This is a genomic window from Pseudomonas sp. Root562 (genome assembly GCF_001427125.1).
GTDB lineage: Bacteria > Pseudomonadota > Gammaproteobacteria > Pseudomonadales > Pseudomonadaceae > Aquipseudomonas.
This window is the reverse complement of record NZ_LMGK01000021.1, coordinates 345,698-403,368: the sequence shown is the minus strand read 5'-3', so window position 1 is coordinate 403,368 and position 57,671 is coordinate 345,698. Positions and strand designations below refer to the sequence as shown.

46 protein-coding genes (2 of these 46 running past the window's edge) are annotated in these 57,671 nt (G+C 60.2%); 23 read left to right on the top strand and 23 right to left on the bottom strand.

The features are described from left to right. A protein-coding gene (locus ASD60_RS17590; protein WP_056855213.1) for a mevalonate kinase family protein crosses the window boundary here: on the top strand, positions 1-343 show its final stretch. The gene continues 752 nt to the left of window position 1, outside the view; the window shows 343 of its 1,095 coding nt (coding positions 753-1,095); the start codon falls outside the window, past its left edge; it ends in the stop codon at positions 341-343. 41 nt (positions 344-384) lie between these two features. Here ASD60_RS17590 and ASD60_RS17585 read toward each other — a convergent pair whose 3' ends face one another. Next, on the bottom strand, positions 385-1,275 hold the full coding sequence (locus ASD60_RS17585) for an RHS repeat-associated core domain-containing protein (RefSeq protein ID WP_056855212.1): 891 nt from the start codon (positions 1,273-1,275) through the stop codon (positions 385-387). Between the two features lie 267 nt (positions 1,276-1,542). On the opposite strand from ASD60_RS17585, the gene lon reads away from it, so the two are divergent. The 6 genes from lon to cmoB all read left to right on the top strand — a co-directional run bounded on the left by lon (position 1,543) and on the right by cmoB (position 7,688). After that, positions 1,543-3,960, top strand: a complete 2,418-nt coding sequence (gene lon / locus ASD60_RS17580; RefSeq protein WP_056855211.1) for an endopeptidase La — start codon at positions 1,543-1,545, stop codon at positions 3,958-3,960. Positions 3,961-4,173: 213 nt separating this feature from the next. Next, positions 4,174-4,578, top strand: coding sequence for a hypothetical protein (locus tag ASD60_RS17575; RefSeq protein WP_056855210.1), 405 nt, complete (start codon positions 4,174-4,176; stop codon positions 4,576-4,578). A gap of 126 nt (positions 4,579-4,704) precedes the next feature. Beyond that, the gene (locus ASD60_RS17570; protein ID WP_056855209.1) at positions 4,705-5,097 is read left to right on the top strand and encodes a protease inhibitor I42 family protein; all 393 of its coding nucleotides are present in this window, start codon (positions 4,705-4,707) and stop codon (positions 5,095-5,097) included. 2 nt (positions 5,098-5,099) lie between these two features. Next, complete coding sequence (locus ASD60_RS17565) at positions 5,100-5,735, top strand: lysoplasmalogenase (RefSeq protein WP_056855208.1); 636 nt, start codon at positions 5,100-5,102, stop codon at positions 5,733-5,735. 220 nt (positions 5,736-5,955) lie between these two features. Next, complete coding sequence (cmoA, locus tag ASD60_RS17560) at positions 5,956-6,735, top strand: carboxy-S-adenosyl-L-methionine synthase CmoA (protein WP_177336589.1); 780 nt, start codon at positions 5,956-5,958, stop codon at positions 6,733-6,735. After that, a complete protein-coding gene (gene cmoB / locus ASD60_RS17555; protein WP_056855206.1) occupies positions 6,732-7,688 on the top strand; it encodes a tRNA 5-methoxyuridine(34)/uridine 5-oxyacetic acid(34) synthase CmoB in 957 nt (318 codons plus the stop codon). The genes cmoA and cmoB overlap by 4 nt, the downstream gene beginning before the upstream one ends. 133 nt (positions 7,689-7,821) lie before the next feature. Here the strand turns inward: cmoB and tadA are convergent, their stop codons facing one another. Together tadA and ASD60_RS17545 are read right to left on the bottom strand one after the other, a co-directional pair. After that, positions 7,822-8,319 (bottom strand): tRNA adenosine(34) deaminase TadA, encoded by a 498-nt coding sequence (gene tadA / locus ASD60_RS17550; protein WP_056855205.1) that lies wholly within the window; start codon positions 8,317-8,319, stop codon positions 7,822-7,824. Continuing rightward, positions 8,319-9,695 (bottom strand): multicopper oxidase family protein, encoded by a 1,377-nt coding sequence (locus ASD60_RS17545; protein WP_056855262.1) that lies wholly within the window; start codon positions 9,693-9,695, stop codon positions 8,319-8,321. The genes tadA and ASD60_RS17545 overlap by 1 nt, the downstream gene beginning before the upstream one ends. Before the next feature lie 255 nt (positions 9,696-9,950). On the opposite strand from ASD60_RS17545, the gene ASD60_RS17540 reads away from it, so the two are divergent. Together ASD60_RS17540 and ASD60_RS17535 are read left to right on the top strand one after the other, a co-directional pair. After that, entirely contained in the window at positions 9,951-13,415 is a 3,465-nt protein-coding gene (locus ASD60_RS17540) for a membrane-targeted effector domain-containing toxin (protein WP_056855204.1), read from the top strand. A gap of 75 nt (positions 13,416-13,490) precedes the next feature. Then, the gene (locus ASD60_RS17535) at positions 13,491-16,544 is read left to right on the top strand and encodes a membrane-targeted effector domain-containing toxin (RefSeq protein ID WP_056855203.1); all 3,054 of its coding nucleotides are present in this window, start codon (positions 13,491-13,493) and stop codon (positions 16,542-16,544) included. A 74-nt stretch (positions 16,545-16,618) separates the two neighbouring features. Here ASD60_RS17535 and guaA read toward each other — a convergent pair whose 3' ends face one another. From guaA to ASD60_RS17495, 8 genes are all read right to left on the bottom strand, one after another. After that, positions 16,619-18,196, bottom strand: a complete 1,578-nt coding sequence (guaA, locus tag ASD60_RS17530; protein WP_056855202.1) for a glutamine-hydrolyzing GMP synthase — start codon at positions 18,194-18,196, stop codon at positions 16,619-16,621. 99 nt (positions 18,197-18,295) lie between these two features. After that, positions 18,296-19,765 (bottom strand): IMP dehydrogenase, encoded by a 1,470-nt coding sequence (gene guaB, locus ASD60_RS17525; RefSeq protein WP_056855201.1) that lies wholly within the window; start codon positions 19,763-19,765, stop codon positions 18,296-18,298. A 262-nt stretch (positions 19,766-20,027) separates the two neighbouring features. After that, positions 20,028-20,576, bottom strand: a complete 549-nt coding sequence (locus ASD60_RS17520) for a hypothetical protein (protein ID WP_056855200.1) — start codon at positions 20,574-20,576, stop codon at positions 20,028-20,030. Between the two features lie 186 nt (positions 20,577-20,762). Beyond that, a complete protein-coding gene (purT, locus tag ASD60_RS17515) occupies positions 20,763-21,944 on the bottom strand; it encodes a formate-dependent phosphoribosylglycinamide formyltransferase (RefSeq protein WP_056855199.1) in 1,182 nt (393 codons plus the stop codon). 87 nt (positions 21,945-22,031) lie between these two features. After that, positions 22,032-22,499: a VUT family protein gene (locus ASD60_RS17510; protein ID WP_056855198.1), complete on the bottom strand. Its 468-nt coding sequence runs from the start codon at positions 22,497-22,499 to the stop codon at positions 22,032-22,034. 190 nt (positions 22,500-22,689) lie between these two features. Beyond that, entirely contained in the window at positions 22,690-22,905 is a 216-nt protein-coding gene (locus ASD60_RS17505) for a DUF1289 domain-containing protein (RefSeq protein ID WP_056855197.1), read from the bottom strand. Then, positions 22,902-23,426, bottom strand: a complete 525-nt coding sequence (locus ASD60_RS17500; protein ID WP_047538150.1) for a gamma carbonic anhydrase family protein — start codon at positions 23,424-23,426, stop codon at positions 22,902-22,904. Before ASD60_RS17500 ends, ASD60_RS17505 begins: the two co-directional genes overlap by 4 nt. 55 nt (positions 23,427-23,481) lie before the next feature. Continuing rightward, entirely contained in the window at positions 23,482-24,081 is a 600-nt protein-coding gene (locus ASD60_RS17495; RefSeq protein ID WP_056855196.1) for a CoA pyrophosphatase, read from the bottom strand. 147 nt (positions 24,082-24,228) lie between these two features. Here ASD60_RS17495 and ASD60_RS17490 point away from each other — a divergent pair, with 147 nt between their 5' ends. The 7 genes from ASD60_RS17490 (at position 24,229) to nagE (ending at position 32,975) form a co-directional block, all read left to right on the top strand. Further along, a complete protein-coding gene (locus ASD60_RS17490; RefSeq protein WP_056855195.1) occupies positions 24,229-24,780 on the top strand; it encodes an NUDIX hydrolase in 552 nt (183 codons plus the stop codon). A gap of 108 nt (positions 24,781-24,888) precedes the next feature. Then, positions 24,889-25,392 (top strand): L,D-transpeptidase family protein, encoded by a 504-nt coding sequence (locus tag ASD60_RS17485; RefSeq protein ID WP_056855194.1) that lies wholly within the window; start codon positions 24,889-24,891, stop codon positions 25,390-25,392. Between the two features lie 292 nt (positions 25,393-25,684). Then, complete coding sequence (locus ASD60_RS17475; RefSeq protein WP_056855192.1) at positions 25,685-26,416, top strand: GntR family transcriptional regulator; 732 nt, start codon at positions 25,685-25,687, stop codon at positions 26,414-26,416. Between the two features lie 33 nt (positions 26,417-26,449). Beyond that, positions 26,450-27,556: an N-acetylglucosamine-6-phosphate deacetylase gene (nagA, locus tag ASD60_RS17470; protein WP_056855191.1), complete on the top strand. Its 1,107-nt coding sequence runs from the start codon at positions 26,450-26,452 to the stop codon at positions 27,554-27,556. Then, on the top strand, positions 27,537-28,559 hold the full coding sequence (locus ASD60_RS17465) for an SIS domain-containing protein (RefSeq protein ID WP_156386279.1): 1,023 nt from the start codon (positions 27,537-27,539) through the stop codon (positions 28,557-28,559). Before nagA ends, ASD60_RS17465 begins: the two co-directional genes overlap by 20 nt. Before the next feature lie 143 nt (positions 28,560-28,702). After that, positions 28,703-31,219, top strand: coding sequence for a phosphoenolpyruvate--protein phosphotransferase (gene ptsP / locus ASD60_RS17460; protein ID WP_056855189.1), 2,517 nt, complete (start codon positions 28,703-28,705; stop codon positions 31,217-31,219). A 40-nt stretch (positions 31,220-31,259) separates the two neighbouring features. Next, positions 31,260-32,975, top strand: a complete 1,716-nt coding sequence (gene nagE, locus ASD60_RS17455) for an N-acetylglucosamine-specific PTS transporter subunit IIBC (protein WP_056855188.1) — start codon at positions 31,260-31,262, stop codon at positions 32,973-32,975. A gap of 483 nt (positions 32,976-33,458) precedes the next feature. On the opposite strand, the gene ASD60_RS17450 is transcribed toward nagE, so the two are convergent. Continuing rightward, on the bottom strand, positions 33,459-33,770 hold the full coding sequence (locus ASD60_RS17450; RefSeq protein ID WP_056855187.1) for a Nif3-like dinuclear metal center hexameric protein: 312 nt from the start codon (positions 33,768-33,770) through the stop codon (positions 33,459-33,461). A 5-nt stretch (positions 33,771-33,775) separates the two neighbouring features. Next, entirely contained in the window at positions 33,776-37,672 is a 3,897-nt protein-coding gene (gene purL, locus ASD60_RS17445) for a phosphoribosylformylglycinamidine synthase (RefSeq protein ID WP_056855186.1), read from the bottom strand. Positions 37,673-37,957: 285 nt separating this feature from the next. Between purL and mltF the strand changes: the two genes are divergently transcribed. Then, positions 37,958-39,418, top strand: a complete 1,461-nt coding sequence (gene mltF, locus ASD60_RS17440) for a membrane-bound lytic murein transglycosylase MltF (protein WP_056855185.1) — start codon at positions 37,958-37,960, stop codon at positions 39,416-39,418. A 126-nt stretch (positions 39,419-39,544) separates the two neighbouring features. Here the strand turns inward: mltF and pdxJ are convergent, their stop codons facing one another. From pdxJ to lptF, 8 genes are all read right to left on the bottom strand, one after another. Then, positions 39,545-40,291 (bottom strand): pyridoxine 5'-phosphate synthase, encoded by a 747-nt coding sequence (gene pdxJ, locus ASD60_RS17435; protein ID WP_056855184.1) that lies wholly within the window; start codon positions 40,289-40,291, stop codon positions 39,545-39,547. 52 nt (positions 40,292-40,343) lie between these two features. After that, entirely contained in the window at positions 40,344-41,033 is a 690-nt protein-coding gene (gene recO / locus ASD60_RS17430) for a DNA repair protein RecO (protein WP_056855183.1), read from the bottom strand. Between the two features lie 192 nt (positions 41,034-41,225). Next, a complete protein-coding gene (gene era, locus ASD60_RS17425; RefSeq protein WP_008056597.1) occupies positions 41,226-42,128 on the bottom strand; it encodes a GTPase Era in 903 nt (300 codons plus the stop codon). Further along, entirely contained in the window at positions 42,121-42,810 is a 690-nt protein-coding gene (rnc, locus tag ASD60_RS17420) for a ribonuclease III (protein ID WP_018927089.1), read from the bottom strand. Before rnc ends, era begins: the two co-directional genes overlap by 8 nt. 184 nt (positions 42,811-42,994) lie before the next feature. Next, complete coding sequence (gene lepB / locus ASD60_RS17415; RefSeq protein ID WP_056855182.1) at positions 42,995-43,849, bottom strand: signal peptidase I; 855 nt, start codon at positions 43,847-43,849, stop codon at positions 42,995-42,997. Between the two features lie 5 nt (positions 43,850-43,854). Beyond that, positions 43,855-45,654, bottom strand: coding sequence for a translation elongation factor 4 (gene lepA / locus ASD60_RS17410; protein ID WP_056855181.1), 1,800 nt, complete (start codon positions 45,652-45,654; stop codon positions 43,855-43,857). Positions 45,655-45,825: 171 nt separating this feature from the next. After that, positions 45,826-46,887, bottom strand: a complete 1,062-nt coding sequence (gene lptG, locus ASD60_RS17405) for an LPS export ABC transporter permease LptG (protein WP_056855180.1) — start codon at positions 46,885-46,887, stop codon at positions 45,826-45,828. Then, complete coding sequence (lptF, locus tag ASD60_RS17400) at positions 46,880-47,998, bottom strand: LPS export ABC transporter permease LptF (RefSeq protein ID WP_056855179.1); 1,119 nt, start codon at positions 47,996-47,998, stop codon at positions 46,880-46,882. The genes lptG and lptF overlap by 8 nt, the downstream gene beginning before the upstream one ends. A gap of 309 nt (positions 47,999-48,307) precedes the next feature. Between lptF and ASD60_RS17395 the strand changes: the two genes are divergently transcribed. Genes ASD60_RS17395 through ASD60_RS17385 form a run of 3 tightly spaced genes read left to right on the top strand, consistent with a single transcriptional unit; the run spans position 48,308 to position 50,686 of the window. Continuing rightward, entirely contained in the window at positions 48,308-49,798 is a 1,491-nt protein-coding gene (locus ASD60_RS17395; protein ID WP_056855178.1) for a leucyl aminopeptidase, read from the top strand. 58 nt (positions 49,799-49,856) lie between these two features. Next, on the top strand, positions 49,857-50,285 hold the full coding sequence (locus tag ASD60_RS17390) for a DNA polymerase III subunit chi (protein ID WP_056855177.1): 429 nt from the start codon (positions 49,857-49,859) through the stop codon (positions 50,283-50,285). Positions 50,286-50,293: 8 nt separating this feature from the next. After that, positions 50,294-50,686, top strand: coding sequence for a hypothetical protein (locus ASD60_RS17385; protein WP_056855176.1), 393 nt, complete (start codon positions 50,294-50,296; stop codon positions 50,684-50,686). 548 nt (positions 50,687-51,234) lie between these two features. On the opposite strand, the gene ASD60_RS17380 is transcribed toward ASD60_RS17385, so the two are convergent. Next, complete coding sequence (locus ASD60_RS17380; RefSeq protein ID WP_056855175.1) at positions 51,235-52,002, bottom strand: sulfite exporter TauE/SafE family protein; 768 nt, start codon at positions 52,000-52,002, stop codon at positions 51,235-51,237. 135 nt (positions 52,003-52,137) lie between these two features. Here ASD60_RS17380 and xseA point away from each other — a divergent pair, with 135 nt between their 5' ends. The 3 genes from xseA (at position 52,138) to leuA (ending at position 56,490) form a co-directional block, all read left to right on the top strand. Then, a complete protein-coding gene (gene xseA / locus ASD60_RS17375; RefSeq protein ID WP_056855174.1) occupies positions 52,138-53,517 on the top strand; it encodes an exodeoxyribonuclease VII large subunit in 1,380 nt (459 codons plus the stop codon). A 3-nt stretch (positions 53,518-53,520) separates the two neighbouring features. Further along, on the top strand, positions 53,521-54,342 hold the full coding sequence (locus ASD60_RS17370) for a peptidoglycan DD-metalloendopeptidase family protein (protein WP_056855173.1): 822 nt from the start codon (positions 53,521-53,523) through the stop codon (positions 54,340-54,342). A 468-nt stretch (positions 54,343-54,810) separates the two neighbouring features. Further along, positions 54,811-56,490, top strand: coding sequence for a 2-isopropylmalate synthase (gene leuA / locus ASD60_RS17365; RefSeq protein ID WP_056855172.1), 1,680 nt, complete (start codon positions 54,811-54,813; stop codon positions 56,488-56,490). A 450-nt stretch (positions 56,491-56,940) separates the two neighbouring features. On the opposite strand, the gene ASD60_RS17360 is transcribed toward leuA, so the two are convergent. Further along, positions 56,941-57,671, bottom strand: the 3' portion of a protein-coding gene (locus ASD60_RS17360; protein WP_056855261.1) for an amidohydrolase. 61 nt of this gene lie beyond the right edge of the window; the window shows 731 of its 792 coding nt (coding positions 62-792); the start codon falls outside the window, past its right edge; it ends in the stop codon at positions 56,941-56,943.

The following is a 57,671-nucleotide window of genomic DNA, read 5'->3' as shown; positions in this document are numbered from 1 at the left end:
CCGGGCGCTGCTGCAGCGGCCGGTCCTGATGCCCTCGACACTCAAGCACCTGCTCAAAGAATACGAAGCCGCGCTGGAAAGCCTCGGCGTGGTGCCGAGGAATATCGCCAAACTCATTCGCGTCATCGAAAAGGCCGGTGGCGCGGCGAAAATCTGCGGCGCCGGCGCGCTCTCGGGGGACCAGGCCGGCGCACTTCTGGTGATCGGCGCACCCGCGCTACCGGAGTTGTCGCGATACCGCAGAATCGAAGCGCCACTGGCCGTCGATGGCTTGCAGATTCGCGAGGATGCACACGATCAGCGCCTCTCCCCCGAGAAACTTTGCGCTTATCCGGTCGACTGACGAGTCATTTGATTTGAAACATGCGCCATCGGCTTTCTCGATCAACGTGAACGTATATTTGCCTTTTCCGGATCAATCACCTCCGGTCCAGTCAGTTGGCGAAACTGGCGAACTCTGTATCTGAAGAAATTCATCGCTTTCCCACTCTTGATCGCGGAGACCACTTTATCGACTAACTTCAGCGTTTTGCCCGCGCCACTCAAAACAACCCCAGCGTTTGTAACTGTTACCCCTGCAGCATACCCTCCATGTTGTAGCCCCATACCCGCTACGGACGTTATGTAGCCGACGCGAGATACCACAGTTCCGATCCCTCGCAATCCTTCCCCCGCTGGCGGAACGAACATCGAATAAAGTTTCCATCCGCTTTTCAGCCCACTTTGAACTGCTCGCAATGCACCTGCAATCGATTGAAAAAACTCACCAGAAGGGTCGCTGAAATTGATCGGATCCCCTTTGCAATAGGCGAAAGCGTTAACGCCACCACGTTCAAACGGGCTGAGTTTGTCTGGGCTGTTGAAGCGCATAAGAACCGGGTTGAAGGCACGACGTCCATTACCCAACAAGTAATGCCCCGTGGCCGCGTTGGGCCGCTCACCGTTAAAGGCCAGGAGGTGGTTCATACCCGCTACAGACTGTCGAAAGCCGTAAGGCATGTAAGCAAAGCGCGTATGCCGTGCATCCTGAGTTTCAAGTAATACTGAGCGGCTCATATCTGTGACGAGTAAGTGAGTCAACCTGTGACTCGCCTCTGTCTGCTGCTGTGCATGCAAGCCATGGGCGCTGCGAAAAATACTGAAACCGACAGGACCTTGTATGACGGTACTCAGATGCTCTGCGTTGTAAAAATCCTGCCAAGGGGCTTTGCCAAACGGCGTAGTCCCGGCAAGGCGATCGAGCGCGTCATAGCACAATGAGGTCTTGATCGACATGACATCACCTTCTCGAAATCAGATTGTTATCCTCAACCCAAGTGCGGGCGCAAACAACTAGCAGAACTGATAGGTGTGGGGTCAGCGTACGTCAATGCTGTGGGTACCGTTATTGCGTCTCCTGGATCAATACGTCCGCGCCAAAGTCCAGCTAACCTGAATCCCTGCTGAACACACCTTCGAATGATTCATTAACGCCAAGGCATGCATTGAAACCACCGCCAACCTGCCCCATCTAAGACCCATACCCATTGCGCAGGTGCCCCCATGAGCGACCAGCAAGAATTCCCTGAAGACCCGAGCGAATACGCAGACCCGGAAAACGCCACTCACCACACTCCCGGCAAAGGCCTTGCCCTGCCCGGCCAGAACCTGCCGGACAAGGTCTACATCATCCCGATCCACAACCGACCGTTCTTCCCGGCCCAGGTGCTGCCGGTCATCGTCAATGAAGAGCCGTGGGCCGAGACCCTCGATCTGGTCGCCAAGTCCGATCACCATTCCCTGGCCCTGTTCTACATGGACACGCCCCAGGAAGACCCGCGCCATTTCGACACCTCGGCCTTGCCGCTGTACGGCACGCTGGTCAAGGTGCATCACGCCAGTCGCGAGAACGGCAAGCTGCAATTCGTCGCCCAGGGCCTGACCCGGGTTCGCCTGAAAACCTGGCTCAAGCACCATCGCCCGCCGTATCTGGTGGAAGTCGAATACCCGCACCAGCCCACCGAGCCGACCGACGAGGTCAAGGCCTACGGCATGGCGCTGATCAATGCGATCAAGGAACTGCTGCCGCTCAATCCGCTGTACAGCGAAGAGCTGAAGAACTATCTCAACCGTTTCAGCCCCAACGACCCGTCACCGCTGACCGACTTCGCCGCTGCGCTCACCTCGGCCACCGGCAGCGAGCTGCAGGAAGTGCTCGACTGCGTGCCCATGCTCAAGCGCATGGAAAAAGTCCTGCCGATGTTGCGCAAGGAAGTCGAAGTCGCGCGTTTGCAAAAAGAAATCTCCGCTGAAGTAAACCGCAAGATCGGCGAGCACCAGCGCGAGTTTTTCCTCAAGGAACAACTGAAGGTCATCCAGCAGGAGCTGGGTCTTACCAAGGACGACCGCAGCGCCGACCTCGAGCAGTTCGAACAGCGGTTGGTCGGCAAAGTGCTGCCCGCGCAGGTGCAGAAACGCCTTGAAGAGGAAATGAACAAACTGTCGATCCTCGAGACCGGTTCGCCGGAGTACGCAGTGACCCGCAACTACATCGACTGGGCGACGTCGGTGCCATGGGGCGTGTACGGCGAGGACAAACTCGACCTCAAGCATGCGCGCAAGGTGCTGGACAACCATCATGCCGGCCTCGACGACATCAAGGACCGCATCCTCGAGTTCCTCGCAGTCGGCGCTTATAAAGGCGAGATCAGCGGCTCCATCGTGTTGCTGGTGGGGCCACCGGGCGTGGGTAAAACCAGTGTCGGCAGATCCATCGCCGAATCCCTCGGGCGCCCGTTCTACCGCTTCAGCCTCGGCGGCATGCGTGACGAAGCCGAGATCAAGGGCCACCGCCGCACCTACATCGGCGCACAGCCGGGCAAACTGGTGCAGGCGCTCAAAGACGTCGAAGTGATGAACCCGGTGATCATGCTCGACGAGATCGACAAGATGGGCCAAAGCTACCAGGGCGACCCGGCCTCGGCGCTGCTGGAAACCCTCGACCCTGAGCAGAACGTCGAATTCCTCGATCACTACCTCGATCTGCGCATGGACCTGTCGAAAGTGCTGTTCATCTGCACTGCCAACACCCTGGATTCGATCCCCGGCCCGTTGCTCGACCGGATGGAAGTGATTCGCCTGTCGGGCTACATCACCGAAGAAAAAGTCGCCATCGCCAAGCGTCACCTGTGGCCGAAACAGCTGGAGAAGGCTGGCGTATCCAAAGGCAGCCTGAGCATCAGCGACAATGCGCTCAAAGCCTTGATCGACGGTTATGCCCGTGAAGCCGGGGTGCGTCAGCTGGAGAAAAACCTCGGCAAGCTGGTTCGCAAAGCGGTGATGAGGCTGCTCGACGATCCCAAAGCGGTGATCAAGCTCGGCCCGAAAGACCTCGAACCGTCCCTTGGCAAACCGGTGTTCCGCAATGAACAAGTGTTGTCGGGAACGGGCGTGATCACCGGACTGGCCTGGACCAGCATGGGCGGCGCGACCTTGCCGATCGAAGCCACCCGCATCCATACCCTTAACCGCGGCTTCAAGCTCACCGGACAATTGGGCGATGTGATGAAGGAGTCCGCGGAGATCGCCTACAGCTACGTCAGCTCCAATCTGAAGTCGTTTGGCGGCGACCCGAAATTCTTCGATGAAGCCTTTGTGCACCTGCACGTGCCGGAAGGTGCAACACCGAAAGACGGCCCGAGCGCCGGTGTGACCATGGCCAGTGCGCTGTTGTCGCTGGCACGCAACCAGCCACCGAAAAAAGGCGTGGCCATGACCGGCGAGCTCACCTTGACCGGGCATGTGCTGCCGATTGGCGGGGTGCGCGAAAAGGTCATTGCGGCGCGGCGGCAGAAGATTTTCGAACTGATTTTGCCAGAGGCCAATCGCGGTAATTTCGAAGAGCTGCCGGAATATCTCAAAGAAGGCATTACCGTGCACTTTGCCAAGCGGTTTGCGGAGGTGGCGAAGGTATTGTTCTAAGCCGGCAACCCAATACCAAAAAGGCCAGGCTATTGCCTGGTCTTTTTTTGTGCATTTGATCAACACCTTGCGAATTGAACTATTAAGTATAAAAAGATCAACTAGCACCGCAATTTAAATCTAAAAAACTAGCACATTTGACAGTATCCTCTCAAAAGGTGTGATGCTAACTTTTCAATTCAAATCATTCCTAGTTACTGACAGGCACACTCCATGACCAACCTGAAACAGGCTACTCGATCAGAAGCTACCGGTTACCTCAAGGCTAAGAGAAACAATGAGGAATTCTTCAGTTCCGAGGTCGTTTTCGCAAGCCGCTATGACAAATGGATTGAAATTGAGGCGCACATCAACTTCGCCCTTCCAGATCCAAGGTTTTTCCTGTTGGATATCGATGAAGCCACGCCAAGCGGACAACAGAACTTTGTGCGGGGAGGGTATTTGCGCTCCGTTGAGTATCACAGCGGAAGCTCTATGCAATCTGCATACGAAGGAACTTTCACGGCCAACTTAAATAATTCGACTAAAAGGTATCAACTAACATTTAACCTGAAATTCTATGGTCACGATAAGCTCGAAATCGAAGGTGAGCTCGACATTACGGGCTTACATCCTTAATCAGCCTCACCATTCCCTCCAAACCAGAGCCTGATTTGCCAACATTCTTCTCCAAGGCTCTGGTCACACTTTGTCTCATCTCGGTTATGCTCGCCGTTCGTCGTGAACGCCGGAGCTACTGACCCTATGTCCCCCATTCGTCTGTTTGTCCCTCTCGTACTCGCCTTGCTGGCCGCTTGCGCCACGCAACCGAAACATAACGTGACGGTGGAGAAACAAAGCGAATGCCCGGTGAAACTCACTGCTGGGCAAAACCTGATCCTGACCTTGCCGAGCAATCCCACCACCGGCTACCGCTGGGCGATCCAGGATTCGGCCGGTGGCGTGTTGCGCCCGCTGGGGCCAGAGGTTTATCGAAACCCCGAAGATGCGGGTGTGGTGGGCGCTGCAGGCGTATCGACCTGGCGTTTTCAAGCCTTTGCCGCTGGCACCGGGCGTTTGCGCCTGACCTCACAACAACCATGGGCGCCGGAAGTGCTGCCGGTTGATTCCTTCGACTGCACTGTCTCGGTCAACTGATCGTGGGCTGGCTGATTCTGGCACTGATGGGCGCGGTGACGTTCCTGTATGGCTTGAGCGTGCATGCTGCGATGCTCTGCCTGCTGGTCAAGCCGTTGCCCGTATTGGCTCTGCTCGGTTGGCTGCACGATGCACCGCCCGGTGAGTACCGCCGCTGGATCAGCCTCGGTCTGATTTTTTCCCTGCTGGGCGATGTGTTGTTGGCATGGCCGGGGGATTTGTTCGTGTTTGGACTGGGTGCGTTTCTGGTTGCGCACCTGGCCTATCTCAAGGCGTATCTGAGCGATTGCCGACGCCTGGCCGTGCTGCCGCTGGTGCTGGCCCTCGGTGTCGGCGTCGTCCTGCTGGGGATTCTGATTTCCAACGGCCTCGGCCCATTGCTGGTGCCCGTGATTGTCTATGGCACAGCCATCAGCGCCATGCTCTGGCGCGCCCTGGCCCGACTCGGGACCGACGTGCCCAAACGCTCTGCGCTGCTGGCGGCAGCGGGCGCGGTGGCGTTCGTGTTTTCCGACAGCGTGATTGGCATCAGCCGGTTTGTGATGCCATTTGATGCTGCCCCTTATGTGATTATCCTCAGCTACTGGCTGGGGCAATGGGGGATCACTGCCTCGGCGTTCCCCCAAAGATCACGCTAACCATTGTGGCGAGGGAGCTTGCTCCCGCTGGACTGCGAAGCGGCCCCGAAACCATTCAACCGCGCGTCAACAGATTCACTCCACCTAGCCGGGTTTGCGACTGCTGCGCAGCCGAGCGGGAGCAAGCTCTCTCGCCACAATGGTGTTTCTTTACGTTGACCGGAGTGAACTCCAGCGGTTTATCAGACAACCCGCGCATCCCCGCGCCAACTTGGCTAAAATGCCGGCCTTTTCCACCTACGCCGCTGGAACCGCCGTGAGCAAAGAACCCGATCGCCTATTCGCCCAGCCTTTGGCCCAGGTGCCTGACTTCGCCTTCAACGAAGACGTGGTACGGGTGTTCCCGGACATGATCAAGCGCTCGGTGCCGGGTTATCCGACCATCGTCGAAAACCTCGGCGTACTCGCCGCGCAGTTCGCTCAGCCCAATAGCGTGCTGTATGACCTCGGCTCGTCGCTCGGCGCAGTGACCCAGGCGCTGCGCCGGCATGTGCGCACCGAGGGTTGCCGGGTGATCGCTGTGGATAACTCCGCGGCGATGGTCGAACGCTGCCGCGAGTACCTCAACGGCCAGGATTCGATGTTCCAGGAGTTGCTGCCGGTCGAGGTGATCGAAGGCGACATCCTCGCCCTCGACTTCCAGCCTGCCTCGGTGGTTGCACTGAACTTCACCCTGCAATTCATCGCCCCGGACCAGCGTAGCGCATTGCTCAGTCGCATCCGCCACTCGCTGCTGCCCGGTGGGGCATTGATCCTCTCGGAAAAACTGCGCTTCGAGGATGAGCAGGAGCACGCGCTGCTCACCGACCTGCACATCGCCTTCAAACGCGCCAACGGCTACAGCGAACTGGAAATCGCCCAGAAGCGCAGCGCCATCGAAAACGTCATGAAGCCCGACAGCCTCGAAGAACACCGCGAACGCCTGCTGGCGGCCGGGTTCTCGAAAGTCGTGCCGTGGTTCCAGTGTCTTAACTTTGCCTCGTTGATTGCCTTGCCATGATTGATCTGTCCCCCCTCGCCCGCCGTCTGGCCGGCACGCCGCTGGCCGATTGGGCCAACACCTTGCAGGCGCAACTCGACAAGAAAATGGAAAAAGGACATGGCGATCTGGAGCGCTGGCAAAGCGCGCTGGACGCCTTGCCGAAGATCCAGCCCAAGGTCGTCGATTTGCTCAACGGTTTGAAACTGGACACCGATTGCGACGACGCAACCCGCGCACAGATGCGCACTGCGCTGATGGGTTTGTCGCCGTGGCGCAAGGGGCCATTCGACTTGTTCGGCGTGCACGTCGATACCGAATGGCGTTCGGACTGGAAATGGTCGCGGGTGGCCCCGCACCTGGACCTCAAGGGCAAACGCATTCTCGATGTCGGTTGCGGCAACGGCTATTACATGTGGCGCATGCTCGGCGCCGGTGCGGACAGCGTGATCGGTGTCGACCCGAACTGGCTGTTCTTCTGCCAGTTCCAGGCAGTGCAACGCTACTTGTCCGAACCGAATGCCTGGCACCTGCCCTTCCCGTTCGAAGACCTGCCGCCGAACCTCGAAGGCTTCGACACGGTGTTCTCCATGGGTGTGTTCTACCACCGCCGCTCGCCGATCGAGCATTTGCTGGCACTGAAGGACTGCCTGGTCAAGGGCGGTGAACTGGTGCTGGAGACGCTGGTAGTCGAAGGTGACAAGCACCAGGTGCTGGTGCCGGAAGACCGTTACGCCCAAATGCGCAACGTGTGGTTCCTGCCTTCGGTGCCGGCGCTGGAGTTGTGGCTGCGCCGTGCCGGGTTCAGCGATGTGAAATGCGTGGACGTGAGCACCACCACCGTTGAAGAGCAGCGCGGGACGGAGTGGATGAAATATCAATCGTTGAGCGATTTCCTTGATCCGGAGGATCACAGCAAGACGATTGAAGGGCTGCCGGCGCCGATGCGGGCAGTGATCGTCGCGAAGAAGTAACCTTTCCTTCCAGCCCCTGCAAAAACCTGTGGGAGCTGGCTTGCCAGCGATAGCGGTGTTTCAGTCGACATCAATGTTTGATGTGACGACGTCATCGCTGGCAAGCCAGCTCCCACAGGAATTGATGCGGTTTTCAGATTGTTGGTTTTGCCCGGCGGGCCTTGAAGAATTCGCTGAGCACCGCCCCGCATTCTTCCGCCAACACCCCACCTTCGTACAACACCCGGTGATTCAAAAAGCCCTGGGTAAAAAATTGCCCCTGACTCTGCACAATCCCCGCTTTGGGCTCCAGCGCGCCGTACACCACCCGCGCAATGCGCGAATGCACGATCAGGCCCGCGCACATGCTGCACGGCTCCAGCGTGACGTAGAGCGTGCTGCCCGGCAGGCGATAGTTGCTGACGGCCTGGGCGGCAGCGCGGATCGCGACCATCTCGGCGTGGGCGCTCGGGTCGTTGCCGCTGATCGGGCAATTGAAGCCGCGACCGATGATCTCACCATCCTGCACCAACACGGCGCCCACCGGTACTTCACCGAGGGCCGCGCCTTGGGCGGCCAGCGCCAGCGCTTCACGCATGAAGTCGCGATCACGGCTGCGGTCGATGATCGCCGCGGGTCGAATCTGCCGCATCATGCCACCTCGATAGCGGCCATCAGGCCGGTTTCCATGTGGTCGATCACATGGCAATGGAACATCCACACCCCGGGGTTATCCGCCACCAGCGCCACTTGCGCGCGCTCGTTCTTGCCCAGCAGGTAAGTATCGGTGAAGTACGGAATCACCTTGTGCCGGTTCGAGGCGATGACCTTGAAACTCATGCCGTGCAGGTGAATCGGATGCTGATACTGGGTCATGTTCTTCAATTCGAAAATGTAGCTTTTGCCCTTCTGGAGTTTGGCAATCGGCCGGTCGGCGCAGGTCTTGTCGGTGATGTCCCAGGCCTTGCCGTTAATTTGCCACAGGCTGGGCGGCTTGCCGTTGTCGACGTTCACCGACACCGAACCGACCCATTCGAAATTGAAGTTGAGTTTCTCGGCATTGGCCAGGTCCGGCTCGGCCACCGGGTTGGCGGGCAGCGCCGCTGGCCACTCGGTCGGCGCATCGCTGTTGGCGACCGAACGGAGTGTCCCGAGGCGCACCGGGCCGTTGCGCAGCGACAATTCTTCACCGGCCGGCGGTGCCTTGATCGCCAGGCAAATGCGCATGCCGGGGCCGAGCCAGTATTCCTTGCCCAGCGGCCGTGGCTCGATCGGGTTGCCGTCCAGCGCGTAGATCTGCGCTTCGACGCCGGGAATGTTCAGGCGATAGGTCAGGGTGTTGTCGAGGTTCAGCAAACGCACGCGGGTGATCTGCCCGGCGGGCAATTCGATCACGGCTTGCGAAACCCCATTGATGGTCGACAAGCGTCCTGCCGTGCCACCCCGGGCCGCTTCCCGGGGGATGCTGAACTCGACGAAATTGCCAACCTCGTCGACATGCCAGCTCTTGAGGCTCAAGGTCTTCTCGTATTTGAAACCGGTCGGTTCGCGCTCTTCGACGATCAGCGGGCCGACCAGCCCGCGCCCCAGTTCTTCGCTGCTGTTCACGTGCGGGTGATACCAGTAGCTGCCGGCATCCGGGACACGAAATTTGTAGTCGAAATATTCGCCCGGCAACACTGGAAGCTGGGAAACGTAGGGCACGCCATCCATCTCCAGCGGCAGGCGGATACCGTGCCAGTGAATGGTGGTCGCCACCGGCAGGTGATTGATGAAACGCACCCGCAGCCATTCGCCCTGACGTACGCGCAACTCGGTGCCCGGCGCCGACGGGCCGAACGCCCAGGCCTGGGTCTGGTGGCCGGGCACCAGTTCGACGTCCAGCGGTGCAGCGATCAACTCATAGTCGTGGCCCGCGTCCGCATCGGCCATCTTGCCCAACCAATAGCGCGACGCGCCACCGGCCCCCACGCCAACGACAACAAGACCGGCCAGGCCACCGAGGATTTGGCGACGGGTAAAGGACATGAACTCAACTACCTCACTTGAACGCGGCAGGCCCAAGCCCGCAAAAGGCGAATACGATACACCTGCGGATGAGAAACAGTAAGGGCGGCGCGGCGGATAGACGCAGCGCGGCATCGGACATTCAGGCTGAAACGGAACGAGGTAAAGACTGGCGCCTACCGGAAATCGAATCGCAAACAGGCGTAACTATGTAGTGCACATTGCTCGAGCGTAAGGGGCATCTTCGGCTCACTTTTTCTCAAGGAACGAGAGCTGATGAACTCAACCGAATCCCGTCCGTTGTCCAACGCAGTAGACAAAGCAACGCTCAAGGCCATTGCCAACAAGGTGATCCTGTCCTGCCCGGGCCTGCAAGACATGGCAAGCGAAGTCGCCAGCGAGCTGCTCAAGCAACAAGGCATTGCCGGCCTCGACCCGGACCTCATTTATTTCCACCGATTCAAAGCGGCGCAAAGCAGTTCCAGATCGTTTACCGGCTGGCAACACATTCGGGAAAAACCCCACGAATCCACCACGCTGACGCAACTCGTGATCCACCGGTTCCGCGCCACCGATCAGGACAACGCTGACTTGCTGGACCTCTATGGCGGCTTTTACACCGCTGGCCCGGAAGCCGAAGACTTCGATGAAACCAACGAAGTTCGCCTGCATGGCAATGACGTCTTGAAGTATTTCTGGAACCTCGATTTCAGCTCGCTTTACACCGCCAGACTCAAGGCGTTCTGGAACACTTCGTCGGTCGATTTCCAGGCCCTCGCCAAATGCACCTTTCTGGTCAAAGCGCTGGAGGCCAATGAAGGCGGACAGCTGAGCGATGAAAACCTGCGGCAGGTTATCCAGGCCACCTGCGGCCCGGTCACCTCCCCCGCCAGCCTGCAAATGCTGAAAAGCGATTACTCGATCACCGGCGGCTCAACCATTCGCACGCTGGACATGGCGGGCTACGTCGCCAACAACATTCTGCGCATCGTTGGTCCCGAAGGCAGACAGATTCTTTACCTCCCCGGTGACACAAAGTCATTCCAGGTGCTGGAAACACCCATGGACATGCATTTCTGGGTGCTGCTGCAAATGAACAGAAGCCCGACCCGACAGACGTTCCTGAGCCACTTCAGCCTGGCGGATCGGCAACTGATTTCCGACAACATCCCGGACATCATGAACCGCCTGGTCAGCACCTGGGGCAAGCAGGATCATCATCTGATCAATGCAAAAAATCAGATCATCCGTGGTGATGCCTTCCGCTGGTTGACTGACTCAACCCAGGCAGCCATGTTCGCCGAGGCCAGCCTGTCGCTTACCTCCAACAGCGATCTGCGCAAGAAATTGTGGATCGGCTACCTGAGTGCCGGCGTGAGGGTTTTCGGGCCGATGGCCGTCGTCGGTTGGCCCGTGGCCCTGCCAGTCATTGGTGCCAGTCTGGCCAACATGGGACTGAACATCGATCAGGCGGTGAACGGCAAGACCCGCCAGGACCGTAAAGCCGGCATCATCGGCGCGGTCCTCAGTGGCATCGACACCCTGTTCAACCTTCCGTTTCTCAAAGGTACAGGACCGTTGCTGGAAGCCAGCGCCGAAGTGGACGCCGAGGTGGGCGAAGCGGTGCAAGTGCCCGACACGCCGCAAGCGCATCCAGGCGCTGATACCGAACTGTTCGATGCTCAGGCAGAAGAGTTGATTGATCCTCGCCGGACAGCACAGAACAACGATCTGACAGGGACAGCCGCTGTAGAGTCGCCACCGCAAAACTACAAAATCCCGATACTGCTCGATGAGCAAAACCTGGTGCGGACCCCCGGCAAGTTCCTGGGAACCTATCGCCTGTCCTCGAATCCGTCGACTGCAATCCGCCTCAATAACAGTGAGTACTTCGTACGTTACGAAGCTGATGTCAACGGTGGGGGTACGTGGGCGATCATTGATCCGGCGAACCCCGACGGGTTCACCTCTTCGATACCCGTGCGACTGAACGCCGAAGGTCAATGGGAACTCGCGCCTCGAACAGGTCTTAGAGGCGGAATGGAGACACCGCCCGACGGGACTGAAGGTGTCAGCAGCCAACCCGATGCCCAGGCATGGGCACAAACGCCAGGAACCTATGTAAAAAAACTGGAGACACCCGGCATGCGGGAATGGGCGCTCGGCGGTCCCGATGAATATGTGACCGTGCGCAATGCCGCTGGCGAGCAGGTCCGTGTCAGTCGATTCGCACAGCGCCAGGCCACCTCACGAGCGCGCTTGATTGCAGATGCCGAACGCTACTACCAGGCTAACCCGGCCTCCTACCGCGCAAGGGCGTCCTCCCCCACGGTGATCGGTAGCCAAACGGAACTGTTTGAAACGGCGTTCGCACAAAAACCGGGCCTGGTATTGGGCGAGACACGAGGCAGTATCGGCAGCAAACAAATTCTTATCGAAAACATGCCGGAGCTCGCCAGGCGTGGATTGAAGACCATTTACCTGCAAGAGCTTCTGACCAACGCCAATCAAATCGATCTGGACACCTTCGCGCGAACAGGCCAGATGCCGCAAGATCTCGAAACCTACTTGACGACACTTGATCTGAAGGCAGGCAACGACCCCGAGGGCAAATTCAATGTCCTGTCCCTGGTCAAAGCCGCCAATGCGCAAAAGGTCAGGGTTCAAGCCATCGACTGTGCGATTACTTACAACATCAACGGACATGTGAACCTGGAGCCACAACAACAAATGGCGAGGAGTTTTTTCGCCAGCGAAGTGATTCAACTGAATGAGTCGACGCGTGGCCCCGGTCGTTGGATCGCATTGGTCGATCGGGAAAACCTGACGTCATTCAGAAACTATGCAGGTATCAGTGAGCAGACGGACGCCGTGAGTCTGCGCGTAGATGATTTAGTCCCGGGATCGGCGCAGGCCATAACATCCGATCCCGGCCTGGCACTGGAGTACAGCGACTATCCGGATTCCCCGGTCTACAACGTCGAAGAGGGGCTGAACGACCCCGGAGCCGAGCAAGATCTGGTGGTTGCGCAATGGCGTGTGCCCGTCGAAACCCCTTGGGCCTATCGCCCCCCAAGAGCACTGAAAACACTGCTGGCAAAATCGGGCATGTACACGTTCCAGCGCTCAAATAGCACCATCAAACTTATCTATCGCGATGCCAATGCACAAATTGCCGAAACCACCCTCCAGAGAATGGCTGATGGACAATTCACCTTGGCGTCCCCTGTCTGGCCGGACTTCGATTTCCAGCCTTTCGATAGCCTCGACACACTCAATCAACGGCTGGCGTCCAAAGGCATGAAGCTCATGGGTTGGCCTGACCCCGAGAGCCCCGGGGAACTGTCTCAAGCGGGCGCCACTGAGACGGTGCTCAAAGGCGAGGCACAGAGCGCGGCAACGCTGAGTGAAGCCTTCACGAATGTGGCTGGAGCGCCGAAACGAACGGTCATTCCGGACAACTGGCAGGCCAATGAGCTGCTCGAGAGCATGACGCCCGAAAGCACACCCGGAAAGTACCAGGGTATTTACCAGCTCGACTCCGTCCCTTCGACAGCGATCATGCTGGACGACAAACCTTACTACGTACGCTACGAAACGGACCTCAGCGGCGCAGGAAACTGGGCCATCATCGACCCGGAACACCCGACGACGCTCTCGGACTCGATCCCGGTTCGCCTGGATTCAGAAGGAAACTGGGAAACGCTCGCCCACAGCCCTCATGAGCAGGCCGAGCGCTAACCAGCAGCCTGCACAATGAAAAACGCCGCTCCTTGAGACAGTGAGCGGCCTTACCACCTCTTCGATGAAAATATCATGGACGATACTCAAGAAATCACGCTGCTCAACTCTGCCGACGGGTTGGCGCTTCAAGCCCTGATCCCCGAACTGGTCGACGACTGCCCCGACCTGTACGCCATGGCGTATCAGATCGCCCAGGACATCCTCATTCACTATCACATCACCGACCTCACACCGGACACGGTCTGGTGGCACCGGTTCCATGGTGCCCAAAGCAGCTCCAGGGCCTTTACCGGCTGGCAGCACATTCTGGAAAAACCCAAGGAATCCATGACCTTCCCGCAATTGGTCATGCAACGCTTCAGCGTCCATGACCAGGACAATGCCGACCTGCTGGATCTCTACGGCGGCTTTTACCGGGTGGGTGACGATGCCGAGAGTTACGATGAAAACAACGAAGTGCGCCTGCATGTCAGCGACGTGCTGAAAGCCTTCTGGGACATCAATTTCGCTGATCGCTACAAAACCGCCGTCGCGGCGTTCTGGGAAAAACACAGCGCCAACTTCCGCGCGCTGGCCAAATGCACGTTCATCGCCAAGGCCATTGAAGACTATGAACACGGACATCTGTCTGGTGAGCACTTCACCCTGGTGCTCAGCGCCTGCGCCGGCAATCTGGGCAGACCGCTGACCCGGCAGATGCTGCTGGACGAATCACCCGCCGGCAATGGTCTGACGATTCGCAAGTTCTGCATTGACGAGTTCGTGTCGACGGACATGTTCAGCATCACTGACGGCAGTGACCTGAACATTCTCTACGTTCCAGGCGAAGCCCAGGGTTTTCACGCCTTCCATAACGTCGAGGCGTTGCACGAATGGCTGGTCAATGAGGTCAAGGACGCCGAAGGCCGTGAACGCATGCTCATGCATTTCAAACAGCAAGAGCGCGACATCGAGCAGGAAAAGCCCACGTCGCTGGGGCACAAGCTCGCCAATTTCACCGGCGTTGGCCTGATCATCCACTTCCTGGAGAACACCGAATATGAAAACGTCGGCCTCACCCATGAGTACGACGTGCTACCGGATGAAAACACCGCCAACGACCACCACTTGCTTCACTACCGTGGCGAGATAATCAACGGCGATGCTTTCACCCATTTGAGCCAGTCCACCCATGAGCGCATGTTGAGCGACGCCGATTACCTGCTGCACTCCAATGCAGAGCTGCGCAAAAAGCTGTGGATCGGCTATCTCAATGCCTTCAACCGCGTCTTTGGGCCGATGGCCGCAACGGCATGGCCAGCGGCGCTGGTGGTCATAGGCGCGGGCATTGCCAATGTCGGCCTGCACATCGATCAAGCCATTAACGCCACGACCCAGGCCGAACGCAAGGCTGCAGTGAAAGGCGCCATCCTTGGCAGCGTGGACATCCTGTTCAACCTGCCGTTCCTGATAGGGGCAAGCGAGTTCGCCCAAGCAGCGGAAGCCGAAGCGGAAACAGAAGCAGCAATCACGCCCGGGGAAGATGTGAAGTCGCCGAGCCCCCCGGTGCAACTGCCTATCGAATCCATCCAACCCACCCCGGGAGATACCGGCCTGTTGGCTCCTTTTGAAACCAACGAGATTCTCGACGGCTATTCTCCCGTCAGCGAAGAAGGCAAGTTCCAAGGTATCTATCAGCCTGAAACAGGGGGGAATTACATTGCCATCGATGACAGTTTCTATCAGGTCCGCTACAGCAACGAACTGAATTGCTGGACAATCATTGACCCGGTCAATCCCCACTCCTTTTACCGCAACATACCGGTGTACCTGGATGAAACGGGTGCTTGGGTGCCGATTACGCGTCCCGGTCTGGCGGGTGGTGGCTGGTTCTCCGATCTGTTCGCCAGGGCCGAGCCGGCCCTTCCGGACTTTGATGCCCCCGCGACGGCATACGATGTGCCACAGGACATCAAGCCAGCCCTCAAAAAGGCAGCCAATGGTTTGGAGGCAAAGGGAGATTTGAAGGACGGCTTTATCAATCCCAACAAGCCGGCCGATGAGCTGGAAGCCTTCAAAAGACTGCGCCGAAGGCTATACGACGACGCCGTGTCGTTTTATTCCCTGCCGCAACCCCAGTTGCCACCCAGGCCGGCGATCCCGTCGTTCGTTGCGAATGCCAGGTTCAAGGACATCATCAAAATCATTTTCAAACGCTCACAAAGTCTGGTCATCGGTGAAGGTCATTCCAGCGTGGGCAGCAAACAGTTTCTGATCGAAAACATGAGCGTGCTGCGAAAACAAAAAGTCAAAACCCTGTACATGGAGCATCTGCTCACCGATTTCCATCAAGCGGATCTCGATGCGTTTAACCGCACCGGGGTAATGTCCGAGGATCTGGAACGTTATCTCAAGGATCTTGATGCTGGTTTCTCGACCGACCCGAGCAAACAATTCACGTTTGAACAGGTGGTCAGGACAGCGCAACAAAACCGTATCCGCGTGCAAGCCATCGACTGCCTGGCCAGTTACCGCAGCGCCGGCATTCAGGGGGCCGATATCCACTTCCGGCAAAAAATGATGAATTTTTTCGCCCAACAGGTCATCAGCGCCGACCAGGCGGCCAGAGGCGCTCATCGCTGGGTGGCGTTGGTCGGGAACAGCCACGCCAATACCTATGGCGGGGTAGCGGGTGTCAGCGAACTTGAGGGCAGCATCGGCCTGCGTATTGAAAGCGTCGGCGCGGACGAGCTCGGCGGCATCAAGGTCGACCCGGGGGTGTCCGACGTGCCACGACCGGGACAGCCGCCCGGGTTCGCCAAAAATGACTTGTTGCTGCAAATCCCGACGCCGCCAAGCGTGGTGCTTGCACAAAGACTGGAGGATGGCCTGCCCAGGCCTGGCATGTACACCCTCAGCACCAGTACCGGTGAACCCATACTGGTTCATCGCAGCAGAACCGTCACCAACAACGGCATCGTGACCTGGGGGAAACTCGTTCGCACGCCCATCAAACATGATGCAGGCGGCTATTACATCGAACGGGATTCCTGGGAGATCAGCGGACGACGTTTTGCAACTACCGAGGGATTGAGTTCAGCGCTGCATAGGATGGGCTTGGCCCCCGTTCGACTCCCCGGTGTCTGAAACGCAAAAAGGCCGTGCGAACAGGGTTCACACGGCCTTTAACTTGCGATCAAGCCGTCAGAAACGGCGTGGGATCACTCCCACTCAATGGTCGCTGGCGGCTTGCTCGACACGTCGTAAGTAACGCGGGAGATGCCTTCGATTTCATTGATGATGCGGCCGGATACGGTTTCCAGCAGTTCGTAAGGCAGGTGTGCCCAACGCGCGGTCATGAAGTCGATGGTTTCCACGGCACGCAGGGCCACGACCCAGGCGTAACGACGGCCATCGCCGACCACGCCAACCGATTTCACCGGCTGGAACACCACGAATGCCTGGCTGACCTTGTGGTACCAGTCGGCCTTGCGCAGTTCTTCGATGAAGATGTGGTCGGCGCGACGCAGCAGGTCGGCGTATTCCTTCTTCACTTCACCGAGGATCCGCACGCCCAGGCCCGGGCCCGGGAACGGGTGACGGTAGACCATGTCGTACGGCAGGCCCAGCTCGAGGCCCAGGCGACGGACTTCGTCCTTGAACAGTTCGCGCAGTGGCTCGACCAGTTTGAGGTTCATCTCTTCCGGCAGGCCGCCCACGTTGTGGTGCGACTTGATCACGTGCGCCTTGCCGCTTTTCGCGCCAGCCGACTCGATCACGTCCGGGTAGATGGTGCCTTGCGCCAGGTACTTGATGTTGTCCAGCTTGCAGGATTCGGCATCGAACACGTCGATGAAGGTACGGCCGATGATCTTGCGCTTCTTCTCCGGGTCAGCTTCGCCGGCCAGGTTGTTGAGGAACTGCTCCTCGGCATTGGCGCGGATCACCTTGACGCCCATGTTCTCGGCGAACATGGCCATCACTTGCTCGCCTTCGTGCAAACGCAGCAGGCCGTTGTCGACGAACACGCAGGTCAGCTGGTCGCCGATGGCTTTGTGCAGCAGCGCGGCAACCACGGAGGAGTCGACACCGCCGGACAGACCGAGCAATACGTTGTCGGTGCCGACCTGGGCGCGAACCTGGGCGATGGCGTCTTCAGCGATTTTCGACGGGGTCCACAGGGCTTCACATTCGCAGATGTCGAGGATGAAGCGCGACAGGATGCGGCCGCCCTGCTTGGTGTGGGTCACTTCCGGGTGGAACTGCACGCCGTAGTAACGACGCTCATCGCTGAACATGCCGGCGATCGGGCAGCTCGGGGTGCTGGCCAGGATGTGGAAGTCTTCCGGCATTCTGGTGACCTTGTCACCGTGGCTCATCCACACGTCGAGGCCGAACAGGCCATCGGCGTCGATGTGGTCTTCGATGCCGTCGAGCAGGCGGCTCTTGCCGACCACGTCGACACGGGCATAACCGAACTCACGCAGCTCGGAACCTTCAACCTTGCCGCCCAGTTGCTCGGCCATGGTCTGCATGCCGTAGCAGATACCGAAGACCGGCACGCCCAGGTCGAACACGGCTTGCGGGCAGCGAGGGCTGTTGGCTTCGTGGACCGACTCGGGGCCGCCAGCGAGGATGACGCCTTTAGGTGCGAATTCGCGGATCGCATCCTCGTCCATGTCGAACGGATGCAGTTCGCAGTACACACCGATTTCACGCACGCGACGGGCGATCAGTTGGGTGTACTGGGAACCGAAGTCGAGGATCAGGATACGGTGAGCGTGAATATCGAGGGCCATGATTCAGTCTCGTCTAAGTCATTCAGAAACAGTCGTGATTCAGAAACAACTCGGGGCTGAATAAAACAGCCCCGGTTGCTTAACTTGTTGCTTGAAGGCTCAACCTACGCGGTAGTTTGGCGCTTCTTTGGTGATCTGCACGTCGTGAACGTGGGACTCGGCCATGCCAGCGCCGGTGATCCGCACGAACTCAGGCTTGGTGCGCATTTCTTCGATGTCGGCACTGCCGGTATAACCCATCGAGGAACGCAGGCCGCCCATCAGTTGGTGGATGATCGCGCTCAGGGTGCCTTTGTAAGGCACACGCCCTTCGATACCTTCCGGCACCAGTTTCTCGGCGCCTGCCGAAGAGTCCTGGAAGTAACGGTCGGAGGAACCTTGAGCCTGGGACATGGCGCCCAGCGAACCCATGCCGCGATAAGCCTTGTACGAACGCCCCTGGAACAGTTCGATCTCGCCCGGCGCTTCTTCGGTACCGGCGAACATCGAGCCCATCATCACGCAGGAAGCACCGGCCACGATGGCCTTGGACAGGTCACCGGAGAAACGGATGCCGCCGTCGGCGATCAACGGCACGCCCGTGCCTTCGAGGGCAGCGGCGACGTTGGCGATGGCACTGATTTGCGGAACGCCGACACCGGCGACGATACGGGTGGTGCAGATCGAGCCAGGACCGATACCGACCTTGACTGCGTCAGCGCCGGCTTCGGCCAGGGCCTTGGCGGCAGCGCCGGTGGCGATGTTGCCGCCGATGACCTGCACTTCCGGGAAGTTCTGTTTGACCCAGCGAACGCGGTCGATCACGCCTTTGGAGTGACCGTGAGCCGTGTCGACCACGACGACGTCAACGCCGGCATTGACCAGGGCAGCTACGCGGTCACCGGTGTCTTTACCGGTGCCGACCGCAGCGCCAACGCGCAGACGACCTTGATCGTCCTTGCTGGCCAGCGGGTAGGCCTTGGCTTTTTCGATGTCGTTGACGGTCATCATGCCCTTGAGGGTGAATTTGTCGTCGACGATCAGCACGCGCTCGATGCGGTGCTTGTGCAGCAGTTCACGCACATCGTTCTTGTCGGCGCCTTCCTTGACCGTGACCAGACGCTCTTTAGGCGTCATCACTTCACGGACAGTGGCTTCCAGACGGTTCTCGAAACGCACGTCACGGGAGGTGACAATGCCGACCAGGTCGCCATTGTGCAGCACCGGAACGCCGGAGATGTTGTGCATGCGGGTCAGTTCGAACAGCTCGCGCACGGTGGCGTCGGCGTCGATGGTGATCGGGTCCTTGACCACACCGGCTTCGTAACGCTTGACCTTGCGCACTTCGGCAGCTTGCTGCTCGATGGTCATGTTCTTGTGGATGATGCCGATACCACCTTCCTGAGCCATGGCAATCGCCAGACGGGCTTCAGTGACGGTGTCCATGGCGGCAGAAACCAATGGAATATTGAGTTCGATGCCACGGGTAAGGCGGGTCTTGAGACTGACTTCGTTAGGAAGCACCTCGGAATAACCGGGCACTAGGAGAATGTCGTCGAATGTCAGAGCTTCTTGGCTGATACGCAGCATCGCGGGGGCTCCCGAGCGGGAAAATGGAAGCGCGCCATTATAGTCAGACACCCCCTCGGGTTCAATGTAAAACTCTGTCTATTCTCGACGCGGTGATCGACGGGGCTTGCAGAACCGAAATTCTCCGAGAACCGGGGCCGCTTGCGATGTTCGGCCGAACGATTGTCCGTAGGAGCAAGGCTTGCCCGCGATGGCGATCTTGAGGGCGCCATCGCGGGCAAGCCTTGCTCCTACAGAAGGGTGCACGCTGGATCAACCGCACCTACAGTTCGACTTTCACCCAACTCACCGGCTGATCGAGCCAATCGGCGAATTCGTCGAGAAAGCTCTGCTTGAACCCGGCTTCAGCCCAGTTATTGAAGATGAAACCCAGGTTGGAGAAAGCGCATTCCTGCAAAAACAGAAAGCCGTTGATATCGTCTTCGTGCCCGCATTCGGGGCAGGTGAAGTTGTCGGTGCGCCCTGGCATCCAGTCTTCGAGGCTTTCGAACAGTGCTTCGCCAATTTCCTTGCGGCATTCGGCGCAGCCCGCTTCCTCAAGGAACCCCTTGGCCGGCGTATAGATGCAGCGCTTGGTGACGATTTCCAGGCCGTTGACCGGCTCACCGTACGGCAAGGCTTCCGGATGCAGCACCACCGCGCGCGCACCGTCGCCGATGGCATGGGCCATGCGATTGCCGGTACGACCGCAGGTGGTCAATTCTTCGTGGATGATGTTCTTGCGCACCAGCCAACGCACAATCGCCCGCGCCCGGGGCTCGTGCACCGGCAGCGTGGAGATTTTCGGGACGATGATGCTTTGCGAATTCATGGGGTACAGGCCTGGAGCTTTGATGAAGGGGAAACGATCAACAACCCCTGTAGGAGCGAGCCTGCTCGCGATAGCGGAGTGCCTGCCAACATCAATGTCGACTCTGAAATCGCTATCGCGAGCAGGCTCACTCCTACAGTAAATTGCGGCGAGCCCATAGAAGGTATAGGCCCGTGAGTGCGGTTTTTACAGCTCTACGACCACCGCCTGCGAAGCACGGGTTGCTTTGGCGCGAGCGGTTTCGATCGACTCGTCGCGCGCCAGTGCCACGCCCATGCGGCGCTGGCCATTGACTTCAGGCTTGCCGAACAGACGCAACGCGGTATCCGATTCGCTCAACGCTGCGCCGAGGTTGGCGAATGCAGTCTGGGTCGACTGCCCTTCCACCAGAATCACCGCCGAGGCCGATGGGCCGAACTGACGGATCAACGGGATCGGCAGACCCAGAATCGCCCGAGCGTGCAAGGCAAATTGCGACAGGTCCTGGGAGATCAGCGTCACCAGACCGGTGTCGTGCGGGCGCGGCGAGACTTCGCTGAACCACACTTGATCGCCCTTGATGAACAACTCGACGCCAAACAGACCACGGCCACCCAAGGCTTCAGTCACCGCTTTGGCAACGCGCTCGGATTCAGCCAGGGCGATCGGGCTCATGGCTTGAGGCTGCCAGGATTCCTGGTAGTCACCCTTCTCCTGACGGTGGCCGACCGGCGCGCAGAAGGTGGTGCCGCCGACGTGGCGAACGGTCAGCAGCGTGATTTCGTAATCGAAATCGATAAAGCCTTCGATGATGACCCGACCTTTACCGGCACGCCCGCCTTCCTGGGCGTAATCCCAGGCTTTCTGCACGTCATCGGCGCTGCGCAACAGGCTCTGGCCTTTGCCCGACGAGCTCATGACCGGCTTGACCACACACGGGAAACCGAGGTCTTCGACCGCCTTGCGGTAATCCTCGAAGGTGTCGGCGAAGTGGTACGGCGAGGTCGGCAGGTCCAGCTCTTCGGCGGCCAGGCGACGGATGCCTTCACGGTTCATGGTCAACTGCGCGGCGCGCGCGGTCGGAATCACGGTGAAACCTTCAGATTCCAGCTCGACCAGGGTCGCGGTGGCGATGGCTTCGATTTCCGGCACGATGAAGTGCGGCTTCTCGGCTTCGATCACGGCACGCAGGGCCGCGCCATCGAGCATATTGATCACATGGCTGCGGTGCGCCACCTGCATGGCCGGCGCGTTGGCGTAACGGTCGACGGCAATCACTTCAACACCCAGGCGTTGCAGCTCGATCACCACTTCCTTGCCCAATTCGCCACAGCCACACATCAATACGCGGGTCGCGGTGGGCGACAATGGAGTTCCGATACGGGTCATCTGAAGGTCCTCAAGGAGCGGATCATCGAGGGATGCGACGGCTGGCGCGCTTCCCATGGGGAGAAAGCGCGGCATTTTACATGAACTTCAGCTGACGACAGCCTGTTTGCGCAGACGCCAGGCCATGATCAGCCACACGGCCGTGACGCCGGCGAACTTCGAGCCCAGCGCGGTGATGATCACCCCTGGCGTCAGCGCGTCGATCATGCCGAAGAAGATAAAGGTATCGAGGGGAATGCTCAGGGCCGAACTTATCCACAGGCGATCATGCAACGGGCGCCGGGTGATGCTGAACACCAGCCAGTCGATGCATTCGGACACCGCGAACGCCGTAGCGCTGGCCAAGGCGATGGACGGATCCGACGTGACATAAGACAGCACCAGCGCGGCCAGCATCGCTGCAATCGCACCGTGGCCGAAGCGGGTTTGCACCATGTCGCGCAACACAAACACCAGCCCGCCCCAGGCCGACCAGATGATGTCCAGGTGTGGCGCAGTGGAAAAGGCGTAGTTGATCAGCACGACGCTGCTGATGTAGGCGATCAGGAAGAGCATGGGAGCAGTAGTACCTGTCAATTTTGTGCACAGGGTACTTCATCTTCGGTACACAAATAACCTGTGGCGAGGGAGCTTGCTCCCGCTGGGGCGCGAAGCGGCCCTGAAATGAACGGGCTGTACCAGATGGATTGGGGCTGCTTCGCAGCCGAGCGGGAGCAAGCTCCCTCGCCACGAAAGCCCACACCATTCAGCTATCGGATTTAGTCGGCAACATCCACACCAATCCACTGGCCTTGGCCCGCTCATGACACAACCCCAGCACCTTGCGGCGTTCGTCGTTGTCCATGCGGCTCCAACGGGTGATTTCTTCGACGGTGCGCTGGCAACCGGTGCAGATGTCATCGTCGTCCAGCGCACAGATGCTCACGCAGGGCGATGCCACCGGGCGTTCGCCAACCGTCATTCTTCCTGCTCGACAAGGTCGCGGGCGTAGCGCTGAGCGTTGTGCACGTAATGTGCAGCACTGGCTTCGAGCATTTTCTTCTGCGGTTCGGTCAGCTCGCGCACGACTTTGCCAGGCGAGCCCATGACCAGCGAACCGTCGGGAATCTCCTTGCCTTCACCGATCAGCGAATTGGCGCCGATGATGCAGTTCTTGCCGATCTTCGCGCCATTGAGAATCACCGCGTTGATCCCGATCAGGCTGTAATCGCCCACGGTGCAGCCATGCAACATCGCATTGTGGCCAATGGTCACGCCGGTGCCGATCGTCAGTGGATAGCCCATGTCGGTGTGCATCACGGTGCCGTCCTGGACGTTGCTGTTCTTGCCGATCAGGATCAATTCGTTGTCGCCGCGCAGCACGGCGTTGAACCAGACATTGGCGCCCTCTTCCAGTTTGACCTTGCCCACCAGCACGGCATTGGGTGCGACCCAGCTCTGTGGATGGGTTTCGACGCGGGCGTCGCCCAGGCGGTATTTCATTTGTGGTTTCCTCACAGCTCAGGCAGCCGCGTTTCCGGCCATTCGAACGATGGCTTCAGGTATTGATGAAGCTTTTGGGTGGCTGGTGCAGGCTGATTTTCGCGTCATAGAGCAGATTGATCAACTCGACGACCATGATCGCCGTCAGCCCCCAGATCTTGTACTCGCCGTAGCGGTAACTCGGCACGTACCAACTGCGCCCCTGGTAATCGATGCGATGGGTGTGTTCGCGCGGGTCCTTGCGGAAAAATTCCAGTGGCACGCTGAACACCGCGGCGATTTCCGCATCGTTGGCCCGGTACTCGACGAAATCCGGGATCACGCCGACATAAGGCGTGACCTTGATGCCGTGCAGGGAGATCAACGGGCTCAGCGGGCCGATCACTTCGACCAGTCCCGGTGGCAGGCCGATTTCTTCCTCGGCTTCACGCAGGGCGGTGAAAATCAGGTCGGGGTCTTCAGGATCGCGACGACCGCCGGGAAAGGCCACTTCGCCGCCATGGGTCGAGAGGCCGCTGGCGCGCAGGGTCAGTACCAGTTCCGGTTCGTCACTGCGGGTGATAGGCACCAGTACGGCGGCCTCGGGGAAACGCAGGTCAGTCTCCAGCGTACGCGGTGTGTGATTACTTACCCGATGCAGTAGCTCGTCCAGCATGAGTGTTCTCGATCTGTGCCTTACGCTGCATCATGCACCAATCGCTGCGGTCGCCCAACCCCCCGGACAGTGGCGTGTCGCGAAACGACAACTTGCCGACAGACACCGCCGCACGCCAAGATAGGCGCAGCATTCAGGAACCCAAGCATGAAATTTTGCAGTCAGTGCGGCAACCCGGTGACCCAACGCATTCCCGAAGGCGATTCGCGCCTGCGGTTTGTCTGCGACAGTTGTCAGGCCATTCACTACCAGAACCCCAACATCGTCGCCGGCTGCGTCGCGACCTGGGGCACCCAGGTCCTGCTCTGCCGCCGCGCGATAGAGCCGCGTCGCGGTTACTGGACGCTGCCCGCCGGCTTCATGGAAAACGGTGAAACCATCGAACAGGCCGCCATCCGCGAAACCGCCGAGGAAGCCTGCGCCCGGGTGCGCAACCTGAGCATCTACACCCTCATCGATGTGCCGCACATCAGCCAGGTGCATGTGTTTTTCCGCGCCGAACTGGCGGACCTGGACTTTGCCGCCGGTCCCGAGAGCCTGGAAGTGCAACTATTCGACGAAGCGGACATTCCATGGGACGAGCTGGCTTTTCGCACGGTGGGCCGTACCTTAGAATGCTTCTTCGCTGATCGGCGGACCGAGGTCTACCCCGTACGGTCCGAATCGATCCCGCCGCTTGTTCAGCCTGCCATTAGTTGATGCCACTTTGGTATCATTCGTAGCCGCTGCAAATCGTGCCCTGCGGCAGCTCCCTACAAAAACATCTATAAATAAATAGTCGCGACACCTCTCTGGGGAATCGTTTCAATGCGCTGGTTGCTTGCCCTGTTCTGTTTGTCGGTTATCTCGGTGTCCCACGCTTCTGCCGTGGAAACCCTGAACGGCAAGGTCATCGAGAAAGTTCTGGTTCTCAAGTCCGCTCATCAATTGCAATTGATCAATGACGGCAAGCCGATCAAGACCTATCGCATTTCCCTGGGCAAACGTCCCAAGGGACCGAAACTGATGGAAGGCGACAAACGCACGCCAGAGGGTTTCTATTGGCTCGACTGGCGCAAGACCAGTGAAAAATTCAACCTGGCGATGCACATTTCCTACCCGAACATCAGCGACTCGGCCCGTTCGCGACGCGAAGGTGTCGATCCCGGTGGCATGATCATGATCCATGGCACTCCGGACACCGAAGACAACCCTGAACAACTGTTCCACACCCTGGACTGGACTGACGGCTGCATCGCCATGCGCAACATGGACATGCGCGAAGTCTGGAACCTGGTGCCGGACGGCACGATGATCGAAATCCGCCCGTAATTCCGACGACCATCGGTCGCCCCCGAAAAATAAATTCAAAAGATCGCGGCCTTCGGCAACTCCTGCAGGGTGAATACCATTTGCTCCTGCAGGAACGGCCGAAGGCTGCGATCTTTGCTTCTCCATTTCCCACCCTTAATACCACTTGATACCAACGCCTGGTCTGCTCGGCCGTCCAGGCCCGCTTTGCTGCGTCCAAAGCCTGGCCAGTGCGTTGACATGGTATGCAAGTGGTATTAGTTTTCCGGCACACCCGAGCGACAATTCCTACATACGTTTCGGACAGCCAAACATGAACGACCTCCAGGCCCTGCGCCCCGACGACACTCAACCGACGCCCCTGTACCTGCAACTGGCGCGCAATCTGGAAACGGCGATCCATGCCGGCCAGTGGAAAGCCGAACAGGCGATGCCGTCGGAACGCAACCTCAGCGAAATGCTCGGCATTTCCCGTGTCACCGCACGCAAAGCCTTGGAAGTGCTGCTCGAACAAGGCCTGATCCGCCGCAACCAGGGTTCCGGCACGTTCATCACACCACGCCTGGAACAACCGTTGTCGCGCCTGTCGGGCTTCAGCGAAATGCTCCGGCTCAAGGGCTTCGTACCCGGCTCGCAATGGCTGGAACGGGAAATCACCCTGCCCACCCACGAAGAACTGATCCGCCTCGGCCTGTCACCCAACGACAAAGTCGCGCGCCTCAAGCGCCTGCGCAAAGCCGACGACACGGTCATGGCCATCGAGATGAGCACCCTGCCCGCCTCGATCATTCCCAAGCCGCAGGCAGTGGGTGCCTCCCTCTACGAATACCTCGACGGCATCGGCAAACCGATCGTGCGCGCGTTGCAGCACATTCAGGCGATCAACGCCTCGGACGAATTCGCCGCACTGGTGGGCATTGCTCCTGGCACCGCCATGTTGCTGATGACCCGGGTCGGCTACCTCGAAGACAACACGCCCATCGAAGTCACCGACACCTATTGCCGTAACGACTACTACGACTTTGTCGCAGAGCTGCGTCGCTGACCCACCGCTGCCGCCAAATACCGAGATTCCGACATGTCCGAAGACAACATCCTCACCACCCAAGGCTGGGTTCGCGGCCGGCTGGTTCACGAACACGGCAAGGTCGTCTCCATCGAAGGCGAACCCTGCGATCCGGCAGACAATGACCTGGCTTACCTGCTGCCGGGTTTCATCGACCTGCACGTACACGGCGGTGGTGGCAAAGACATCATGGAGGGCGCGCCGGCCTTCGAAACCATTACCAAAACCCATGTGCGTTTCGGCACCACATCGTTGCTGGCCACCACCATGACCGCGCCGAGCGAGGAAATCTTGCGCGTGCTCAAAGCCGTCGGCGAGTTCTGTGAGCAGCGGCCAGAAGGCAGCGCCCGGGTCCTCGGCGTGCACCTCGAAGGCCCGTACATCAACCCCGGCAAACTGGGAGCGCAACCGAATTTCGCCCACACCGCGCTGATGGCCGAAGTCGAAGCGTATCTGGCGCTGGCGCCGATCCGGGTGATCACCATCGCCCCGGAAATCGCCGGTCACGATGCGCTGATCCGTGCTCTCAGCGCCCGTGGCATCCGCATGCAGATCGGCCACACACTGGGCAGTTACGAGGAAGGCGTCGCCGCACTGGCAGCCGGCGCCAGCAGTTTCACCCATCTCTATAACGCCATGAGCCCGTTGCATCACCGCGAACCGGGGATCGTCGGCGCGGCATTGGCCCACGCCAAATACGCCGAATTGATTCCCGATCTCCTGCACGTGCACCCCGGCGCCATCCGCGTCGCGCTGCGTTCGATCCCGTGCCTGTATTGCGTGACCGACTCGACTGCCGCCGCCGGCATGCCTGACGGCGAATACAAGCTCGGCAGCCATACCGTGACCAAATGTCTGGGCGGTGTACGCCTGCCCGACGGCACGCTGGCCGGCAGCACGCTGACCATGGATCAGGCCCTGCGCAACCTGGTGAAGATCGGCTTGCCGATCGCCGAGGCTTCGCAACGCCTGTCGCAATTCCCCGCCGACTACCTCGGCATCACCGACCGCGGGCGCTTGCAACCGGGTGCCTGGGCCGACTGCGTGCGGCTGGATCGCTCACTGAAACTGACCGCCGTCATGGTCGAAGGAGAAGACATTGACTTCAAAAATGCTTGAGGAGGCGCTGTCCTCGTTCGAGGCCGTGCAAGCCCAACTGCAGCAACTCGACCCGCAAATGATCGAGATCGCCGGTCGCCTGCGCCGCCAGCCGCCGCAAGTGGCCATGACCGTGGCTCGCGGCAGCTCCGATCACGCGGCCAGTTATTTCGCCTACCTGACCATGCAACTGCTGGGCATTCCGGTGGCGTCGCTGCCGATGTCGGTGGTGACCATGCAGCAGGCGCCGTTGAAGGTCAGCGGCCAGGTCGCGTTCGCCTTCTCGCAATCGGGGCAAAGTCCCGATCTGGTCAACAGCCTGCGCCTGTTGCGCAAACGCGGCGCGTTGAGTGTATCGATGGTCAACGCCGCAGACTCGCCGCTGGAAGCCGCCTGCGAATTCAGCCTGCCGTTGTTGGCCGGTACAGAAAGCAGCGTCGCCGCCACCAAGAGTTTCATCGCCACCCTCAGCGCCAGCGCGCGGTTGATCGGCCACTGGAAAGAGGACAGCGAATTGCTCGACGCCGGCCAGGCCTTGCCCGAAGGCTTGCGCGATGCCGCACGACAGGATTGGAGCCCGGCCATTGAGGCCCTGCGCGATTGTCAGCGCTTGATGGTGATCGGCCGTGGTGCCGGTTTCGCCATTGCCCAGGAAGCCGCGCTCAAGTTCAAGGAAACCTCGGCCATTCAAGCCGAAGCCTTCAGCAGCGCCGAAGTGCGTCACGGCCCGATGGCGTTGATCGGCGACAACTACCCGCTGCTGGTGTTTGCCCCACGGGGCGCCGAGCAGGCCGGTTTGCTGAGCCTGGCGACGGACATGCGCCAACGCGGTGCCCGCGTATTGCTCGCCGCGCCGGATGACGTGCTCGAACGCGACCTGACCCTGACCCGCGCAGAGCACCCGGCCCTTGATCCGATTCTGGCGATCCAGAGTTTCTACGTGATGGCCGCCAACCTGGCCGTCGCTCGCGGCATGGACCCGGACCAGCCGCGGCACTTGAGCAAAGTCACGCGCACGCATTAAGAGATTCCTTGTAGGAGCGAGCCTGCTCGCGATGGACCTGAGAACGCCGCGCAGTGTCAGGTTCCCAGCGTAATCGTTGGCGACCATCGCGAGCAGGCTCGCTCCTACAGGGGAACGTTTGAACTTCCTGATGAGACCGAGCCATGCACAAAAACAATAAAGAGCTGACCCTCAGCGCCCCGCTCAGCGGCCCGGTGCTCACGCTCGCCAAAGTCCCGGATGCGGTGTTCGCCAGCGGCGCCATGGGCGACGGGATTGCCATCGATCCGCTGAACGATACCCTCCACGCGCCGTGTGCCGGTGTTGTGGTGCACGTCGCACGCACCGGGCACGCCGTGACCCTGCGGGCCGACAATGGTGCCGAACTGCTGCTGCATCTGGGTCTGGATACGGTCGAGCTGCAAGGCCAGGGCTTTTCCATGTTGGTGCAGGAAGGTGCGCGGGTCGCGAACGGCCAGCCACTGCTGCGCTACGATCAGGACAAAGTCGCGCAACAGTGCAAAAGCCTGGTCAGCTTGCTGATTCTCACCAATAGCCAGGATTTTCAGGCGCGCCCCATCACGCTCAAATCAGTGAAGGTCGGTGAGCCGTTGCTGCACATCATTCGCCGCCAGGGCGCCGGTGCACTGAGTGAAGCTGAACTTGCCGGCGAAGTATTGAGCGGTCACATCCATATCGCCCACCGTGGCGGTCTGCACGCACGGCCGGCCGCGCTGATTCGTCAGACCGCGCAAGGCTTCAAGAGCAAATCGCAGCTGCACTTCGCTGGCAAATCGGCGAACTGCGACAGCCTGATCGGGCTGATGGGATTGGCGATCGGCGAGCAGGACGAAGTGCAAGTCAGTTGTCAGGGACCGGACGCCGAAGCCGCACTGCAAGCCTTGTTGGTTGCCTTGTCCACGGCGCTGGCCGAGGAGCACCACGCCGCCGCGCCAGTGCCGACATCGCAGCGCAACCGCGAGCCTGAAGCGGGTGTCCTGCACGGTGTATGCGCAGCGCCGGGGCTGGTCGGCGGGCCGTTGTTTCGCTTGAGCGCGATCAGCCTGCCGGCGGATGCCGGGCACAATGATCCAGCGCAACAGCGACAAACCCTCGACACCGCGTTGGCCCAAGTGCACAGCGAAATCGCCGGCACCCTGTCCCACGCCAGAAAACACAAACACACCGACGAAGAAGCCATTTTTGCCGCGCACCTCGCCTTGCTGGAGGACCCGGCATTGCTCGATGCCGCCCATCATGCGATCGATCTCGGCATTGCCGCGACCCACGCCTGGAGCCAATCGATCGACGCGCAATGTGAGGTGCTCCAGCAGTTGGGCAGCGCTCTGCTGGCCGAACGCGCCAACGACCTGCGCGACCTCAAGCAAAGGGTGTTGCGCGCCCTGCTCGGTGAAGCCTGGCATTACGACTTGCCGCCCGGCGCCATTGTTGCCGCCCATGAACTGACTCCCTCCGATCTGCTGCAACTGAGCCAGCAAGGCGTAGCCGGATTGTGCATGGCCGAAGGCGGTGCAACCTCCCACGTGGCGATTCTTGCGCGGGGCAAAGGCTTGCCGTGCATGGTCGCGCTGGGCGCGTCGTTGCTGGTTCAGCAACAGGGTCAAGAAGTCGTGCTGGACGCCGATGGCGGTCGCCTCGAACTGGCACCGAGCGCCGAGCGTTTGGCGCAGGTGCGCCAGGTTCAATTGGACCGGCAACAACGTCGCTCCGAGCAACAGGCTCAGGCGCACACGCCGGCGCAAACCCTCGATGGCCTGCACATCGAAGTCGCGGCCAATGTCGCTTCCAGTGAGGAAGCGGCGCACGCCCTGGCCAACGGCGCCGACGGCGTCGGCTTGTTGCGTACCGAGTTTCTGTTCGTCGATCGCCACACCGCACCGGACGAACACGAACAGCATCACGCCTATCAAGCAGTACTGGATGCCATGGGCGACAAATCCGTGATCATCCGCACCATCGACGTTGGCGGCGACAAACAGCTCGACTACCTGCCACTGCCCGCCGAGGCCAATCCGGTGCTCGGTCTGCGCGGCATTCGCCTGGCCCAGGCCCGTCCGGAAATCCTCGACCAGCAATTGCGCGCCCTGCTGCACGTCTCACCGTTGTCGCGCTGCCGCATCCTGTTGCCGATGGTCACCGAGGTCGACGAGCTGCTGCACATCCGCCAGCGCCTCGACGCCCTGTGCAACGAATTGGGCCTCACGCAACGCCCGCAGCTGGGCGTGATGATCGAAGTCCCGGCCGCCGCGCTGCTGGCCGAACAACTGGCCGAACACGCGGACTTCCTGTCCATTGGCACCAACGACCTGTCGCAATACACCCTGGCCATGGACCGCGACCACGCCGGCCTCGCCTCACGCGTGGATGCGCTGCACCCGGCGTTGCTGCGATTGATTGCCCAGACATGCGCCGGTGCTGCACAGCACAAGCGCTGGGTCGGGGTGTGCGGAGCATTGGCGTCCGATCCGCTGGCCACACCGGTGCTGATCGGACTGGGCGTAAGCGAACTGTCGGTGAGCCCGGTGCAGGTCGGCGAAATCAAGGACCGCGTGCGTCACCTCGACGCCAATGAGTGTCGGCGCATCAGTCAGGGCCTGCTGAAACTGAGCAGCGCCGGCGCGGTGCGTCACGCCTGTCATCAGCATTGGCCGTTGAGCTGAGCTCTCGACAACAAAAAACAAGAATCCAGGGAGAACCGCCATGTACCAACTTTTCATCGAAGGCTTGCAACGCCTCGGCCGCGCGCTGATGCTGCCGATCGCGATCCTGCCGATTGCCGGTTTGTTGCTGCGCCTGGGCGACACCGATCTGCTGAACATCGCGATCATCCATGACGCCGGCCAAGTGATTTTCGCCAACCTGGCGATGATCTTCGCCATCGGCATCGCCGTCGGTTTCGCCAAGGACAACAACGGCACGGCGGGCCTTGCCGGGGTCATCGGTTATCTGGTGATGATCTCCACGCTCAAGGTGCTGGATGCGAGCATCAACATGGGCATGCTCGCCGGGATTGTCAGTGGCTTGATGGCCGGCGCGCTGTACAACCGTTTCAAGGACATCAAGCTCCCGGAGTATCTGGCGTTCTTTGGCGGTCGGCGCTTCGTGCCGATTGTCACCGGCTTCGCCGCCGTCGGGTTGGGCGTGGTGTTCGGCTACATCTGGCCGCCGATCCAGCAGGGTATCAACGGCTTCGGCACCCTGATGATGGAAAGCGGCAGCTTCGGCGCGTTCATCTTCGGCGTGTTCAACCGCCTGCTGATCGTCACCGGGCTGCACCACATCCTCAACAACATGGCGTGGTTCGTGTTCGGCAACTTCACCGACCCGACCACCGGAGCGCTGGTGACCGGCGATCTGTCGCGCTACTTTGCCGGTGACCCGAAGGGCGGCCAATTCATGACCGGCATGTTCCCGGTGATGATCTTCGGCCTGCCCGCCGCCTGCCTGGCGATGTACCGCAATGCCCTGCCCGAGCGACGCAAAGTCATGGGCGGGATCTTCCTGTCGATGGCGTTGACCGCATTTTTGACCGGCGTGACCGAGCCGATCGAATTCGCCTTCATGTTCCTCGCGCCGTTGCTGTTTCTGCTGCACGCCTTGTTGACCGGCCTGTCGATGGCGATCACCAACGCGCTGAACATCCATTTGGGGTTCACCTTCTCCGGTGGCTTCATCGACATGATCCTCGGCTGGGGCAAGTCAACCAACGGCTGGCTGGTGTTCCCGGTGGGCCTGGCCTATGCCGTCATCTATTACCTGGTGTTTGATGTCTGCATCCGCCGCTTCGACCTGAAAACCCCGGGGCGTGAAGGTCTCGCGAGCGCCGCGCAGGTCGCAGTGGCCGACAACGAGCGGGCCGCGGCTTACATCAAGGCCTTGGGCGGCGCCGAAAACCTGATCACCGTCGGCGCCTGCACCACTCGGCTGCGCTTGGACATGGTTGATCGCAACAAGGCCTCGGACGCCGATTTGAAAGCACTGGGTGCCATGGCCGTGGTGCGTCCGGGCAAGGGTGGCAGTTTGCAGGTGGTGGTCGGGCCGATGGCCGACAGCATTGCCGACGAAATCCGCCTGGCCATGCCGGCGCTGGGTCGCGCGCTGATCTCAACCCCGGCAGTCGCAGTCGACGCACCGCCCGCAGCTACGGTGGCGGCATCTGAAGCCCGGCAATGGCTGAACGCTTTGGGCGGTGGCGACAATGTATTGCAACTCGATTGCGTGGCCATGACCCGCATTCGTCTGCAACTGGCGGATGGCAAGGCGTTGTCGGAGTGTGATTTGAAAGCGTTGGGCTGTCAGGGAATCAGCCCGCTGGAAGGCGGCATCTGGCATCTGTTGATTGGCGACAAGGCGCCGAGCCTGAGTGATGCGCTCGAGGCGTTGGTCAATCGCAGCGAGGTGAGTGCCAAGGTTTAGCTGTGGGCTGCCGGACAGGCCGCCATCGCTGGCAAGCCAGCTCCCACAGTGTTCCGGGATATTGATCGTTCCCACGCTCTGCGTGGAAACGCCTCAGCGGACGCTCCGCGTTCGGCTCTGGCAGGGACGCGGAGCGTCCCGGGCTGCATTCCCACGCAGAGCGTGGGAACGATCATCCTGAGCAATAAAACCTGCTGAAATCACTTTCAGCCAGTTTTGATCGTTCCCACGCTCTGCGTGGGAATGCCTCAACGGACGCTCCGCGTTCGGCTCTGGCGTGGACGCGGATCACTTTCAGCCAGTTTTGATCGTTCCCACGCTCTGCGTGGGAATGCCTCAACGGACGCTCCGCGTTCGGCTCTGGCGTGGACGCGGAGCGTCCCGGGCTGTATTCCCACGCAGAGCRTGGGAACGATCATCCTGAGCAATAAAAAACCCGCTGAAATCACTTTCAGCGGGTTTTTCATTTGAGCAGCAGAAGAATCAAAAATCCTCCAACCGCCACACCTCGTAAGCCGGCGTCTCGTAGGGATGGCTGTGTTTCAGAGCCGCCACTACCGGGCGAATCAACTCATCGGCCACCACCAGCTCAACTTTCCATTCCTCCACCCGTTCGACCTGCCCCGCTTCGCCAATGAACGGCTGGCTGCCGTCCAATGGACGAAACTGGCCTTGGCCCAACACCTGCCAGGCGCAGTGATCGTAAGCACCGATCCGTCCGCCACCGGCGGCGAATACGGCGTTTTTGACCACTTCGACATGACTGTCAGGAACAAAAAAGCAGAGCTTGTACACAGCGCTTAGTTCACCCAAACGCGAGCATTACGGAACATGCGCATCCAAGGTGCGTCTTCGTTCCAGTCTTCCGAACGCCACGAGTTCTGCACGGCACGGAACACACGCTCCGGGTGCGGCATCATGATCGTTACGCGACCGTCGCGGCTGGTCAAACCGGTGATCCCGCGCGGCGAACCGTTCGGGTTGGCCGGGTAGGTTTCGGTGACCTTGCCGTGGTTGTCGACGAAACGCATCGCCACGCAACCGGACAGATCGGCTTCCAGCAAGGCTTCTTCGCTGGAGAACTCGGCATGACCTTCGCCGTGAGCGATGGCGATCGGCATACGCGAACCGGCCATGCCCTGCAGGAAGATCGAGTTCGATTCCTGGATCTGCACCATCGCCACACGGGCTTCGAACTGCTCGGAACGGTTACGCACGAAGTGCGGCCAGAACTCGCTGCCCGGGATCAACTCGTGCAGGTTGGACATCATCTGGCAACCGTTGCACACACCGAGGGTGAAGCTGTCGTTACGCTCGAAGAAGCCCTGGAACGCATCGCGGGCACGGCTGTTGAACAGCGCCGATTTCGCCCAGCCTTCACCGGCACCCAATACGTCACCGTAGGAGAAGCCGCCGCAAGCGACCAGGCCCTTGAACTCGTTCAGGTCGACACGGCCGGCCAGAATGTCACTCATGTGCACGTCGATCGCGTTGAAACCGGCACGGTCGAACGCCGCCGCCATTTCCACCTGACCGTTGACGCCCTGCTCACGCAGCACGGCAACCTGTGGGCGAATGCCTTTCTTGATGTAAGGCGCGGCGATATCCTGGTTGACGTCGTAGCTGAGCTTGACGCTCAGGCCCGGGTTGTCTTCTTCCAGCAGCACGTCGAATTCCTGATCGGCGCAGTCGGCGTTGTCACGCAGGCGCTGGATCTGGTAGCTGGTTTCGGCCCACTGGCGTTGCAACAGACGACGCTGGCCTTCGAACACGGTGTCACCGTTGAAGGTGATGTTGATCTGGCCGTTGTTGATCGGCTGACCGATCACCGACACGCAATCCCCCAGCCCGGCAGCGCTGAACTGCGCGAGGATATCCGGGGTAGCGTCCTGGCGAACCTGAATCACCGCGCCCAGCTCTTCGTTGAACAGGATCGCAGCGATGTCGGCGGAGGTTTCCGCCAGGCCGTCGAGGTTCAGGCTCAGGCCGCAGTGACCGGCGAACGCCATTTCCACGACGCTGGTCAGCAGACCACCGTCGGAACGGTCGTGGTAAGCCAGCAGGTGACCGTCGGCATTGAGGCCCTGGATCACCGCGAAGAAGGCTTTCAGGTCTTCGGCATCATCGACGTCTGGAGCCTGCTTGCCGAGCTTGCCATGCACCTGGGCGAGAATCGAAGCGCCCATGCGGTTCTGGCCTCGGCCAAGGTCGATCAGGATCAGGTCGGTGGTGCCCTTGTCCATGCGCAGTTGCGGGGTCAGGGTCTGGCGGATGTCAGTCACTGGCGCGAAACCGGTAACGATCAGCGACATTGGCGAAGTGACGGATTTGTCGACGCCTTCATCGTTCCAGCGAGTGGCCATGGACATCGAGTCCTTGCCCACCGGAATGGTAATGCCCAGCTCCGGGCACAGTTCCATGCCGACCGCTTTCACGGTGTCGTAAAGACGTGCGTCTTCACCCGGGTGACCGGCCGCCGACATCCAGTTCGCCGACAGTTTGATGTCGGAAATCTTGCCGATGCGCGAGGCCGCGATGTTGGTCAGGGTTTCGCCGATGGCCATGCGGCCCGACGCCGGAGCGTCCAGCAGAGCCAGCGGAGTACGCTCGCCCATGGCCATCGCTTCACCGGTGTAGACGTCGAAGCTGGTGGCGGTGACGGCCACGTCGGCCACCGGAACCTGCCACGGGCCGACCATTTGGTCACGGGCCACGAGGCCGGTGATGGTGCGGTCGCCGATGGTGATCAGGAAGCTCTTGCTCGCGACGGCCGGGTGATGCAGGACGCGCTCGACGCAATTGGCGATGTCGAGGGTCGACGGATCGAAATCGTCGCCCAGCTCGTTTTCACGTACTACGGAACGGTGCATGCGCGGGGCTTTGCCCAGCAGCACTTCCAGAGGCATGTCCACCGGGCTGTTGCCGAAGTGGCTGTCGGTGACCGTCAGTTGCGGTTCGGCGGTCGCTTCGCCGACCACGGCGAACGGGCAACGCTCACGTTCGCAGATCGCCTTGAAGCGCTCGAAATCAGCCGGGCCGACCGCCAGAACGTAGCGTTCCTGGGATTCGTTGGACCAGATTTCGTGCGGGGCCATGCCCGGCTCGTCGTTTGGAATGTTGCGCAGTTCAAAACGGCCACCGCGGTCGCCGTCGTTGACCAGTTCCGGGAAGGCGTTGGACAGACCGCCCGCACCCACGTCGTGGATGAAGCTGATCGGGTTTTTGTCGCCCAGTTGCCAGCAACGGTCGATGACTTCCTGGCAGCGACGCTCCATCTCAGGGTTTTCACGCTGTACGGAAGCGAAGTCCAGGTCTGCCGAGCTGGTGCCGGTGGCCATGGAGGAAGCGGCGCCGCCACCCAGGCCGATCAACATCGCCGGGCCGCCAAGCACGATCAGCTTGGAGCCGACGACGATCTCGCCTTTCTTGACGTGCTCTTCACGGATGTTGCCCATGCCGCCTGCGAGCATGATCGGCTTGTGGTAACCGCGAACTTCATCACCGTGCGGGGTGGTGATCGATTGTTCGAAGGTACGGAAGTAGCCAGTCAGGGCCGGACGACCGAATTCGTTGTTGAACGCAGCGCCGCCCAGCGGGCCTTCGATCATGATGTCCAGCGCGGTAACGATGCGCTCGGGCTTGCCGTACGGCACTTCCCACGGCTGTTCGAAGCCAGGGATCTGCAGGTTGGAGACGGTGAAACCGGTCAGGCCAGCCTTGGGTTTGGCACCACGACCGGTTGCGCCTTCGTCGCGGATCTCGCCGCCGGAACCGGTGGATGCGCCCGGGAAAGGAGCAATCGCGGTCGGGTGGTTGTGCGTCTCGACTTTCATCAGGATGTGCACCGGTTCCTGCACCGCGCCGTACTGGCGGGTTTCAGGGTCCGGGAAGAAACGCCCGGCCACGGAGCCGACGATCACCGAAGCGTTGTCCTTGTAAGCCGACAGAACGCCTTCGCTGTGCATCACGTAGGTGTTCTTGATCATGCCGAACAGGCTTTTTTCCTGGCTCTCGCCGTCGATGTCCCAACTGGCGTTGAAGATCTTGTGACGGCAATGCTCGGAGTTCGCCTGGGCGAACATCATCAATTCGATGTCGTGGGGGTTGCGCTTCAAGCCGACGAAGGCGTTGACCAGGTAATCGATCTCGTCTTCAGCCAGGGCCAGGCCCAGCTCGGTGTTGGCTTGTTCCAGCGCGGCACGGCCGCCACCCAACACGTCGATCGCGGTCAGCGGCTTTGGCTCGGCATGGCTGAACAGGCCGGCGGCTTGCTCAAGGTTGCCCAGGACGATCTGGGTCATGCGGTCGTGCAGAGCGTCAGCAATCAGTTGCGCCTCAGCATCGCTGAACTGGCCGGCAACGTAGAACGCAATGCCGCGCTCCAGGCGCTGGATCTTGGTCAGGCCGCAATTGCGAGCAATGTCGCTGGCCTTGCTCGACCACGGCGAGATGGTGCCGAAACGCGGCAGCACCAGAAACAGACGACCGGTCGGCTCCTGGACCGGAACGCTTGGACCGTACTTCAGAAGGCGCGCGAGCACCTGCTGTTCGTCGCCGGTCAGGACGCCGGTAACTTCGGCGAAGTGAGCGAATTCAGCATACAGGCCGCTGACAGCCGGAACCTTCTGGCTCAGTTGCTCAAGGAGCTTGCTGTGGCGAAAGGCGGAAAGGGCAGGAGCGCCGCGCAGGATCAACATCTTCGGGACAGCCTCGGGAAGGGGTGTGCTTTGAGGCCGTGCATTCTAGCCTAAACAGCCCGCGACATCACCCGAAACGCTACGCACGGTTGCACTCGAGTATCGATCTGTGTTTCTGCCTCGAAAGTCAGGTTAATCCGCGGTGAGACGAGCGCTTATTTTTACTGTAACAAAAAGCACACAAGTCCCATTCCTGCGGGGTTTCGGCCGGTTTTGTGATCTCTAGCAGACAAGCCCTTCGCTGTCGAGATATGGCGTCCGTGGTCCTTTGCGTATACTGCGCAGATGTTTTCCCCAACGGCTTTGCGTCCGCGGTACGCCAAATGGCTGATCGCAACCGGACTCTTCCTGATGCTCGGTGGCTGTGTTGATAAACCCAACACGCTCGAGCGCGTAAAGGAGGATGGTGTGCTGCGGGTGGTTACCCGAAACAGCCCCGCCACCTACTTTCAGGATCGCAACGGTGAAACCGGCTTCGAATACGAGCTGGTGAAGCGCTTCGCCGACGATCTGGGGGTCGAATTGAAGATCGAGACCGCCGACAACCTCGACGACCTGTTCAACCAGGTGGGCAAGCCCAATGGCCCGGTGTTGGCGGCGGCCGGACTGGTCAGCAGCGAAGAGCGCAAGAAACAGGTGCGCTTCTCCCACTCCTATCTGGAGGTCACCCCGCAGGTCATTTATCGCAACGGCCAGTCGCGACCTACTGATGCCAAGGACCTGGTGGGCAAGAAAATCATGGTGCTCAAGGGCAGCACCCACGCCGGGCAATTGGCCGAGCTGAAAAAGAAATTTCCCGGCATCGAATACGAAGAGTCCGACCAGGTAGAAGTAGTCGATCTGTTGCGCATGGTCGACGAAGGCCAGATCGACCTGACCCTGGTCGACTCCAACGAAGTGGCGATGAACCAGGTGTATTTCACCAATATCCGGGTCGCCTTCGACCTGGGTGACGCCAGCAACCAAAGCTGGGCTGTCGCGCCAGGCGATGACAACAGCATGCTCAACGAAATCAACGACTATCTGGACAAGGTTCAGAAAAACGGCACCCTGCAACGCCTGAAGGACCGTTACTACGGACACGTCGACGTGCTCGGCTACATGGGCGCCACCACCTTCGCCCAGCATTTGCAGCAACGTTTGCCCAAGTACGAAAAGCACTTCAAGGCCTACGCCAAAATCGAGAAAGTCGACTGGCGCCTGCTGGCGGCGGTCGGATATCAGGAATCCCTGTGGCAACCGGCCGTTACGTCCAAGACCGGCGTACGTGGCCTGATGATGCTGACCCAGAACACCGCTCAGGCCATGGGCGTATCGAACCGCCTCGATCCGAAGCAGAGCATCATGGGCGGCGCCAAATACCTGGCTTACATGAAGGAGCAACTGGACGACTCGATCCAGGAACCGGACCGCACCTGGTTTGCCCTTGCGGCCTACAACGTTGGCAGTGGTCACCTCGATGACGCCCGCAAACTGGCGGCCAAGGAAGGGTTGAACCCGGACAAATGGCTGGACGTGAAGAAAATCCTGCCGCGCCTGTCGGAAAAGAAGTGGTACAGCAAGACCCGTTACGGCTACGCCCGTGGCGGCGAGCCGGTGCATTTCGTGGCGAACATCCGTCGCTACTACGACATCCTGACCTGGGTCACGCAGCCGCAGCTTGAAGGCGATCAGGTCGCCGAAGGCAAACTGCTCGTGCCGGGGATCGACAAGTCCAAACCGGCCCAAGAGCCAGCCCCACTCTGAATTTGATCGTTCCCATGCTCCGCGTGGGAATGCCGCCAGGGACGCTCCGCGTTCCGCTTCAAGAGCTGACGCAGAGCGTCAAGGTCAGCATTCCCACGCAGAGCGTGGGAACGAGCGGCGTAAGGCCTATGCCTTGGCAGCAGCCGCCAGAATCAGCGCCTTCATCTCCGACACCGCCGATTTGAAGCCGACGAACAACGCATGGGCCACCAGCGCATGGCCGATGTTCAGCTCGTTGATGCCCTTGATCGCCGCCACGGCTTCGACGTTGTGGTAATGCAGGCCATGGCCGGCGTTGACGATCAGCCCCTGGGCCAGGCCAAACGCCACGCCATCGGCCACACGCTTGAGCTCTTCAGCCACTGCGGTCGGCGTCTCGGCATCGGCATAACGCCCGGTGTGCAATTCGATCGCCGGGGCGCCAACGCGGCGCGAGGCTTCGATCTGGCGCTCGTCGGCATCGATGAACAGCGACACTTCAGCGCCGATCTTCGACAGACGCTCAACGGCCGCCTTGATCCGCTCCTCCTGACCCGCTACGTCCAGACCGCCTTCGGTGGTCAGCTCCTGACGGGTTTCCGGCACCAGGCAAATGTGCGCCGGGCGGATACGCTCGGCGAACTGCATCATCTCTTCGGTGACGCCCATCTCGAAGTTCATGCGAGTTTGCAGCACGTCCTTGAGCAGCAGCACGTCGCGTTCCTGGATGTGCCGACGGTCTTCGCGCAGATGCACGGTGATGCCATCGGCGCCCGCCTCTTCCGCATCCAGTGCCGCCTTGACCGGGTCGGGGTAGCGAGTGCCCCGGGCCTGACGCAAGGTGGCAACGTGGTCGATGTTCACGCCAAGAAGAATGCGGGTGCTGGTGGTCACGGAAAGCGCTCCAGAAGAAGAGAAAGTTCGGTGCACAGCATACACGGGGAATTTACGGCTTTCGAAACAACTCGCGGGAAACCAGTGGTCGCCCGCCCAGATGCACGGCCAGCGCCTGGCGCATCAGGCGTTTGGCTGCGGATAAAGCACCCGGCGCACTCCAGTCGGCCTCGGCCATGGCCAGCAGTTCAGCGCCATTGAACAACCCCGGTTGCAGCAGGTAGACCCGTTCCAGCCCGGCATCCACTTGCAGCCGATAGAGGCCGTCCGAAGCGATGGGCTCGCCATGGATGTCCGTGCTCAACGAGAAACCGTAACCGAGATCATCAAGCAAGCGCCATTCGAACGAACGCAGCAACGGCTCTAGCGGACGGCCTTCGGCCAGGGCCAGCAAGGTCGCGGCATAGTGATCGAAAACGCCGGGATGCGGGTCTTCGGCGGGCAGCAGACGAATCAGCAATTCATTGAGATAAAGGCCACTGAACAGCGCTTCACCATTGAGCCAGGTGGAGACACCGGCACTCTCCATGCGCCCGACATTCTTCAGCTCACCCCTGCCCCGGAACTCGACTTCCAGCGGCACGAACGGCCGCGCCAATGTTCCGGCCTTGCCCCGTGCACTGCGCAACACCGCCCGCAACCGACCTTGCGGCGTGAGGAAGTCGACCAACGCGCTGTTTTCGCGGTAGGCGCGGGAGTGCAGGACGTAGGCGGGTTGGGCGGGAGGCGGGCTGCTTGACATCAGTTTTCGAAACTCTGGAGATCCACTGTGGCGAGGGAGCTTGCTGCCGCTGGGTTGCGAAGCGGCCCCAAAACCGTGCACCTCAGTGTTTCAGGGAAAACACAATGGCAGGGATTACGACTGCTTCGCAGCCGAGCGGGAGCGAGGCCCCTCGCCACAGAGGCCCCGCTCCCACAGTCGATCCGTGTTGATTTACAAGTCGCCGTAACCCAGCGAACGCAAAGCGCGCTCGTCATCGGACCAACCACCCTTCACCTTGACCCACAGGTTGAGCATGATCTTGGAGTCGAACAACAGCTCCATGTCCTTGCGCGCCTCGGTGCCGATACGCTTGATGCGCTCGCCCTTGTCGCCAATGATGATTTTCTTCTGGCCGTCACGTTCGACGAGGATCAAGGCATGGATGTGCAGAGTCTTGCCCTGCTGCTTGAACTCTTCGATTTCGACGGTGATCTGGTACGGCAGCTCGGCGCCCATCTGGCGCATGATTTTCTCGCGTACCAGTTCGGCGGCGAGGAAACGGCTGCTGCGGTCGGTGATCTGATCTTCCGGGAAGAAGTGATCGTTTTCCGGCAGGTGATCGGCGATCACGCGCTCCAGGGCATCAAGGTTATGACCGTGCTGGGCCGAGATAGGAATGATCTGAGCGTTCGGCAGCTGTTCCTGCAACCAGGACAGGTGCGGCATCAGCTCGGCCTTGTCTTCGATGCGGTCAGTCTTGTTCAGCGCCACGATCAGCGGGCCGGTGACGTATTGCACGCGCTCGAGGACCATCTGGTCTTCGTCGGTCCACTTGGTGCGGTCGACCACGAAGATCACCACGTCGACGTCTTTCAACGCCGCCGAAGCGGTCTTGTTCATGTAGCGGTTCAGGGCCTTCTCGCCACCCTTGTGCATGCCCGGGGTGTCGACGTAGATCGCTTGCACGTCACCTTCGGTCTTGATACCGAGCATGTTGTGGCGGGTGGTTTGCGGTTTGCGCGAAGTGATCGCCAGCTTCTGACCCAGGATGTGGTTCAGCAGCGTGGACTTGCCCACGTTGGGACGGCCGACGATGGCAACATAGCCACAGCGAGTTGCGTTTGTATCAGTCATTGCCATTCTCCACACCCAGGGCAATCAGTGCTGCGGCGGCCGCTACCTGTTCGGCAATACGACGACTCACACCCTGACCTCGGCTTTTTTCATTCAGTAAGATGATTTCGCATTCGACGAAGAACGTCCGGCAATGCGGTTCACCCTGGATATCCACCACTTCGTAACGCGGCAGTTCGCAACCACGGGACTGCAGGAACTCCTGCAGGCGGGTTTTCGGGTCTTTGTTGGTGTCGACCAGCGTCAGGCCTTCGAATTCTCCAGCCAGCCAGGCCAGCACGCGCTCACGCGCCACTTCCATGCCGGCATCCAGATAGATCGCACCGATCAGTGCTTCCAGGGCATCGGCCAGAATCGACTCGCGACGGAATCCGCCGCTCTTCAGCTCGCCGGAACCCAGGCGCAGGTACTCGCCCAGATCGAAACCACGAGCCAGTACGGCCAGGGTCTCACCTTTCACCAAACGCGCGCGCAAACGCGACAATTGACCTTCGCGGGCCAGCGGGAAGCGATCGAACAGCGCTTCGCCTGCAACGAAATTGAGGATGGCATCACCGAGGAATTCCAGGCGCTCATTGTTGCGCCCGGCAAAGCTGCGATGAGTCAGGGCCAGGACCATCAGTTCCTGATCCTTGAAGGTGTAGCCGAGCTGACGCTCGAGACGGCTTAAGGAGACGCTCACGGTTTACCCACGCTGAGTTCGTGGTTGGATTCCACCGCCATCGCCGGGATTTGGCGCAGGCCTGGGACAATTAACGCTGTGTTCAAAAATAACGTCCTGAATATCATTGGCTTCATGCATCTGGCGCCGATTGTGCCGGTTCCAGAAATGCATTCGGCGCTGTGTTCAACAGCGCCGTGTTTGATTACTTGATCAGGCCAACCCGCGAGAAATTCGGCAGGTGACTGAGTTTGGGTTCCGGCCAGCTCATCCAGACTGCAAAGGCCTTGCCGACAATGTTCTTGTCGGGAACCATGCCCAGCAGATCCTTGGGAATGCTCGGATCATCCCAGTAGCGACTGTCGTTCGAGTTGTCGCGGTTGTCGCCCATCATGAAGTAGTGCCCGGCAGGCACCGTCCAGGAACGATCCGGTGCGGCGCGGTAGCGGCTCATTTCCTTGCGGATCAGGTGCTCGGCGATGCCGAGTTTTTCCTTGTAGAGCTCGGCACTGCCCAGCGTGCCCGGCTCGGAGCCGACCAGTTGCTCGGCAATCGACTGGCCGTTGACGAACAAGCGCTTGTCGGCGGTGTAACGCACTACATCCCCCGGCAGGCCCACTACACGCTTGATGTAGTTGACGTTCGGATCGCTCGGGTAGCGGAACACCATCACATCGCCGCGCTGCGGCTCGCCGACTTCGATGATTTTCTTGTCGATCACCGGCAGGCGGATCCCATAGGAAAACTTGCTCACCAGAATGAAGTCGCCAACGTCCAGGGTCGGCTTCATCGAACCGGAAGGAATCTGGAACGGTTCCACCAGGAACGAACGCAGCACCAGCACGATGAACAACACCGGGAAGAACGACTTGCCGTATTCAACCAGCAGCGGTTCTTTGTTCAGCTTTTCGACAACCACCCTGTCCGGCTGGCTGACGCTGCCCTGATAGGAGGCAATGGCGGCACGCCGACGCGGCGCCAGGATCAACAGATCAAGCAACGCCAACAGGCCGCAGACGAACACGGCGATGACCAGCAACAGCGGGAAATTTAGTGACATAGGACCTAACTATCCAACCTGAGCACGGCAAGGAAGGCTTCTTGTGGAATTTCCACGTTACCGACCTGCTTCATGCGTTTTTTACCGGCCTTTTGCTTTTCCAGCAGCTTTTTCTTACGGCTGACGTCACCACCGTAGCATTTGGCCAATACGTTCTTTCTGAGCGCCTTGACGGTTGTCCGCGCCACAATCTGCCCGCCAATGGCGGCCTGGATTGCCACATCGAACATCTGCCGCGGAATCAGTTCTTTCATCTTCTCGGTCAACTGGCGACCTTTGTAGTGCGCATTGTCACGGTGCACGATCAACGCCAGGGCATCGACCTTGTCGCCGTTGATCAGCACGTCCAGTTTCACCAGACTAGCCGATTGGTAACGATCGAAATGATAATCCAGCGAAGCATAGCCGCGGCTGGTGGATTTCAGGCGATCGAAGAAGTCCAGCACCACTTCGTTCATCGGCAGGTCGTAGGTCACTTGAACCTGGGTGCCGAGGAACAGCATGTCGACCTGCACGCCGCGTTTTTCGATGCACAGGGTAATGACGTTACCCAGGTGCTCTTGCGGCACAAGAATGTTGGCACGCACGATCGGCTCGCGCATGTCTTCGATCGAAGACAAGTCCGGCAGTTTCGACGGGTTATCGACGTAGATCGTCTCACCGGTCTTGAGCAGCAGCTCGAAGATTACTGTCGGTGCGGTGGTGATCAGGTCCAGGTCGTACTCGCGCTCCAGGCGCTCCTGGATGATCTCCATGTGCAGCATGCCGAGGAAGCCACAACGGAAGCCGAAGCCCAGGGCGTCGGAGCTTTCCGGGGTGTATTGCAGCGACGAGTCGTTCAGGGTGAGCTTTTGCAGCGCTTCGCGGAAATCTTCGAAGTCGTCGGAGCTGACCGGGAACAGACCGGCGTAGACCTGCGGCTGGATGCGCTTGAAACCTGGCAGTACGTCGACGTCCGGCGTCGAGCTCAAGGTCAGGGTATCGCCCACTGGCGCGCCGTGAATGTCCTTGATGCCGGCGATGATGAAGCCTACTTCGCCGGCCTTCAGGTCAACGGTAGCGGTGTGTTTCGGGTTGAATACGCCGACGCTGTCCACCAGGTGGATCTTGCCGGTGGACTTGACCAGAATCTTGTCGCCCTTCTTCACCCGGCCGTGACGCACACGCACCAGGGAGACAACGCCCAGGTAGTTGTCGAACCAGGAATCGATGATCAACGCTTGCAGCGGATCTTCGATGTTGCCGGTCGGCGCAGGAATGGTGGTGACCAGACGCTCAAGCACTTCATCGACGCCCAGACCGGTCTTGGCAGAGCAAGTGACCGCGTCGGTGGCATCAATGCCGATGATTTTTTCGATTTCTTCTTTGACACGGTCCGGATCGGCCTGTGGCAGGTCGATCTTGTTCAGCACCGGCATCACTTCCAGGCCCTGTTCGATGGCCGTGTAGCAGTTGGCAACCGACTGCGCTTCAACGCCTTGACCGGCATCGACCACCAGCAGTGCGCCTTCACAAGCGGCCAGCGAGCGGCTGACTTCGTAGGTGAAGTCAACGTGGCCCGGGGTATCAATGAAGTTCAGCTGATAGGTGATGCCATCGCGGGCTTTGTAATACAGAGTAACGCTGTGGGCCTTGATGGTGATCCCGCGCTCACGCTCAAGATCCATGGAATCCAGTACCTGGGCTTCCATTTCACGCTCGGCCAGGCCGCCGCACATCTGGATGAAGCGATCGGCCAGCGTCGACTTGCCATGGTCAATGTGGGCGATGATGGAGAAATTGCGGATATGACTCAAATCACTCACGGATCAACACTCAAAAAGGCTGCAGGCATAGCCCGCCGAAAAATAGCCGGGAATTGTACCTGATCCCCGGTGCAAGCGTCACGTTTGCAGGCCGGACGGCCTGTACAAAAACGCCCCGGTCTTGCGACAGGGGCGTTTTTTATCATCAGCGAGATCAGCAAGAGGCTGCCATCAACCGGCGCGACGCAACAGCCAGAGCCCGGCCAGGGCACAGACACTGGCCGGCACCAGCACCGCAAACAGCGGCGAGAAACCGAACACCAGGCTCGAAGGCCCCAGCAAATCCTGGGCGATGCGGAAGGTGAACCCCACCAGTACACCGGTGAACACTCGCTGACCGAGGGTCACCGAGCGCAATGGGCCGAAGATGAAAGAGATGGCCATCAATACCAGGGCGGCGGTGACCAGCGGCTGCAACACCTTGACCCAAAATGCCAGCCAGTAGCGACCATTGTTCAGGCCCTGGTCCGCCAGATAGTGGATGTAACCCCACAGGCCGGTGATCGACAGCGAGTCGGGCGCCATGACCACGGTGCTCAGCAGCTGCGGGCTCAACGCCACATCCCAGCGCTCGACCGGCGTACTGACCACTTCCGTGCTCTTTTCGTGGAACAGCGTGGTGGTGACGTCGCTCAGCTGCCAGTGATCCTTGTCGAACTCCGCACGCTTGGCGAAGCTGGAAGACAGCATGTGGCGCTGATCATCGAAGCGATAGCGGGTCACGCCATACAGCAAGCCGTTGGGCTGCACGGAGTTGACGTGAATGAACTCGTCACCCTGACGGTGCCACAGCCCATGCTTGGCACTCTGCGCATCGCCACTGCCCTGAGCCAGCGAACGGTTGGCCTGAGCGGTGCTTTCGGTTGCCGGCGCGACGTACTCGCCAATCAGCAGCCCTACCAGCATCAGCACCAGCATCGGCTTCATGACCGCCCAAACGATCCGCCCGATCGATACGCCAGCCGCGCGCATGATGGTCAGTTCACTGTTGCTGGCCAGGCTGCCGAGGCCGATCAGGCAGCCGATCAGTGCCGCCATCGGCAACATGTCATACAGACGCCGCGGCGCCGTCAGCAACACATAGCTGAGCACGTCGACCAGGGTGTAGGTATCGCTGACATCGCTCATCTCGTCAATGAACGCAAACAGGGTTGCCAGGCCAAGAATGATCCCCAATACCGCAAGGATCGCCATGAATACGCTGCTGCCGATGTAGCGATCGAGCTTAACCACGGGCCACCTCCAGCGCGCTGCGGCGACTCGCCATCTTCAAGCGCAGAGGCTCCCAATAAAGCAGGCCCAGGCCAATGGCCAGGAATATCCCATGCACCCACCACAAGCCCAGCGCAGGTGGAATCTTGCCCTTTTCGAGCGCGCCGCGAGCGGCAATCAGGATGGTCAGGTAAGCCATATACAGAAGAATCGCCGGCAACAACTTGAGGAAACGACCCTGGCGCGGATTGACCCGCGACAACGGCACCGCCATCAAGGTCACGATAAACACCAGCAATGGCAGGGACAGGCGCCATTGCAGTTCGGTACGGGAGCGAATGTCGTCACTGCCGAGCAACGAGGTGGTGGTCATCGCGTCGCGGTCGGTCACTTCGTCACTGACATCCGGCTTGGGCAGCAACACACCGTACTCGTCGTACTTGATCGCCCGGTAATCGGCCTGCCCGGGGTTACCGTCGTAGCGATAGCCATTGTCGAGAATCAGGTAACGGTTCCCGTCGGGGCGAATTTCCTGGCGGCCCTTCTCAGCCACCAGCACGGAGATCCCGCGATCCTTCTTGTCGGAACTGATGTTTTTCTGCGAAATGAAGACGCCGCCCAAGTTGATGCGGTCATCCGACAACTGTTCGGTGTAGGTCACCCGGGTGCCGTCACGCAGCGCCTGGAAACGGCCCGGCTCCAGGGTATCGAACTCGGTCAGGGCGTCCTGTTTGTTCAGCAACAGTTGAAACTGATTGGCACCCTGTGGCGCCAGGCTCAGGCTCAACCATGCCACGACCAGCGCCACCAGCGTGGCTGGAAACAGGGTCATGCGGAACAGGCGCTGCTGACTCATGCCGGTGGCCGAAAGCACGGTCATCTCACTCTCGAGGTACAGGCGACCATATGAGAGCAGAATCCCGAGGAACAGGCCCAATGGCAGGATCAGTTGAAGGAAGCCCGGCAGGCGAAAGCCCATGATCAGGAACAGCGACCCCGGATCCAGTTGACCCGAAGCGGCTTGGGCGAGGTATTTGATGAAGCGCCCACTCATGATGATGACCAGCAGCACGGCGCTGACGGCGCTCAAGGTCAACAGGACTTCGCGGGATAGATAACGGAAGACGATCAAACCAGACACTCCAGGGTTGTCAGGCTAAGGCGGCCAAACAAGCAAACATATCAGACAGCCCTAATGCAGAGCCGCCGAAAAAAAGATGGCGCATTATCCTGTGATTGATCGCGCCTGTCACTTCGCACCGCGCGAGCAGGCTGTCAAAGCGCTGAAGATCGTACAACCGAGGGTTGTCAGGCGCCGGTAGCGAGGTTCAAACTGCGGCCTTCGTCGCCGGTCACGACCGGCGCCTTTCTATTTATAGGCGAGCGACATACACACTTGTCGAGCGCTTGCGTGTTGACTATCAAATTCAGGGACCCGGACATGGAACTGGTTGTAAAAAGCGTTAACCCGGAAACGTTGAAGACCGCCACCCTGGTGGTTGCCGTCAGCGAAGGCCGCAAGCTCGGCGCCGTCGCCAAACAACTCGACGAACTCAGCGGTGGCGCCATCAGCGCCGTTCTGAAGCGCGGCGACCTGGCGGGCAAAGTTGGCCAAAGCCTGTTGCTGCACAGCCTGCCGAACCTCAAAGCCGAACGCGTGCTGCTGGTGGGCGTGGGCAAGGATGAAGAGCTGGGCGACCGTCCGTTCCGCAAAACCATCGCCGGCATCCTCAACACCCTCAAAGGCCTGGGCGGCAGCGACGCCGTGCTGGCCCTGGACGAAGTTGTGGTCAAGGGCCGCGACAGCTACGGCAAGACCCGTCTGCTGGCCGAAACCCTGGTGGACGGCGAATATCAGTTCGATCAGTTCAAGAGCCAGAAAGCCGAACCGCGTGCCCTGAAGAAAATCACCCTGCTGACCATCAAGGCCGCCCAGGCTGAAGTCCAGCGCGCCGTGACCCACGCCACCGCAATCGCCAACGGCATGGCCTTCACCCGTAACCTGGGCAACCTGCCACCGAACATCTGCCACCCGACCTTCCTCGGCGAGCAGGCGAAAAACCTCGGCAAGGAATTCAAGGATCTGAAAGTCGAAGTCCTCGACGAGAAGAAGATCAAGGCCCTGGGCATGGGTTCGTTCTACGCCGTAGGCCAGGGCAGCGCCCAGCCGCCACGCCTGATCGTCATGCAATACAACGGCGGCAAGAAATCCGAGAAGCCATATGCGCTGGTCGGTAAAGGCATCACCTTCGACACCGGCGGCATCAGCCTCAAGCCAGGTGCCGGCATGGATGAAATGAAGTACGACATGGGCGGCGCCGCCAGCGTGTTCGGCACCCTGCGTGCCGTGCTCGAACTGAAGCTGCCGATCAACCTGGTGTGCATCCTGGCGTGCGCCGAGAACATGCCGAGCGGCAACGCGTCGCGTCCGGGCGACATCGTCACCACCATGAGCGGCCAGACCGTGGAAATCCTCAACACTGACGCCGAAGGCCGTCTGGTGCTGTGCGATGCCCTGACCTACTCCGAGCGTTTCAAGCCGCAAGCGGTGATCGACATCGCCACCCTGACCGGCGCCTGCGTGGTTGCCTTGGGCTCCCATACCTCCGGCCTGCTGGGCAACAACGACGAGTTGATCGGCCAACTGCTGAGCGCCGGCCAGGCTGCCGACGACCGCGCCTGGCAACTGCCGCTGTTCGATGAATACCAGGAACAACTGGACAGCCCGTTTGCCGACATCGCCAACATTGGCGGCCCGAAAGCCGGCACCATCACCGCGGCCTGCTTCCTGTCGCGCTTCACCAAGAACCTCAACTGGGCACACCTGGACATCGCCGGCACAGCCTGGACCAGCGGCGGCAAGGACAAGGGCGCCACTGGCCGCCCGGTTCCACTGCTGACCCAATACCTGCTGGATCGCGCCAAAGCCTGAAACCAATGAACCTGGGCGGCGTCGCTTCGGCTGACGCCGCCCAGGCTCAGGAACCGCAATGACCAAAGTCGACTTTTACATCCTGCCCAGTGCCGATCCTTCGGCACGCCTGGACTTCGCCTGCAAGCTCACCGAAAAAGCCTGGCGCATGGGCCACCGCGTCTACCTGCATTGCAGCGACGCCGCCCAGCGTGATGATCTCGATGCACGCCTGTGGGCTTTCAAGGGCGAAAGTTTTGTGCCCCACGGCCCTGCTGAAAGTGAATCGGACGGTTTGATTGTCCTGGGTCTGGGTGACGACTGCGGTCAGCATCAGGACCTGCTGGTCAACCTCGACCTGAAAGTCCCGGCCTTTGCCCAGCGCTTCGCCCGCGTGGCGGAAGTGGTGGTTGAAGATCCGACGATCAAAGCGGCCGCGCGGGAGAGTTTCCGTTTCTACCGCGAACAGGGCTATCCTCTGCAAGATCACCGTTTACAGCGACTCTGAGCATTCCGATGGACACTCCAAAACCGCTGCAAAAGTCCGCGCATCTGCTGGACGACCTTGAGTCGATCCGCCAATTGCTCGGCGATGACAACCTGCAACCACCGCTGCTGACCGACACGGTCGAGGACGGTGACCAGGAACAGATCCCAATGTTGTTCGACACCGTCAGCGAACCTGCGCCGACCATCGCACCGACACCTCCCCCCAGGCCCGCCGCTCAACCAGCGCCAAGTGCCGAGAAGAACGGCGACGCGCTGCTGTACCTCGACAGCGAACTGCGCGCCGCCGCGCAACTGATCATGCAAGACGTGATCGACGACTTCGCACCGCACATCGAAACCGAAATCAAACGACGCCTTAGCGCGCGGCTTGAGCGGTTGCTCAGCCAGTACAACGATTGACGGAAAACACATCCACTGTGGCGAGGGANCAAACAACTGTCACCATTTTTTCAAAAAGACTGCATCTACCTGATAGGGGTCGCTGCGCGCCCCAACGGGAGCAAGCTCCCTCGCCACAGACTGAGTCCTCATTGACGACTTCGCACCGCACATCGAAACCGAAATCAAACGACGCCTTAGCGCGCGGCTTGAGCGGTTGCTCAGCCAGTACAACGATTGACGGAAAACACAGCTTGCTCCCGCTGGGCTGCGCAGCAGCCCCCAAACAACTGTCACCATTTTTTCAAAAAGACTGCATCTACCTGATAGGGGTCGCTGCGCGCCCCAACGGGAGCAAGCTCCCTCGCCACAGACTGAGTCTTCATTGACGACTCACACCGCACATCGAAACCGAAATCAAACGACGCCTCAGCGCGCGGCTTGAGCGGTTGTTGAGCCAGTACAACGATTGATACCGAGCTGACACCTGTAGGAGCAAGGCTTGCCCGCGATGGCGTCCGTGAGATCGCTATCGCGGGCAAGCCATGCTCCTACAAGAGCGCTGCGCATCAGGTGCTGAGGTAACGCCCGATCAAGGCAATCCCGCTGGCCAGCACCAACCAGGTCACCAACCGCACGAACGCCTCGCGGGACAAGCGCTTGGTCAGCCGTCGGCCAATCCACAACCCCAGCGCCATTGCCGGCAGCAGGCACAGCGCCAACACCAGCAATGGCAGTTCGGCATACACGCCTGCGACCGCAAACAGACTCAAGCGCACCACGGTGCTGCAACTGATCAGCGCGCTTTGCGTCGCCCTCGCCTCATCCTTGGGCAGCCGACTGTTCAGGTAGATCGCATACAAGAAACCGCCACTGCCAAACAACGCGCCGAACATCCCGCCCACTGTCCCCATGGGCACCGCCCACGCGGCGGACAATTGTGCCGGTCGGACTTTTATCCACAGGCTGTAGACCGCGTAGGCGCTGATGAACACCCCCATCAGCAGCAGCAACAGATCGGATTTCAGGTTCAGCAGGAAAATCACCCCGAGGGTGCAGCCCAGCGCCATGCACGGCAGCAATCGCAGCAACTCCGGTTTCGCCACATCCCGTCGCGAGGGCAACAGGTTGCCGAACGCCGCGACAAAATCCAGCAACACCAACAGCGGCACGATTTTCGACAGTGGCATGAACAGAATCAGAATCGGCCCGGCGACCAGCGCGGTACCGAAGCCGGCGATGCCGAATACGATGTAGGCCAGGACGATGCCCGCGCCGATGATCAACCAGTCCATGGCGCCGAATGGCCATTGGGTCAACAACTCAACCACGCTCATTCCCCTTGTCATCCTTGATTACCGCTGACGACTTTAACCCTGTGCGAGCCAACTCGCTGCCACAAAAAAACCTTCCACAACGGATTTATGCCGGATCATGGAGATTGCCCACCAAATGCCTTTAAACTGCGCCCCATGATTAAAGATCCCTTTGCAAGACTCGGCCTGGACCGCGAAGTCCTCACCGTCAGCCAGCTCAACGGCCGCGCGCGGGTGTTGCTCGAAGATGTGTTCAGCAACATCTGGGTCGAAGGCGAAATCTCCAACCTCGCCCGTCCTGCCTCCGGCCACGTCTACTTCACCCTCAAGGACAGCGGCGCCCAAGTGCGTTGCGCGCTGTTCCGGCAGAACGCCGCGCGAGTGCGCCAAGCGTTGAAGGACGGCCTGGCGGTCAAGGTGCGCGGCAAAGTTTCGTTGTTCGAAGGACGCGGCGATTACCAGCTGATACTCGACACCGTGGAGCCAGCCGGTGACGGCGCGCTGCGCCTGGCCTTCGATGCCTTGAAGGAAAAACTCAGCGCCGAAGGCTTGTTCAGTGCCGAACGTAAAGTGCCATTGCCGGCGCACCCGCAACGCATAGGCATTATCAGCTCGCCGACCGGAGCGGTGATCCGCGACATCATCAGCGTATTCCGCCGCCGTGCGCCGCAAGTGCAACTGACGCTGATTCCCACCGCCGTACAGGGCCGCGAAGCGACGGCACAGATTGTCCGCGCCCTGAAGCTGGCGGATGCCCGTGGCTTCGACGCGTTGATCCTGGCCCGGGGCGGTGGCTCGCTGGAAGACCTCTGGTGCTTTAACGAAGAAGCCGTGGCCCGCGCCGTGGATGCCTGCGTGACGCCCATTGTCAGCGCCGTTGGCCATGAAACCGACGTCTCGATCAGCGACTTCGTGGCCGACGTTCGAGCGCCGACGCCATCCGCCGCCGCCGAACTGCTGGCACCGGACTCCAGCGACCTGGTGCGCCGGGTCGAAAGCCTGCATCGCCGACTGGTGATGCGCATGCGCGACCGGCTGATGCGTGATCGATTGCGCCTGGAAGGCATCTCTCGCCGTCTGCGCCATCCGGGAGAACGCCTGCGGCAGCAAGCGCAACGCCTGGATGATCTGGACATGCGCATGCGTCGCGCGTTTGAACGCAGCCTCAACACCCGACGCGAGCGACTGATCCGCCTGGAAACCCGCCTCGCCGGGCAACATCCCGGCCGGCAACTGGCGATGCTGCGCCAACGCCTCGACAGCCTTGCCGAACGCCTGCCCCGCGCCATCCGCGAGGGTCTGAAAAGCCGCCGCTTGCAGTTACAAAGCCAGATGCAGACGTTGCACGTGGTCAGCCCTCTGGCGACCCTCGGCCGCGGCTACAGCATCTTGCTCGACGAACGCGGCAACGCGATCCGCAGCGCCAAGCAAACCCATACGGGTCAGCGCCTCAAGGCCAAGCTCGGTGAAGGTGAACTGCAAGTGCGGGTCGAAGACAATCACCTGACACCCGTCACCCTTTCTTTACTGGACTGATCCATGCCGCGTTTTTTTGCTTCGCTGCTGCTGTTGTGCCTGACCTTCAATGCCCATGCCGACAGCTACATCACGCGCCTGTTGAACAAACCGGTGCCAGGCGGCGTGGCCGTCGTCGACCTGGGAGTTGCGGCACAAGCACCGAAAGCCAGCTATCAGGGCAAACCGGTGTTGGTGGTCAAGGAGCAGAACAACTGGCTGGCCATCGTTGGCGTGCCGTTGACGGTCAAGCCGGGTGCCCAATCCATCAGCAGCGGCGGTCGCGACCTGAAATTCACTGTCGGCAACAAGAAATACCCGGAACAGCGCATCACCTTGAAAAACACCCAGCAGGTCAATCCGGACCCGGAGAATCTCAAGCGCATCGAGCGTGAACTCGCCGAGCAGATTGCCGCCTATCGCACCTTCAGCCCGAACACCCCAAGCAACCTGCTGCTGGATAAACCGGTCAACGGGCCGCTGTCGAGCAAGTTCGGCGTGCGCCGCTTCTTCAACGGTGAAGAACGCAATCCCCATTCCGGCCTGGATTTCGCGGTGGGCGCAGGCACACCGATCAAGACCCCGGCGGCGGGCAAGGTGATTTTGCTCGGCAATTACTTCTTCAACGGCAACACCGTGTTCGTCGATCACGGTCAGGGCTTCATCAGCATGTTCTGTCACATGTCGAAGATCGACGTGAAGGTCGGCCAGCAACTGGCTCGCGGCGCAGTGGTCGGCAAAGTCGGAGCGACTGGCCGCGCGACCGGGCCGCACATGCACTGGAATATCAGCCTGAATGATGCGCGGGTGGATCCAGCGATTTTCATTGGGGCATTTCAGCCTTAGTAATTTGTGCCGGATACGCCTCAATCCCTGTAGGAGCCAGCCTACTGGCGAAAAACGCTTAGGCACCGCGACCATTCAGGCATGGCTCGTTATCGATGACGTCCATCGCGAGCAGGGCTCGCTCCTACAGAAGCTTTCAGCACCACAGGCGATTGCGCATCGACCAAACCTTGCGCAAACAAGCAAAAGAACAACGCGAATCAACGCAATATAATCTCGATAAAGATGCGCTAGCGAGGATTCCTCTCAATTTTTTTCGACCGCTTGCCATCCTTCACCCCCAAGGTTAGGGTTGAAGGCATGAAAACCTCTCACACCCTCATTCAGCTCCGCCAGCACCGCAGTTTGTGCCTCGTCAGCGCGCGACTGCCGGGCTGAATCGCGGCGCCTCATCCCAAGCGTTACCCCAAGAACTTTTGATCCACCGGCAGGCCGCCTTTTTTCGGCCCACACAATAAGGATTTCCCGATGAGCATGCTCAAAGACCCGTCTTCGAAATACCGCGCGTTCCCGACCATCGACATTCCGGACCGCACCTGGCCGTCGAAGACCATCACCAGCGCGCCGATCTGGTGCAGCTCCGACCTGCGTGACGGTAACCAGTCGCTGATCGAACCGATGGACGCCGTCAAGAAACTGCGCTTCTGGAAAACCCTGGTGCAGGTCGGTGTGAAAGAAATCGAAGCGTCGTTCCCGGCCGCCTCGCAAACCGACTTCGACTTCGTCCGCACCCTGATCGAAGGCAACCACATCCCGGACGACACCACCATCCAGGTGTTGACCCAGGGCCGTGAAGACCTGATCGAGCGCACGTTCGAATCCCTGCGTGGCGCGAAGAAAGCCATCGTTCACCTGTACAACGCAACCTCCCCTTCCTTCCGCCGCATTGTCTTCAATCAGGACAAGGACGGGATCAAGGAAATCGCCGTCAGCGCGGCCAAGCTGTTCGTCAAATACGCCGCCCAGCAGCCTGAAACCGAGTGGACATTCGAATACTCCCCGGAAACCTTCAGCGCTACCGAGCTGGAGTTCGCCAAGGAAGTCTGTGATGCGGTGATCGAGGTCTGGAACCCGACGCCTGAGCACAAGATGATCCTCAACCTGCCGGCCACCGTCGAATGCGCGACCCCGAACATCTATGCCGACCAGATCGAATGGTTCGGCCGTCACATCAACCGTCGTGACAGCGTGATCATCAGCCTGCACACCCACAACGACCGTGGTACTGGCGTAGCCGCCACCGAACTGGGCCTGATGGCTGGCGCCGACCGTGTCGAAGGGTGCCTGTTCGGCAACGGCGAGCGTACCGGTAACGTCGATCTCGTGACCGTGGCCCTGAACATGTACACCCAGGGTCTCGACCCTCAACTGGATTTCTCCGACATCGATGGCGTGCGCAAAGTCGTCGAAGAGTGCAACCAGATCCAGGTACACCCGCGTCATCCGTACGTTGGCGACCTTGTGCACACCGCGTTCTCCGGTTCGCACCAGGATGCAATCCGCAAGGGCTTCGCCCAGCAGAAATCCGATGCATTGTGGGAAGTGCCATACCTGCCGATCGACCCGGCCGATATCGGTCGCAGCTACGAGGCGGTGATCCGCGTCAACAGCCAGTCGGGCAAGGGCGGCATCGCGTACTTGCTGGAGCAGGAATACGGCATCAGCCTGCCGCGTCGCATGCAAATCGAGTTCAGCCAGGTGGTGCAGCGGGAAACCGACCGCTTGGGCCTGGAAATGACTGCCCAGCAGATCCACGCCCTGCTGCACAGCGAGTACCTGCAAGCCAACACCCCGTACGCGCTGGTCAGCCATCGCCTGCAGGAGGAAAACGGCAACAGCGCCGTCGAAGTGGAAGTGGCCAGCAAAGGTCAGGGCGAAACCAACCTGCACTGGCGCGGCAAGGGCAATGGCGCGCTGGAAGCCTTGGTGGCCGGTCTGCCGATTCCTGTGGAAATCATGGACTACAACGAACACGCCATCGGCGCGGGCACCAATGCCAAGGCGGCGGCCTACATCGAACTGCGTGTAAACGGTGAACGTGCGGTGCACGGCGTGGGTATCGATGAGAACATCACCACCGCCAGCTTCAAGGCACTGTTCAGCGCGCTGAACCGTTCGCTGAGCCAGCCGGAAGCGAAAGCGGCGTAAACCTTCGCTGCAATGCAAAAGGCCCCGGGGTGTGAACCTTCGGGGCCTTTTTTTACCTGCTTGTTTGATCGTTCCCACGCTCTGCGTGGGAATGCCTCAAGGGACGCTCCGCGTTCCAGCTGCGCAAATGGGACGCAGAGCGTCCCGGACTGCGTTCCCACGCGGAGCGTGGGTACGATCGAAAGGTACCGGGGGTTGTTGATCGTTCCCCCGCTCTGCGTGGGAACGCCTCAAGGAACGCTTCGCGCTCCAGCTGCGGAGATGGGACGCAGAGCGTCCCGGGCTGCGTTCCCACGCGGAGCGTGGGTACGATCGAAAGGTACCGGGGGTTGTTGATCGTTCCCACGCTCTGCGTGGGAATGCTTCAAGGGACGCTCCGCGTTCCGGCTGCAGAAATGGGACGCAGAGCGTCCCGGGCTGCGTTCCCACGCGGAGCGTGGGTACGATCAGTCAGGTGAACTCGAAGGTATCCGCATCCAGATTCGCCGGAAACCGCTGCCGATACGCCGCCAGTCCCGCCGCATCCAGCACTACCGTGAACACCCCATCCGCCTCCCCCGCACTGAGCAACGTCTCGCCCTGGAAATCCAGCACCTGACTGTCGCCGGTATACGCGAAACCCTTGCCATCAGTGCCGATGCGATTAACCGCCGCCACGTAGCACAGGTTCTCGATCGCCCGTGCCGGCAACAACCGATTCCAGTGCTGACGACGTGCCCCCGGCCAGTTGGCGGTGTAGAGCAGCAGGTCAGTATCCTGAGCATCGCGGCTCCACACCGGGAAGCGCAGGTCATAGCAAATCAGCGGCCGCACGCGCCAGCCCTTGAGCTCGAACTGCACCTGACGCTCACCTGGTGTGTAGTGGTTGTGCTCACCGGCCATGCGGAACAGGTGGCGCTTGTCGTAATGCAACACTTCACCGTCCGGCCGCGCCCACAACAGACGATTGCGGTGGCTGCCATCGGCCGCCTGCACGATCACGCTGCCGGTGATCACCGCCTCTAGCTTCGCCGCCTGAGTTCGTAGCCACTGGCTGGTCGGGCCATTTTCCGGCTCGGCCAGGGTTTGCGATTCCATGGAGAAACCGGTAGTGAACATTTCCGGCAGGATGATCAAGTCAGCTCCGCGGGCCTGCTCCAGCAATCGCTCGAAATGCTCCAGGTTGGCCTGGCGATCATGCC

What these genes read in the sequence shown, in the direction of transcription:
- ASD60_RS17585 (WP_056855212.1), bottom strand. Translation starts at nt 1,275, where the DNA reads ATGTCGATCAAGACCTCATTGTGCTATGACGCGCTCGATCGCCTTGCC.
- lon (WP_056855211.1), top strand. Translation starts at nt 1,543, where the DNA reads ATGAGCGACCAGCAAGAATTCCCTGAAGACCCGAGCGAATACGCAGAC.
- ASD60_RS17575 (WP_056855210.1), top strand. Translation starts at nt 4,174, where the DNA reads ATGACCAACCTGAAACAGGCTACTCGATCAGAAGCTACCGGTTACCTC.
- ASD60_RS17570 (WP_056855209.1), top strand. Translation starts at nt 4,705, where the DNA reads ATGTCCCCCATTCGTCTGTTTGTCCCTCTCGTACTCGCCTTGCTGGCC.
- cmoA (WP_177336589.1), top strand. Translation starts at nt 5,956, where the DNA reads ATGCCGGCCTTTTCCACCTACGCCGCTGGAACCGCCGTGAGCAAAGAA.
- cmoB (WP_056855206.1), top strand. Translation starts at nt 6,732, where the DNA reads ATGATTGATCTGTCCCCCCTCGCCCGCCGTCTGGCCGGCACGCCGCTG.
- tadA (WP_056855205.1), bottom strand. Translation starts at nt 8,319, where the DNA reads ATGCGGCAGATTCGACCCGCGGCGATCATCGACCGCAGCCGTGATCGC.
- ASD60_RS17545 (WP_056855262.1), bottom strand. Translation starts at nt 9,695, where the DNA reads ATGTCCTTTACCCGTCGCCAAATCCTCGGTGGCCTGGCCGGTCTTGTT.
- ASD60_RS17540 (WP_056855204.1), top strand. Translation starts at nt 9,951, where the DNA reads ATGAACTCAACCGAATCCCGTCCGTTGTCCAACGCAGTAGACAAAGCA.
- ASD60_RS17535 (WP_056855203.1), top strand. Translation starts at nt 13,491, where the DNA reads ATGGACGATACTCAAGAAATCACGCTGCTCAACTCTGCCGACGGGTTG.
- guaA (WP_056855202.1), bottom strand. Translation starts at nt 18,196, where the DNA reads ATGGCCCTCGATATTCACGCTCACCGTATCCTGATCCTCGACTTCGGT.
- guaB (WP_056855201.1), bottom strand. Translation starts at nt 19,765, where the DNA reads ATGCTGCGTATCAGCCAAGAAGCTCTGACATTCGACGACATTCTCCTA.
- ASD60_RS17520 (WP_056855200.1), bottom strand. Translation starts at nt 20,576, where the DNA reads ATGAATTCGCAAAGCATCATCGTCCCGAAAATCTCCACGCTGCCGGTG.
- purT (WP_056855199.1), bottom strand. Translation starts at nt 21,944, where the DNA reads ATGACCCGTATCGGAACTCCATTGTCGCCCACCGCGACCCGCGTATTG.
- ASD60_RS17510 (WP_056855198.1), bottom strand. Translation starts at nt 22,499, where the DNA reads ATGCTCTTCCTGATCGCCTACATCAGCAGCGTCGTGCTGATCAACTAC.
- ASD60_RS17505 (WP_056855197.1), bottom strand. Translation starts at nt 22,905, where the DNA reads ATGACGGTTGGCGAACGCCCGGTGGCATCGCCCTGCGTGAGCATCTGT.
- ASD60_RS17500 (WP_047538150.1), bottom strand. Translation starts at nt 23,426, where the DNA reads ATGAAATACCGCCTGGGCGACGCCCGCGTCGAAACCCATCCACAGAGC.
- ASD60_RS17495 (WP_056855196.1), bottom strand. Translation starts at nt 24,081, where the DNA reads ATGCTGGACGAGCTACTGCATCGGGTAAGTAATCACACACCGCGTACG.
- ASD60_RS17490 (WP_056855195.1), top strand. Translation starts at nt 24,229, where the DNA reads ATGAAATTTTGCAGTCAGTGCGGCAACCCGGTGACCCAACGCATTCCC.
- ASD60_RS17485 (WP_056855194.1), top strand. Translation starts at nt 24,889, where the DNA reads ATGCGCTGGTTGCTTGCCCTGTTCTGTTTGTCGGTTATCTCGGTGTCC.
- ASD60_RS17475 (WP_056855192.1), top strand. Translation starts at nt 25,685, where the DNA reads ATGAACGACCTCCAGGCCCTGCGCCCCGACGACACTCAACCGACGCCC.
- nagA (WP_056855191.1), top strand. Translation starts at nt 26,450, where the DNA reads ATGTCCGAAGACAACATCCTCACCACCCAAGGCTGGGTTCGCGGCCGG.
- ptsP (WP_056855189.1), top strand. Translation starts at nt 28,703, where the DNA reads ATGCACAAAAACAATAAAGAGCTGACCCTCAGCGCCCCGCTCAGCGGC.
- nagE (WP_056855188.1), top strand. Translation starts at nt 31,260, where the DNA reads ATGTACCAACTTTTCATCGAAGGCTTGCAACGCCTCGGCCGCGCGCTG.
- purL (WP_056855186.1), bottom strand. Translation starts at nt 37,672, where the DNA reads ATGTTGATCCTGCGCGGCGCTCCTGCCCTTTCCGCCTTTCGCCACAGC.
- mltF (WP_056855185.1), top strand. Translation starts at nt 37,958, where the DNA reads ATGTTTTCCCCAACGGCTTTGCGTCCGCGGTACGCCAAATGGCTGATC.
- recO (WP_056855183.1), bottom strand. Translation starts at nt 41,033, where the DNA reads ATGTCAAGCAGCCCGCCTCCCGCCCAACCCGCCTACGTCCTGCACTCC.
- era (WP_008056597.1), bottom strand. Translation starts at nt 42,128, where the DNA reads ATGACTGATACAAACGCAACTCGCTGTGGCTATGTTGCCATCGTCGGC.
- lepB (WP_056855182.1), bottom strand. Translation starts at nt 43,849, where the DNA reads ATGTCACTAAATTTCCCGCTGTTGCTGGTCATCGCCGTGTTCGTCTGC.
- ASD60_RS17395 (WP_056855178.1), top strand. Translation starts at nt 48,308, where the DNA reads ATGGAACTGGTTGTAAAAAGCGTTAACCCGGAAACGTTGAAGACCGCC.
- ASD60_RS17390 (WP_056855177.1), top strand. Translation starts at nt 49,857, where the DNA reads ATGACCAAAGTCGACTTTTACATCCTGCCCAGTGCCGATCCTTCGGCA.
- ASD60_RS17385 (WP_056855176.1), top strand. Translation starts at nt 50,294, where the DNA reads ATGGACACTCCAAAACCGCTGCAAAAGTCCGCGCATCTGCTGGACGAC.
- ASD60_RS17380 (WP_056855175.1), bottom strand. Translation starts at nt 52,002, where the DNA reads ATGAGCGTGGTTGAGTTGTTGACCCAATGGCCATTCGGCGCCATGGAC.
- xseA (WP_056855174.1), top strand. Translation starts at nt 52,138, where the DNA reads ATGATTAAAGATCCCTTTGCAAGACTCGGCCTGGACCGCGAAGTCCTC.
- ASD60_RS17370 (WP_056855173.1), top strand. Translation starts at nt 53,521, where the DNA reads ATGCCGCGTTTTTTTGCTTCGCTGCTGCTGTTGTGCCTGACCTTCAAT.
- leuA (WP_056855172.1), top strand. Translation starts at nt 54,811, where the DNA reads ATGAGCATGCTCAAAGACCCGTCTTCGAAATACCGCGCGTTCCCGACC.